The sequence below is a fragment of the Lentzea aerocolonigenes genome, assembly GCF_000955955.1.
GTDB lineage: Bacteria > Actinomycetota > Actinomycetes > Mycobacteriales > Pseudonocardiaceae > Lentzea > Lentzea aerocolonigenes_A.
This window is the reverse complement of record NZ_JYJG01000212.1, coordinates 1-41,583: the sequence shown is the minus strand read 5'-3', so window position 1 is coordinate 41,583 and position 41,583 is coordinate 1. Positions and strand designations below refer to the sequence as shown.

General features: G+C 68.6%; 44 protein-coding genes. 17 read left to right on the top strand and 27 right to left on the bottom strand.

The window, feature by feature from the left end:
• Nucleotides 1-50: 50 nt before the first annotated feature.
• The gene (locus tag UK23_RS26375; RefSeq protein WP_196777895.1) at nt 51-1,010 is read right to left on the bottom strand and encodes a hypothetical protein; all 960 of its coding nucleotides are present in this window, start codon (nt 1,008-1,010) and stop codon (nt 51-53) included.
• 26 nt (nt 1,011-1,036) lie between these two features.
• Nucleotides 1,037-2,245 carry a glycoside hydrolase family 27 protein gene (locus UK23_RS26370; RefSeq protein WP_052685062.1) on the bottom strand — a complete coding sequence of 403 codons (1,209 nt, stop codon included), beginning with the start codon at nt 2,243-2,245 and terminating at the stop codon, nt 1,037-1,039.
• A gap of 53 nt (nt 2,246-2,298) precedes the next feature.
• Here UK23_RS26370 and UK23_RS26365 point away from each other — a divergent pair, with 53 nt between their 5' ends.
• Complete coding sequence (locus UK23_RS26365) at nt 2,299-2,820, top strand: RNA 2'-phosphotransferase (protein ID WP_045314319.1); 522 nt, start codon at nt 2,299-2,301, stop codon at nt 2,818-2,820.
• Nucleotides 2,817-3,419, top strand: coding sequence for a class I SAM-dependent methyltransferase (locus tag UK23_RS26360; RefSeq protein ID WP_231114675.1), 603 nt, complete (start codon nt 2,817-2,819; stop codon nt 3,417-3,419). Before UK23_RS26365 ends, UK23_RS26360 begins: the two co-directional genes overlap by 4 nt.
• On the opposite strand, the gene UK23_RS26355 is transcribed toward UK23_RS26360, so the two are convergent.
• The 5 genes from UK23_RS26355 to hisD form a co-directional block, all read right to left on the bottom strand.
• The gene (locus UK23_RS26355) at nt 3,406-6,072 is read right to left on the bottom strand and encodes a hypothetical protein (RefSeq protein ID WP_156213385.1); all 2,667 of its coding nucleotides are present in this window, start codon (nt 6,070-6,072) and stop codon (nt 3,406-3,408) included. The two genes, UK23_RS26360 and UK23_RS26355, sit on opposite strands and share 14 nt — an antisense overlap.
• A 398-nt stretch (nt 6,073-6,470) precedes the next feature.
• Nucleotides 6,471-6,626 (bottom strand): hypothetical protein, encoded by a 156-nt coding sequence (locus tag UK23_RS52940; RefSeq protein WP_196777894.1) that lies wholly within the window; start codon nt 6,624-6,626, stop codon nt 6,471-6,473.
• The gene (hisB, locus tag UK23_RS26350; RefSeq protein ID WP_045314317.1) at nt 6,626-7,225 is read right to left on the bottom strand and encodes an imidazoleglycerol-phosphate dehydratase HisB; all 600 of its coding nucleotides are present in this window, start codon (nt 7,223-7,225) and stop codon (nt 6,626-6,628) included. The genes UK23_RS52940 and hisB overlap by 1 nt, the downstream gene beginning before the upstream one ends.
• Complete coding sequence (locus tag UK23_RS26345) at nt 7,222-8,328, bottom strand: histidinol-phosphate transaminase (RefSeq protein ID WP_045314316.1); 1,107 nt, start codon at nt 8,326-8,328, stop codon at nt 7,222-7,224. Before UK23_RS26345 ends, hisB begins: the two co-directional genes overlap by 4 nt.
• Nucleotides 8,325-9,641, bottom strand: coding sequence for a histidinol dehydrogenase (hisD, locus tag UK23_RS26340; protein WP_045314315.1), 1,317 nt, complete (start codon nt 9,639-9,641; stop codon nt 8,325-8,327). Before hisD ends, UK23_RS26345 begins: the two co-directional genes overlap by 4 nt.
• Before the next feature lie 135 nt (nt 9,642-9,776).
• Between hisD and UK23_RS26335 the strand changes: the two genes are divergently transcribed.
• Nucleotides 9,777-11,072, top strand: a complete 1,296-nt coding sequence (locus UK23_RS26335; RefSeq protein ID WP_052685061.1) for a M14 family metallopeptidase — start codon at nt 9,777-9,779, stop codon at nt 11,070-11,072.
• On the opposite strand, the gene UK23_RS26330 is transcribed toward UK23_RS26335, so the two are convergent.
• Nucleotides 11,053-12,189: an aminotransferase class V-fold PLP-dependent enzyme gene (locus UK23_RS26330; protein ID WP_231114674.1), complete on the bottom strand. Its 1,137-nt coding sequence runs from the start codon at nt 12,187-12,189 to the stop codon at nt 11,053-11,055. The genes UK23_RS26335 and UK23_RS26330 overlap by 20 nt on opposite strands.
• 27 nt (nt 12,190-12,216) lie before the next feature.
• On the opposite strand from UK23_RS26330, the gene UK23_RS53955 reads away from it, so the two are divergent.
• Both UK23_RS53955 and UK23_RS26320 read left to right on the top strand, forming a co-directional pair.
• Complete coding sequence (locus tag UK23_RS53955; RefSeq protein WP_231114673.1) at nt 12,217-12,705, top strand: hypothetical protein; 489 nt, start codon at nt 12,217-12,219, stop codon at nt 12,703-12,705.
• A 10-nt stretch (nt 12,706-12,715) separates the two neighbouring features.
• Entirely contained in the window at nt 12,716-13,207 is a 492-nt protein-coding gene (locus UK23_RS26320; protein WP_045314313.1) for a hypothetical protein, read from the top strand.
• On the opposite strand, the gene UK23_RS26315 is transcribed toward UK23_RS26320, so the two are convergent.
• Nucleotides 13,200-14,699 carry an ABC transporter substrate-binding protein gene (locus tag UK23_RS26315; protein ID WP_231114672.1) on the bottom strand — a complete coding sequence of 500 codons (1,500 nt, stop codon included), beginning with the start codon at nt 14,697-14,699 and terminating at the stop codon, nt 13,200-13,202. The two genes, UK23_RS26320 and UK23_RS26315, sit on opposite strands and share 8 nt — an antisense overlap.
• Before the next feature lie 25 nt (nt 14,700-14,724).
• Here UK23_RS26315 and UK23_RS26310 point away from each other — a divergent pair, with 25 nt between their 5' ends.
• Genes UK23_RS26310 through UK23_RS26300 form a run of 3 tightly spaced genes read left to right on the top strand, consistent with a single transcriptional unit; the run spans nt 14,725 to nt 16,379 of the window.
• Entirely contained in the window at nt 14,725-15,498 is a 774-nt protein-coding gene (locus tag UK23_RS26310) for a carbon-nitrogen hydrolase family protein (protein ID WP_045314311.1), read from the top strand.
• Nucleotides 15,499-15,503: 5 nt separating this feature from the next.
• A complete protein-coding gene (locus UK23_RS26305) occupies nt 15,504-15,911 on the top strand; it encodes a cupin domain-containing protein (RefSeq protein ID WP_045314330.1) in 408 nt (135 codons plus the stop codon).
• 39 nt (nt 15,912-15,950) lie between these two features.
• Nucleotides 15,951-16,379, top strand: a complete 429-nt coding sequence (locus UK23_RS26300) for an antibiotic biosynthesis monooxygenase (protein ID WP_052685060.1) — start codon at nt 15,951-15,953, stop codon at nt 16,377-16,379.
• Here UK23_RS26300 and nadC read toward each other — a convergent pair.
• From nadC to nadA, 3 genes are read right to left on the bottom strand one after another with little or no spacing between them, the layout of a single operon-like run.
• Entirely contained in the window at nt 16,350-17,186 is an 837-nt protein-coding gene (gene nadC, locus UK23_RS26295; protein ID WP_045314310.1) for a carboxylating nicotinate-nucleotide diphosphorylase, read from the bottom strand. The two genes, UK23_RS26300 and nadC, sit on opposite strands and share 30 nt — an antisense overlap.
• Complete coding sequence (locus tag UK23_RS26290; RefSeq protein ID WP_045314309.1) at nt 17,183-18,796, bottom strand: L-aspartate oxidase; 1,614 nt, start codon at nt 18,794-18,796, stop codon at nt 17,183-17,185. The genes nadC and UK23_RS26290 overlap by 4 nt, the downstream gene beginning before the upstream one ends.
• Nucleotides 18,796-19,815: a quinolinate synthase NadA gene (gene nadA / locus UK23_RS26285; RefSeq protein ID WP_045314308.1), complete on the bottom strand. Its 1,020-nt coding sequence runs from the start codon at nt 19,813-19,815 to the stop codon at nt 18,796-18,798. Before nadA ends, UK23_RS26290 begins: the two co-directional genes overlap by 1 nt.
• Before the next feature lie 100 nt (nt 19,816-19,915).
• On the opposite strand from nadA, the gene UK23_RS26280 reads away from it, so the two are divergent.
• Nucleotides 19,916-20,584 carry an NUDIX hydrolase gene (locus UK23_RS26280; RefSeq protein WP_045314328.1) on the top strand — a complete coding sequence of 223 codons (669 nt, stop codon included), beginning with the start codon at nt 19,916-19,918 and terminating at the stop codon, nt 20,582-20,584.
• 9 nt (nt 20,585-20,593) lie between these two features.
• A complete protein-coding gene (locus tag UK23_RS26275) occupies nt 20,594-21,274 on the top strand; it encodes an LON peptidase substrate-binding domain-containing protein (protein WP_045314307.1) in 681 nt (226 codons plus the stop codon).
• Here the strand turns inward: UK23_RS26275 and UK23_RS26270 are convergent.
• Nucleotides 21,240-22,070: an alpha/beta fold hydrolase gene (locus UK23_RS26270; protein ID WP_052685059.1), complete on the bottom strand. Its 831-nt coding sequence runs from the start codon at nt 22,068-22,070 to the stop codon at nt 21,240-21,242. The genes UK23_RS26275 and UK23_RS26270 overlap by 35 nt on opposite strands.
• 194 nt (nt 22,071-22,264) lie before the next feature.
• Here UK23_RS26270 and UK23_RS26265 point away from each other — a divergent pair, with 194 nt between their 5' ends.
• Together UK23_RS26265 and UK23_RS26260 are read left to right on the top strand one after the other, a co-directional pair.
• Nucleotides 22,265-23,509: an MFS transporter gene (locus tag UK23_RS26265; protein WP_045314306.1), complete on the top strand. Its 1,245-nt coding sequence runs from the start codon at nt 22,265-22,267 to the stop codon at nt 23,507-23,509.
• A complete protein-coding gene (locus tag UK23_RS26260; RefSeq protein ID WP_052685058.1) occupies nt 23,506-24,228 on the top strand; it encodes a putative hydro-lyase in 723 nt (240 codons plus the stop codon). Before UK23_RS26265 ends, UK23_RS26260 begins: the two co-directional genes overlap by 4 nt.
• Before the next feature lie 44 nt (nt 24,229-24,272).
• On the opposite strand, the gene UK23_RS26255 is transcribed toward UK23_RS26260, so the two are convergent.
• The 4 genes from UK23_RS26255 to bioD form a co-directional block, all read right to left on the bottom strand.
• Entirely contained in the window at nt 24,273-24,863 is a 591-nt protein-coding gene (locus tag UK23_RS26255; RefSeq protein ID WP_045314305.1) for a DUF2567 domain-containing protein, read from the bottom strand.
• A gap of 25 nt (nt 24,864-24,888) precedes the next feature.
• A complete protein-coding gene (locus tag UK23_RS26250; RefSeq protein ID WP_045314325.1) occupies nt 24,889-25,077 on the bottom strand; it encodes a hypothetical protein in 189 nt (62 codons plus the stop codon).
• 8 nt (nt 25,078-25,085) lie between these two features.
• A complete protein-coding gene (gene bioB / locus UK23_RS26245) occupies nt 25,086-26,102 on the bottom strand; it encodes a biotin synthase BioB (RefSeq protein WP_045314304.1) in 1,017 nt (338 codons plus the stop codon).
• A 70-nt stretch (nt 26,103-26,172) separates the two neighbouring features.
• Entirely contained in the window at nt 26,173-26,892 is a 720-nt protein-coding gene (gene bioD / locus UK23_RS26240) for a dethiobiotin synthase (RefSeq protein WP_045314303.1), read from the bottom strand.
• A gap of 36 nt (nt 26,893-26,928) precedes the next feature.
• On the opposite strand from bioD, the gene UK23_RS26235 reads away from it, so the two are divergent.
• Nucleotides 26,929-27,174, top strand: coding sequence for a glutaredoxin family protein (locus UK23_RS26235; RefSeq protein ID WP_045314324.1), 246 nt, complete (start codon nt 26,929-26,931; stop codon nt 27,172-27,174).
• On the opposite strand, the gene UK23_RS26230 is transcribed toward UK23_RS26235, so the two are convergent.
• From UK23_RS26230 to dnaE, 4 genes are read right to left on the bottom strand one after another with little or no spacing between them, the layout of a single operon-like run.
• Complete coding sequence (locus UK23_RS26230; RefSeq protein ID WP_082114990.1) at nt 27,171-27,674, bottom strand: RICIN domain-containing protein; 504 nt, start codon at nt 27,672-27,674, stop codon at nt 27,171-27,173. The two genes, UK23_RS26235 and UK23_RS26230, sit on opposite strands and share 4 nt — an antisense overlap.
• A gap of 10 nt (nt 27,675-27,684) precedes the next feature.
• The gene (locus UK23_RS26225) at nt 27,685-28,941 is read right to left on the bottom strand and encodes an adenosylmethionine--8-amino-7-oxononanoate transaminase (RefSeq protein WP_045314301.1); all 1,257 of its coding nucleotides are present in this window, start codon (nt 28,939-28,941) and stop codon (nt 27,685-27,687) included.
• Nucleotides 28,942-28,951: 10 nt separating this feature from the next.
• Nucleotides 28,952-30,157: a cytochrome P450 family protein gene (locus tag UK23_RS26220; RefSeq protein WP_045314300.1), complete on the bottom strand. Its 1,206-nt coding sequence runs from the start codon at nt 30,155-30,157 to the stop codon at nt 28,952-28,954.
• A 54-nt stretch (nt 30,158-30,211) separates the two neighbouring features.
• Nucleotides 30,212-33,724: a DNA polymerase III subunit alpha gene (gene dnaE, locus UK23_RS26215; RefSeq protein WP_045314323.1), complete on the bottom strand. Its 3,513-nt coding sequence runs from the start codon at nt 33,722-33,724 to the stop codon at nt 30,212-30,214.
• Nucleotides 33,725-33,967: 243 nt separating this feature from the next.
• On the opposite strand from dnaE, the gene UK23_RS26210 reads away from it, so the two are divergent.
• Entirely contained in the window at nt 33,968-34,819 is an 852-nt protein-coding gene (locus tag UK23_RS26210) for an AsnC family transcriptional regulator (protein ID WP_045314299.1), read from the top strand.
• On the opposite strand, the gene UK23_RS26205 is transcribed toward UK23_RS26210, so the two are convergent.
• Nucleotides 34,816-35,436, bottom strand: coding sequence for a TetR/AcrR family transcriptional regulator (locus UK23_RS26205; RefSeq protein ID WP_052685057.1), 621 nt, complete (start codon nt 35,434-35,436; stop codon nt 34,816-34,818). The two genes, UK23_RS26210 and UK23_RS26205, sit on opposite strands and share 4 nt — an antisense overlap.
• Nucleotides 35,437-35,494: 58 nt before the next feature.
• Between UK23_RS26205 and UK23_RS26200 the strand changes: the two genes are divergently transcribed.
• Nucleotides 35,495-35,890 carry a nuclear transport factor 2 family protein gene (locus UK23_RS26200; RefSeq protein WP_045314322.1) on the top strand — a complete coding sequence of 132 codons (396 nt, stop codon included), beginning with the start codon at nt 35,495-35,497 and terminating at the stop codon, nt 35,888-35,890.
• A complete protein-coding gene (locus tag UK23_RS26195; RefSeq protein ID WP_045314297.1) occupies nt 35,887-36,636 on the top strand; it encodes an SDR family oxidoreductase in 750 nt (249 codons plus the stop codon). Before UK23_RS26200 ends, UK23_RS26195 begins: the two co-directional genes overlap by 4 nt.
• Here the strand turns inward: UK23_RS26195 and UK23_RS26190 are convergent.
• A complete protein-coding gene (locus UK23_RS26190; RefSeq protein ID WP_045314296.1) occupies nt 36,617-37,399 on the bottom strand; it encodes an inositol monophosphatase family protein in 783 nt (260 codons plus the stop codon). The genes UK23_RS26195 and UK23_RS26190 overlap by 20 nt on opposite strands.
• A 14-nt stretch (nt 37,400-37,413) precedes the next feature.
• Here UK23_RS26190 and UK23_RS26185 point away from each other — a divergent pair, with 14 nt between their 5' ends.
• Nucleotides 37,414-38,313: a LysR family transcriptional regulator gene (locus UK23_RS26185; RefSeq protein WP_045314295.1), complete on the top strand. Its 900-nt coding sequence runs from the start codon at nt 37,414-37,416 to the stop codon at nt 38,311-38,313.
• Here UK23_RS26185 and UK23_RS26180 read toward each other — a convergent pair.
• The 4 genes from UK23_RS26180 to UK23_RS26165 all read right to left on the bottom strand — a co-directional run.
• The gene (locus UK23_RS26180; protein ID WP_045314294.1) at nt 38,302-38,907 is read right to left on the bottom strand and encodes an NAD(P)-dependent oxidoreductase; all 606 of its coding nucleotides are present in this window, start codon (nt 38,905-38,907) and stop codon (nt 38,302-38,304) included. The genes UK23_RS26185 and UK23_RS26180 overlap by 12 nt on opposite strands.
• 73 nt (nt 38,908-38,980) lie before the next feature.
• A complete protein-coding gene (locus UK23_RS26175) occupies nt 38,981-39,865 on the bottom strand; it encodes an RluA family pseudouridine synthase (RefSeq protein WP_045314321.1) in 885 nt (294 codons plus the stop codon).
• Between the two features lie 41 nt (nt 39,866-39,906).
• Entirely contained in the window at nt 39,907-40,737 is an 831-nt protein-coding gene (gene lspA, locus UK23_RS53950) for a signal peptidase II (RefSeq protein WP_231114670.1), read from the bottom strand.
• A 23-nt stretch (nt 40,738-40,760) separates the two neighbouring features.
• On the bottom strand, nt 40,761-41,583 hold an 823-nt coding region (locus tag UK23_RS26165), incomplete at its 5' end, for an aminotransferase class V-fold PLP-dependent enzyme (protein ID WP_045314293.1).

Sequence of the window (41,583 nt, the reverse complement as noted above, 5' to 3'; positions counted from 1 at the left end):
CCCTTGGAATCAGCCGTCTAGACGGCCGCAGGCGTGAATCCGGACGAGCTTCACCCGTTGGAGTGAGGCAGTGGCTCGCTCGCGGGCTCGGGAGCGCTGAGTTTGCGGACGCACCAGAGCAGCAGCAACAGGGCCACGGCGCTGAAGACGTAGTCGCCCACCTCGGTGCCGCCGAGTTCGGGCTTCACCGGGAACGAGCACCACACGTAGGTCAGCACGGCACCGGCGGCCAGTGCGAAGCGGTGGCGTTGGTCCCAGCCGTCGAGCCGAGACCAGCGCGTCACGAGAACGACCCCGGCAACCATCACCACGCACCAGATCGCCACGCCGTACCACTCGAACCAGTCGGCGCTGATCAGCGTCACCGAGCCCCAGTACGCGCTGGTGCCGGCCAGGGAGAGGAAGCAGACCAGCAGCGGGGACGGGGCGGTGCCGTGCAGGGGTGGAAGCGGGCGGACCCGGAACGCGAGGAAGACCAGCAGGCCGATGGCGGCGAACCCGTAGGCGAACTGCCACCAGTGGGCCATGAAGTGTTCCTCGGAGTTGTTGCCCCAGAACACGAATGACGAGCCGGCCAGGAAGAGCAGACCCACGAAGACCAGGCCTCGGGTGCGCAGCCACGGGCCGCGCCGTGAGAGGGTCTCGACCAGGGCGATCGGGACGCAGATGCTCCAGATCGTGTGCAGCGCCAGGATCGACTGCACGACCTCGACGCTCGTGCCCAGGAGCGGGACGTAGGACGGGCCGGTCAGGTAGTCGTGGCCCGCGTAGGAGTTGTTCCAGATCAGCTGGTCGACCGGGCCCTCCTCGATCAACGCGTAGGCCGCGGCCAGCAGGAGCATCGAGGGCCAGCCGCCCGCACGTCTGCCCAGCTCGCGGACCAGAATCGCGCCGCTGCCGTACAGCGGTGCCAGCAGCAGCCCGAACGCCATGCCCGTGATCGGGATGTTGCCCAGGAGGAACTCGCCGACGAACGGCGCGAGGAAGAACAACCCCAGTACCGGCCACACAGGACCCATCGAACCGCAGAACGGTTTCAGCGCAAAGGCCACACCCGGAGGGCCAGCACGCCGTGCCCGGCCACCTCGCCTCCCAACGGTCCCGGCGTGGCGGGCTGCTCGCCGTTCCACAGGTCGAGCACCCGGTACGACTCGGCGGGCGGCAGACCGATCTGCGAGGTCAGCACGGACACGACGGCGGGCTCGGTGCCGCGGTTGAGCAGGGCGACGACGACCGAGCCGTCGGACATGCCCTTCGCCCACACCTCGGTGTCACCGTCCTGGCGCAGCCGGTGGCCCTGACCCTTGCCGAAGTCGTGCTGCACGTCGAGCACCGCCCGGTTGAGCAGTGTCCCGGCGGTGGCGCGGTCCATCGCGGTGATGTCGTTGCCGGCCATCAACGGCGCATTGAGCAGCGACCACATCGTCATGTGGAACTGGTTCTCGTCCTCGCTCAGCCCGTTGCCGACCTGGAGCATGTCCGGGTCGTTCCAGGCGCCGGGTCGCGCGTAGCGCTCCAGACCGACCTGCTGGTCGAGGATGCCAGTGATGTTGGGCCAGTTCGGTTTGATGTCACGGGTGGTGCGCCACATCGTGGCGCCGGTGTCGGCCGCCCACTCCCACGGCTTCTCGTCGCCCCACTCGACGACCGAGTAGACGATCTGCCTGCCGGTCGCGCGCAGTGCGGCGCCCATCTTCTCGTAGCGTTCCTTCGCCGGCTCCCCCATCGGACGGTCCCCGGCCTTCGACTCGCAGTAGTCGTACTTCAGGAAGTCCGCGCCCCAGTCCGCGAACGTCTTCGCGTCCACCTCCTCGTGGTCGCGCGAGGCCGGGCGCCCCTCGCACGTCGTCGAGCCGGCGGACGAGTAGATCCCGAACTTCAAACCGTGCGAATGCAGGTAGTCGCCCAGCGCCTTCATGCCCGACGGGAACGTCGTGGGATCGGCTTGCAACCTGCCGTCGCCATCCCGTTCGTTCGCCATCCAGCAGTCGTCGACCACCACGTGGACGTAGCCGGCGTCGCGCATCCCGGACTTCACCAGCGCGTCGGCCTGATTCCGGATCAGCTGCTCGTTGATGCCGCATCCGAAGCGGTTCCAGCTGTTCCAGCCCATCGGCGGACCGGCCTGCCCGGACGGCGGCGGTGGCGGCGTCGTCGTGTCCTGGACGGGACGCACGTACCAGGCAGTGACGCCGATCAGCACCACGAGTGCTGCCGGTACCAACCACCGCCTGCGGGAGACCATGGCCCGATCGTGCCCGAAAACCACTCGACGCGCCGTGCTTTGCTGTGAGGGACATGAACGACGAAAGAATGATCAAACTGTCGAAGCGGATGTCGAAGGCGCTCCGCCACTCACCCGAGCGCGTCGGCCTCACCCTCGACCCCTCCGGCTGGGTGGCCGTCACCGATCTCCTCGACGCACTCGGCGTCACCGAGGTCGAACTGCGAGAGGTGGTGGCGCGCAACGACAAACAGCGCTTCACGATCGACGGCGACCGCATCCGCGCCAACCAGGGGCACAGCGTCGAGGTCGACCTCGGCCTGCCCACGGCGACACCGCCGGACACGCTGTTCCACGGCACGGTCGCGCAGTACCTCGACGACATCATGCGCGACGGCCTGCGTCCCATGAACCGCCACGACGTGCACCTCTCGCCCGACCGGGAGACCGCGCGACGAGTCGGTGCGCGGCGCGGGCGGCCGGTGATCCTCCTGGTCGACGCCAAGGCGATGAGCGACGACGGCCACGAGTTCCGGCTCAGCGCCAACGGTGTCTGGCTCACCCAGCACGTCCCGGCCCGGTACCTGACCTCGTGAAGGAGATCGTCGAGGCCGGTTACGACGCGATGGCCGAGCGCTACCTCACCTGGTCCGCGGAGATCGCCGACGACCCGCGCCTGCACTACCTCGATGACTTCGACAGCCGGCTGAACGACAACGCCAGGATCCTCGAACTAGGTTGCGGCGCAGGCGTTCCGGTCACGAAGAAGCTCGCCGAACGGCACGACGTCCTCGGCGTCGACCTGTCGCGGCAACAGCTCGACCTCGCCAGGGCCAACGTGCCCGGCGCGAGGTTCGAGAAGGCCGACATGACGAAGCTCGGCTTCCCGGACGGCACGTTCGACGGCATCGCAGCCTTCTACTCGATCCTGCACGTCCCGCGGGCCGAACAACCCGGGCTCATCGCGAAGATCGCCCGCTGGCTCAAGCCGGGCGGCTTCTTCCTCGCCTCACTCGGCGTCGGCACGCCGGACCTCACGGAAACGTGGCTCGGCGTCGAGATGTTCTTCGGCAGCAACACACCCGCGGAGAACCGCGCGCTCCTCGGCGAACACTTCGAGATCATCACGGACGACCTGGTGACCATGCACGAACCGGACCCGGCCATGTTCCACTGGGTGCTCACCCGCAAGTGAGATCGGGCGGCGGAGTGGTGCCGACGAACCGCCGCCACTCGTCAGTGGTCAGGCCTCGACCGGCGGACGCACAAGCCGAGCGCACCCAGTTCTCCTCGGACAGGTCCCACCGGAACAGCGGTGCGTCCGAGATCGCCGTGACGAGGCTGTGCTCGTCCGCGAAGGCCATGCCGATCTTCCCGAACCTGCCGCGCTCGTCGGCCACGGGCGTCTGCCCGACCAGTTCTCCGGTCACGAGGTCCGTCACGACCAGCACGTCGTCACCACGCAGCTGCGCGATCATCTCCGTGCCGGGGTCGGCGGTGATCCCCGCCAGGTAGCCGGAGTCGGTCGGGATCGTGCGCCGCTTCGACGTTCCGGCGAGGTCCCACACCTCGACGGTGTCCGTGCGCTGAACGAGCAGGCTGTCGCTGGAGAACGTCACGGCGCGGGCCTTGCCACCGGGGAGGTCGTGCTGCCGGCCCGACATCGTGTCGACCAGCACAACGGAGTCGAGGCTGACGACCGCCGCGGTCGTCGCGTCCTCGCTCACCGCCGCGAGATGATCGGGTGGCGGCCAGTTCGACCTGTCCATCCCGCGCCCCGGCGAGATCGTGCGCGCCGACCCCAGCTCGTCGCCTTCGAACACCTGCACGTCGCCGAGCTCGTTCACGGTGACGAGCCGCCGGTCGTCCGGCGACACGCCCATGGCGAGCACGAACTCGGCGGAGACATCGCCTTTCCACCGCTGACGTTTGCCATCCCGCACATCCCACGTCTCGCCGATGCCCTCCGGAGCCGTCACGACGAACAACCTCTCGCCCGACGAGCTCCACACCATCGGCCTCAACTGGCTGGGCGCGCCAACGGACTCCTCGTCCTGCCCCACCGCCAGGTCCGAGCCCGCCGCCACCGCGAACTTCCCGTGCGACGCGGCGATTCTCGGGGCCGGGCAGGCGTTGCACGACTGAGGAACCTTCGTCGTCAGCGCCGAGCCGATGCGGGTGTTGCGGGTCAGGTCCCACAACACCAACCGGTCTCGAGAGGACGAGACCAGACGGTCGTCGCCGCCGAGGAACGCGACGAACGAAGTCTCGCTGTTGCCTTCGAGCCGAGCACGCTCGCCAGGCCACGCACCGGTCGCGTCGTAGACGTAGATCGTGCCGGCCTCCGAGACGGCGGTGCGGGCGCCGTCGTCGCTGATCGCCATGGCGGACGGCCTGAACCTGCCGTCGCGCACCAGCACGTCCTGGCTGTTGTAGTCGAACTCGGTCCTGGCAGTACGCCACAGCCGGCTCTCCCCTGCCGCGGAGAACCCGAAGTAGTCACCGCCGGCCGACAGCCCCGGCCGAAAACCGCCGGCGGGCAAGGCGTTTCCCCGAGCGGCCGACAGGACGTCGAGCGTGGCAGGGACCCGGCGAACCCAGTCGGAGGGGGAGATCTCCAGCAACAGGTCGTCGCTGGGCAGCCGCATCCCGAACAACGGAACCGTCGCCTCGTCCCGTTCGACCTTCGCACCCGTCTGTCCATCATGGACGATTCGGTGGCCGCGAGTCAGTCCGTCACCGGACAACTGGGCGGCGTTCGCCTGGTAGAAGGCGGTGAACCGGCCGGACGGCGACACCGCCACCAGCCCGTCCGTCAGTTCAGCAGGCGGGGATAACTGTTGTGTGGCACCGGAAGCCGTCTCCCAGCGCAACGCCGAGCCCGGGCTGAAGGCCGCGATCACGCCACCATCCGCACTCGCGGCCACCGCGGTCACCGGACGCTCACCGACCCGCTGCTCGGAACGCCGCCCCGAAGCGACGTCCACCCGAACCACCCGGCCGTCCTCGGTGCCCGCCACCGCGAGCTTGCCGTCGGCAGAAGTGGCCAACGCGGACACCTGACTGCCGACCTGCACATACCGGTCGAGCTGCGGGCTCGCCGTCAACGACGAGAACAGCGCTGCACGGGTCTGCCCGTTGGACTCGACCCGAAAAGCCTCAGCCGCCAGCGCCTGACTCAACGCGAGGTCGGTCCGCAGGTTCGCCACCGCTGCCGAAGCGAGACCGCGGGCCGTCACCGTTCGAGCCTGCGCCACCGCGGAATTGCGCTGCCCCAACGCGACCAGCCCGGCAACCAACAGCCCGACCACGAGAACCGCGACCACGCCCCGTGTCAGCCGAACGGTCCGGCGGTACTGCCGGACGTGCTCACCGACGAGATCGTCCTCGGGCACTCCGCGCACCGCGCTCGCGATGTCGGCGACGCACTCGCGCAGCCGCGGGTTCGCATCGTCGACGTGCTCGACCGACCGCAGCCGGCGCAAATCGACCCAGCGCGGCTCCTGTCCCAAGGCCTTTCGCACCGCGGGAGGCACCGACTGCGAGTACTCGCCCGAGGTCAGCACGACCAGGATCTGCCGGGCGGACCTGTGTTCCAGCCACCACTCCAGCTCGCGGCTGACCCGCTCCGACGCCGCGGCTTCTGGCGAGGCCAGCAGGATCAGCCAGCGCGAACGGCCCAGGGTCTCCTCGATCGGCAGGCTGCCGTCGTCGAGGAACACCCGCGAGGAGCGCAGCCGGTACCAGGGCTTGGCGAACCGCTGCACGCCGCGTTGGAGGGCCGGCGCGAGCGTGCCGTCCAGAGCACGGCTGTACGAGATGAACGCGTCGTACTCAGGCTCGGCCACCCGCGAGATTCTGTCGGTTCGGCGCTGAATGATCCAGAGAACCGCGCCGCCGGAGCGCCACAGCCTCAACCGCCCGGGCCATCAGCCGCAGAACAACCTGACAACCGCCCCAGCCAACGCCACAACCTCGACCGCCCAACCCATCAGCGGGTTACAGCAACCGCGCCGCCGCACCAGGCGCTGCCTCGACCGCCCGTGCCGCCAACCAACCACGACAACCGCAGAACCAGGCCAGCCACCGCTGCGGCCGCAACCACCCAACCGTCAACAGGTCACAGCAACCAGACAACCACGCCGCCGGACCGCCACAGCCTCGACCGGCCGGGCCATCAGCCGCACGGCAACCCGAGAACCGCCCCAGCCAACGCCACGACCTCGGCCGCCCAACCGTCAGCGGGTCACAGCAGCCAGAGAACCGCGCCGCCCACCGCGAACACGATCAGCACCAGCAGGATGATCGCCATGAACTTGGCGGTCTTCCACGTGGCGTAGACGCCACCGGCCAGGAAGCCCGCGAGAGCTAGCAGGCCGATGACGACTACTTCCTTCGGCATCAGAGCACGCCCTTGGTCGACGGGATGCCGCCGACGCGCGGGTCGGGCTCCACGGCCGCGCGGAGGGCGCGGGCGATGGCCTTGTACTCGGCTTCCGCGATGTGGTGCGGGTCGCGGCCGTATTCGACGCGCACGTGCAGTGCGATCTGGGCGTGGAAGGCGAGCGACTCGAACACGTGCCGGTTCAGCACGAACGGGTAGTTTCCGCCGATCACGAAGCTGTTGAACTGCTCCGGCTCGCCGCGGTGCACGGTGTACGGGCGGCCTGAGACGTCCACGGCGGCGTGTGCGAGGGTCTCGTCCATCGGGATCCAGCAGTCGCCGAAGCGGCGGATGCCCTTCTTGTCGCCCAGGGCTTCGCGCAGTGCCTGGCCCAGCACGATCGCGATGTCCTCGACCGAGTGGTGGGCGTCGATGTGCGTGTCGCCGGTGGCGCGGACGATCAGGTCGAAGCAGCCGTGCACGCCGAACGCGGTGAGCATGTGGTCGTAGAACGGCACGCCGGTGCTGATCTCGACCTGGCCGGTGCCGTCCAGGTCGATCTCCACGTAGACCGACGACTCCTTGGTGGTGCGCTCCACCTTGCCCACACGACTCACCGGCTGACCTCCTTGCTGGCCGCGAGGAAAGCGTCGTTCTCCTCGGGCGTTCCGATGGTCACCCGCAGGTGACCCGCGATTCCGACGTCCCTGATGAGCACGCCGTGGTCCAGATAGGACTTCCAGGTGTCGCGTGCGTTCTCGAACCAGCCGAACAGCACGAAGTTCGCGTCCGAGGGCACGACCTGGAAGCCCAGGTCCGTCAACGCCGCCACCACTCGGTCGCGCTCGCCGGCCAGTTTCGCCACCGAGCCCAGCGTCTCCGCGGCGTGCCGGAGAGAGGCCCGCGCGGCCGCCTGCGTCAGTTGTGACAGGTGGTACGGCAGGCGCACCAGCTGCAGCGCGTCGACCACGGCCGGTGCGGCGGCGAGATAGCCCAGGCGCCCGCCCGCGAAGGCGAAGGCCTTGGACATCGTGCGCGAGACGATCAGCCGCGAGCCGTACTCGTCGAGCAGCTTGATCGCGCTCTCCTGCGACGAGAACTCCGCGTACGCCTCGTCCACGACGATCATGCCGGTCGAGGACGCGATCAGCAGCCGCAGATCCTCGAGCGGGATCGACTGGCCCGTCGGGTTGTTCGGCGAGGTCACGAACACGACGTCCGGCCGCGTCTCGGCGATGACGGCCGCGGCCTTCTCCACGTCCAGCGAGAAGTCCGCACGACGCGGCGTCGGTGCCCACTCGGTGCGCGTGCCGGCGGCGATGATCGGGTGCATCGAGTACGACGGCTCAAAGCCCAGCGCGGTCCGGCCGGGGCCGCCGAACGCCTGCAGGATCTGCTGCAGGATCTCGTTGGACCCGTTGGCAGCCCACACGTTCTCGGCCGTCAGCGGCACCGACGTCGACTCGGTCAGGTACGCGGCCAGGTCCTCGCGCAACGCCACCGCGTCACGGTCCGGGTACCGGTGCAGCTCACCCGCGATCTCCGCCACCGCCGCGACCACGTCCGCGGCCAGCGCGTCCGTTGGTGCGTACGGGTTCTCGTTGGTGTTCAAGCGGTACGGCACGTCGAGCTGCGGCGCGCCGTAGGGCGTGCGGCCGCGCAGATCCTCGCGCAGAGGCAGATCGGACAGCTCTACCCGCGCGCCGACGACTGGCTTCATCGAGTGAACCTCGCTGTGACAGCCTGCCCGTGCGCGGGCAGGTCCTCCGCGTTGGCCAGCGCGACGACCTTGTCCGCGACCTCGCGCAGTGCTTCCTCGGAGTAGTCGATCACGTGGATGCCGCGCAGGAACGTCTGCACCGACAGCCCGGACGAGTGCCGCGCGCAGCCACCGGTCGGCAGCACGTGGTTCGAGCCCGCGCAGTAGTCGCCGAGCGACACCGGCGAGTGCGCGCCCACGAAGATCGCGCCCGCGGACCGGATCCGCGCCGCCACCTCACGGGCGTCGCGCGTCTGGATCTCCAGGTGCTCGGCGGCGTACGCGTCGACGACCCGCACACCTTCGTCCACAGAGGACACGAGCACGACGCCGGACTGCTTGCCGCCCAGCGCCGTCCGGATCCGCTCGACGTGCTTGGTGGTGCCGATCTGCCGTTCCAGCTCGACGTCCACCGCGTCCGCCAGTTCGACGGAGTCCGTGACCAGCACCGAGGCCGCGAGCGGGTCGTGCTCGGCCTGGGAGATCAGGTCGGCGGCCACGTGCACCGGGTCGGCGGACGAGTCGGCCAGGATCGCGATCTCGGTCGGCCCGGCCTCGGCGTCGATGCCGATCAGACCGCGCAGCAACCGCTTGGCCGCCGCCACGTAGATGTTGCCCGGCCCGGTGACGACGTCGACCGGGGCCAGCTCACCGCCGTCGGTGTCGACACCGCCGTACGCCATCAGCGCCTGAGCCTGCGCGCCGCCCACAGCCCACACCTCGTCGACGCCGAGCAGCGCGGCGGCGGCCAGGATCGCCGGGTGCGGCAGGCCACCGAACTCGGCCTGCGGCGGCGAGCACACCACCAGCGACTCGACGCCGGCGATCTGCGCGGGCACGACGTTCATCACGACCGTCGACGGGTAGACCGCGAGGCCACCGGGCGCGTAGAGCCCGACGCGCGCGACCGGCACCCACTTCTCCGTGACAATGCCGCCGGGCACGACCTGCGTGGTCGTGTCGGTGCGACGCTGGTCGGCGTGCACACGCCGGGTGCGCGCGATGACCTCTTCCAGCGCCTCGCGCACGGCCGGGTCCAACGAGGACAAAGCCGACGAAATCGCCGAAACGGGCACCCGCACCGAATCAGGACGAACACCGTCGAACTTCTCGGTGTACTCGAGCACGGCCTCGACACCACGGGCGGCGACGGCCTCGACGATCGGACGCACCTGATGCAGCGCCGCGTCCACGTCCATCTCGGCGCGCGGCACGGCGGCGCGCAACTGAGCGGGAGTCGTGGTGCGACCTCGCAGGTCGATGCGGCTGAGCATGCCTTACAGGGTAGTTCCTGCCGAATTCTGTCAACGGTCAGCCCGCTAACGGCGCTATCTCACCCAGTGACACCAGAGCCACGCTCGGTTCAGCACCACTCCGTCGCAAACCCCTGCTGATGATGGAGGACCCACATGTTCACCAAGCGCCGCGGCATGATCGCCGCCGTGCTGGGGCTCTGCCTGCCAGTGCTGGTGGGTACGACCTCGACCCAGGCGGCCAACTCCGGCCGCACGGTCTACGAGATCACGGTGAAGAACGTCGAGCAGCTCAGGCAGGTCGTCTACACCGGCACCGACCTGATCGACGAGACCACCAACGGTCCGGTGACCGTCATCGCCAACGCCAGCGAGGCCCGCGCACTGCGGCGGACCGGGCTGCCGATGAAGTACATCGGTGACGCCGAGGCCGAGTTCGCCAAGCTCGGCAAGGTCGACTTCAAGGATCCGGTGCCCGGCCAGATCGGCACCCAGGACTTCCCGTCCGGCTACACCGGCTACCACAACTACGCCGAGATGAAGGCGGAGCTGGACAAGACCGTGACCGCCCACCCGAACCTGGTGCGGCTCTCCAGCATCGGCAAGTCGTTCCAGAACCGCGACCTGTGGATGCTGAAGATCAGCAACAACCCCGCGGTCGACCAGGCCAAGCCCGAGGTGATCATCACGTGCAACCAGCACGCGCGTGAGCACCTGACCGTCGAGATGTGCCTGCACTTCATCCAGCGCCTGACCGACGGCTACGCGACGAACTCGGCGCTGAAGGCACTCGTCGACTCCCGCGAGATCTGGGTCGTCCCCAGCGTCAACCCGGACGGCGCCGAGTACGACATCGCGACCGGATCGTTCCGCGGCTGGCGGAAGAACCGGCAGGGCAACGGCACCGACCTGAACCGCAACTTCGGCTACAAGTGGGGCTGCTGCGGCGGCTCCAGCGGTAGCAGCACCTCGGACACCTACCGCGGCACGGCGGCGTTCTCCGCACCGGAGACCCAGCGCATCCGCGACTTCGTGAACTCCCGCGTGGTCGGTGGCGTCCAGCAGATCAAGACGAACATCGACTTCCACACGTTCTCCGAGCTCGTGTTGTGGCCGTTCGGCTGGACCACCAACAACACCGCGCCCGGCCTGGACGCGAACGAGGAGCGGGCGTTCCGCACCCTCGGCCAGCAGATGGCCGCCACCAACGGCTACACGCCGGAGCAGTCGAGCGACCTCTACATCACCGACGGCACCATCGACGACTGGATGTGGGGCCAGCACAAGATCTGGTCCTACACCTTCGAGATGTACCCGAGCAGTGGCGGGCTGAACGGCTTCTACCCGCGTGACACGGTCATCGCCGCCCAGACCACCCGCAACGACAAGGCGACCGACCTGTTCCTGCAGTACTCGGACTGCGTGAAGCGGGTCATCGGGCAGACCTGCTGACCGCCCTGCCGATCCTCTCCAACGCCTGATCGATCTCGTCGGGAGTGACGAAGTAGTGCGGGGAGGCCCGCACTACTTCGTCCAGGCCCCGCCTGGTCATGTCGATCATCGTCGACCCGCGCTGCGACACCGTCACCGCGACGTCGTCCTCCCACAGCCGGTCCTTGACCTCCGTCGCCGGCACACGCTCCGACGTGAAGGTGACGATGCCCGACTGCCGTTCGCCGAGGTCCTGCACGGTGACGCCGTCGATCGACCGCAGCCCCTCGCGCAAGCGCTTGGCACGGTCCGCGACCTCGGCCTCGATCACGTCGAGCCCCTTGGCCAGGGAGTAACGCGCGGCCGCGATCAGGCCGAGCCTGTCGGCGACGCTGCACTCCCACAGCTCGAACACCCGAGCGTCGTCGCGCAGCTCGTACTCCATCGGCCCGGTCCACACGCCGCTGTGCAGGTCCACCAGACGCGGGCGGAGCCTTGCCCGCACCTCGTCGCGCACGACCAGAGCGCCCGTACCGCGCGGTCCGCGGAGCCACTTACGACCTGTACACGCCAACATGTCGTAGTCGAGGCCCCGCAGATCGAGCTGGCCGGTCGACTGGCAGGCGTCGAGCAGCACCAGAGCACCGACCGCGTGAGCGGCCGCGGTGATCTCGTTGACGGGATTGACCAAGCCGCTGTTCGTCGGCACGTGGACGAGCGAGATCAGCTTGACTCGGTTGTCAAGGTTCAGGGCGTCGACATCGACCTGTCCATGCACGTCGGACGGAATGACTTCGACGACCGCCCCGGCCTCCGCCGCACGACGCAGGACCGGGATCGCATTGCCACCGTATTCGACCTCGGTGACGAGAATTCTGTCCCCGGCCGACAGGGGCACCGCGTCGAACGCCGCCAGCCAAGATCGAGTTGCACTGTCCGTGAAGGCGACCTCGGACGGATGACACCCGAACAACTCAGCGAGCACCCCGTAGCCCGCCTCCAGGTCATCACGGCGTTCCGCTGCGGCGCGATAGCCGCCGATCTCGGTTTCCCGCCGCAGATGCCCGATGACCTCGTCCACGACGGGAGCGGGCGGGATCGACGAACCGGCGCTGTCCAGAAAGATCAGGTCACTCACCCGCTCGACTCTGCCACTATCGAGGACATGGGGGATCGCTCGTTCGGGTACAGCGCTCAGGTCCGGCCGTTGTTGTGGGTTTTCCTCGTGCTCACACCCGTGGAAATCCTGCTCGTGGACCTCTTGGTGCCGTGGTTCTGGCTCAGAGCCGTGCTGCTCGCGTTCGGGTTGCTGAGCGCGCTGTTGCTCGCCTGGCTGCTGTGGATGCTCTACAAGTTCAAGCACGAGATCGACGACGAGTACCTGTGGCTGCGGTATGCGCGTGAGTTCGAGTACCGGATTCCGCTCAAGGCCATCGAGAACGTCACGCAGGGCATGACCAGCCGGTCGCTGCACAAGACGCGGTCCGTTGTGGACGGAACGCTCGTGCTGGAGATCTCCAACTCCACCAACGTTCGCGTTCAGCTGAACGAACCGCAGGAGGTTGACCTCGGCCGGCGCGGCGCACACCACATCACCAAGATCGAGTTCTGGGCCGACGACCCCGGCGGCATGGTTCGCGCGCTGCGAAAATAGGCTCAGCGGCATGGTGGAGATCCCCTACGGCAAGCGCATGCGGCCGCGGTACGTGCGGTTCCTGATCATCACGGCGATCGGGATCGCGTTGGTCGCGTTTGCCCTGGACATCCCGTGGCTGCTCATCACGCTGATCGCGCTCGGCGTGCTGAACACGGCCGTGTGTGTGGGCGCTCTCTACGTGCTGTATCGCCAGCCGCACACCATCACGGCGGACGAACTGCGGTTGCGGCAACTGGGGTTCTTCGACTGGCGGATTCCGACCGCGGACCTCACGACCGCCCAGATCGCCGAGCGCTCCCACAAGGGCCGGCGCACGGTCGAGGTCGTCGGCGACGCCCTGGTCATCCAATCGCTGACCAAGACGAACGTGTCGGTGCCGTTCCGCGAGCCGCAGCTCGTCGATCTCGGCAGGACCGGGGCCAAGCAGGTCAAGCGGGTCGAGTTCTGGGCGGACAACCCCGAGCAGGCAGTCCGCGAGATCAACGCCAGGACTACTTAGGCTCCCACTTCTCGAGATTCCACCACGGACCCCAGGCCAACGCGCCGTAGGTGTTCGGGTCGACCACGGGCTGGTAGCCGTTCCACGAGTCGCGCATCACGTACGCGTGCTCGGGAAACACCAGCACGACCATCGACGGCGCCGCGACGAACGCCTGCTGGAAGAGCTTGTACGCCACCGCCCGCTGCGCCGGGTCGATCAGCTTGCGGCCGTTCTCCAGCGCCGCGTCGGCCGCCGGGCTGCCCTGACCGCGCAGGTCGTAGAGCATCAGATCGGGGTCGAACGGCGAACCCTCGCCGTACAGCAGCGCATCGGCACCCATGCGCGGCCGGATCGCCTCCCACGACAACCCGGCGAGTTGCACGTCGACACCGACGGCCTTGGCGTCGGCCGCGAACGCCGTCGCGAGGTCCGCGCGCAGGTCGTCGCCCAGCGGGTACATCAACGTGAACCGGGCGGGCACGCCGTCCTTGACGCGGATGCCGTCCGCACCGGCGACCCAGCCGGCCACGTCGAGCTGCCGCGCGGCCTCGGTCTTGTCGTAGCGGAACTTCGCGGTCGGGTCGAACTCCTCGGCGAGCGCGTCCGGCACCGGCGTGTACCCGATCGTGCCCCTGCCGTCGAGCAGGTTGTCGATCATGCCCTGGCGGTTCGTGGCGTAGTTCAGCGCGAGGCGGATGGCGGCGTTGCCGGTGACCGCGTTGGCCGCGGGCAGCCGCACCGCGCGGTAGTCGGCGCTGCGGTGGTACTGCACCGACAGTCCCGATTTGCTGGCGAACGGCGCGACGATCTTGGGCGGCAGCACCGTGCCGTCGAACTCGCCGTCCTGCATGCGGCGCGCGCGCTGGTTGTCGTCCGTCACGAACACGACGGTCAGCTTCTTGACCTTGGGCGCGCCGCCGAAGTACGTCTCGTTGGCGTCCAGCAGCAGCCGGTCGCCCTTCTTCCACTCGGTGACCTTGTACGGGCCGGTGCCGACGGGCTGGCCGTCCGGTTTCGCCTGCTCACTGGGCAGGATGCCGAGCGTGAGCAGGTGCGGGAACGCCGCCTGCGTCTGGTTGAGGGTGAAGCGGACCGTGGACGGGTCGACCTGCTCCACGCCCTTCAAAGTGCCGAAACGCTCCTTGACCGGGTTCTGCAGCGCGGCGGTGTAGGTCGCGACGACGTCCTCGGCGCCGAACGTGCTGCCGTCGGTGAACTTCACGTCGCCGCGCAGCTTCACCGTCCAGCTGAGCCCGTCCGCGGCGGGTTCGGGCAGGTCTGCGGCCAGTGCAGGCCCGAGCGACCCGTCCTGGCGGTGCTCGACCAGGCCGTCGTAGATCTTGGAGACGCCCTGCGCGCCGTAGCCGAGCAGTGGGTTCAGCGTGGTCGGCTCGTCGCGGTCGGCGAGCACGATGGACGTGCCGTTGGTGCCACCGTCCGGGCGGGGCGTGGCGGTCTCGGTGCAGCCCGCGACGGCCAGCAACACGACTAGGAGCAGTGGGAGACGCACGGTTCCGGACCCTACAGTGATCCTCATGCGCATCGCTGTGAGTCAGATCAGCTCCACCACCGATCCCCGGTCCAACCTGGAGCTCGTCCGGGACGCGGTGCGCAGGGCCGAGGGTGCTCGGGTCGTGCTGCTGCCCGAGGCCACGATGTGCCGGTTCGGGGTTCCGCTGGGGCCTGTCGCGGAGCCGTTGGACGGGCCGTGGGCGTCCGCGGTGCACGAAATCGCGGCGTCGCACGACGTCGTGGTGGTGGCGGGGATGTTCACGCCGTCTGGTGACCGGGTGACGAACACGCTGCTGGTGACCGGGCCGGACATCCACGTCGGCTACGACAAGATCCACCTGTTCGACGCGTTCGGGTTCCAGGAGTCGCGCACGGTCGCCCCGGGAAGCTCTCCTCTTACGTTCGAACTCGACGGCGTGACTCTCGGCGTCGCCACTTGTTACGACATCCGCTTCCCCGAACTGTTCCGCGCATTGGCTGATGAGGGTGCGTCGGCTGTGCTGGTCGGCGCTTCGTGGGGTGCCGGGCCGGGCAAGAAGGAGCAGTGGGAGCTGCTGGTGCGGGCGCGCGCGTTGGACTGCACGTCCTTCGTCGTGGCGTGCGGACAGGCATACCCCGGTGAACTGGGGTCTTCCGCGCCGACCGGGATCGGGTACTCGACCGTCGCGGACCCGTTCGGGAACGTCGTCCTGCAGCTCTCGGACCAGCCGGAGGTCTCGATCGTCGACCTCGACCTGACGACGGTGGAACAAGCTCGCGAGGTCCTGCCGGTGCTGGCCAACCGACGACTACGTTGACCTTCATGCGCATCGTTTCGGCCACACTGGCCGCGTTGTTGTTGCTGACAGGGGTCGCTCACGCCACTCCGTCGCGCGGGGTCACCGCGAAGATCCTGGCCCAGTGGACGGCCGGCGACCGCGACTACGTCGTCCGCGAGATCACCGTCGATCCTGGTGGCAGCACGGGCTGGCACCACCACGACGGCACGCTCTACGCCGTCGTCAAGAAGGGTGTTCTCACCCGCACGATGTCCGACTGCACCACGAACTTCGTGCACCACCGCGGCGACACGTTGATCGAGGAACCGGCGCACGTGCACATCGGGCGCAACCTCGGCACCGAACCGATGGTGCTCGAGGTGCTGTACGTGAACCCCGCCGGTACGCCGTTGTCACGTGACGAGCCGAATCCCGGCTGTTCGTTCGAATGAGCTTGACCTCCATCTAGGTCGAGCTCACAAGATCGAGGCATGACACTTCCCGAGCTTCCCCCGTTCGTCCGCAACCGCAAAGAACTCGACGGCTACACGCTCTACCGCTCCGGCGACCCGCGCGGTGACAAGCCGGTCGGCTGCGTCGTCCTGGTCACGGTCGACACAGCCGACGAGGCCACCGCGCGGGCGTGGGTCGACTCGGTGTTCGTCGCGCTGGCGAGCGAGCCGAACCCGCACCCCGGCGGCGTCTCCGCGGCGTTCCACATCCGTGACGACGGCAAGCGCGTCATCAACTACGCGGAGTGGGTCAGCGCCGAGGACCACGTCGACGCGGTGTCGGCGGGCAGCAACGGAGTCGGCTCGCGCACCGCGGACTGGCGCCGGGTGCAGAACTTCCCCGGCGTCCAGCACGTCAGCGTGGAGCGGTACCAGCCGCTAGCAAAGGTCCAGGCCGAGGTCGAGTGACGGCGACGAGTGCGTGAGGCCACCGACCGCGAGGTAGTCCACGCCGGTTTCGGCGTACCGGCGGGCCACGTCCAGAGTCAGCCCGCCGGACGCCTCCAGCTTCACGTTCGACGGCCGTCGCCGCACGGCTTCCAGACATTGCTCGGGCGTGAAGTTGTCCAGCAGCACCAGTTCCGCGCCCTCGGCGATGGCCTCGTCGAGCTGCGACAGGCTGTCCACCTCGACCTCCATCAGCAACTCCGGCGCGTGCGCACGGGCCGCGCGGATCGCCGCACCGACCGAACCCGCCGCGGCCACGTGGTTGTCCTTGATCAGGATCGCGTCGCCGAGGCCCATCCGGTGGTTCACGCCGCCGCCGCACCGGACCGCGTACTTCTGCAGAAGCCTGAGCCCTGGCAACGTCTTGCGCGAATCACGAACCGCACAAGAGGTGCCCTCGATCGCGGAGACCCAGCGGGCGGTCTGGGTGGCGATGCCGGACAGGTGGCAGATCAGGTTCAACGCCGTGCGCTCGACCGTGAGCAGGCCACGGGTCGGGCCGGTGAGCACCAGGGCGGGCTCGCCGGGCACCGCCTTGTCGCCGTCGGCGGCCTCGGAGATCACGTCGACCTCTGGCAGATAGCGTTGGAAAGCCGTGCGCGCAACGGAAACGCCGCACAGCACACCGGCCGACCGCGGCGTGATCTCCGCAGTGGCAACGGACTTCTCCGGCACGGTCGCCAACGTGGTGGCGTCCAGGCCGTAGCGGAGGTCCTCTTCCAGAGCGAGCTGGATGACCCGGTTCGCGTCGTCCCAATCGATCGTCATGCGACACCCTCTGCCAGAACAGGATCGGCCAGCACGGGCTGGCCGGTCGGGGTGAGCCGGACTAGCTGACTGCGTTGCCACGCCTCGGAACGCTCGGTGAAGTCCGTGCGGACGTGGCAGCCGCGCGACTCGGTGCGTTCTGCGGCGGCGGCGATCAGGGCGCGGGCGGCCATGGTCAGCGCCGCGTCCTCCACCAGTTCGCGCGACTCCAGCTGCTTGTCCACAGTGGACACGTCCAGCACCGAGCCGACCACCGCGAGGCCCTCGGCGTCGCGGCCGATGGCGGCGTAGCGGGACATCACGCGCTGGAGCAGGTCGCGGTCCGCCACGGGGGCGAAAGGCAGCGACACCTCAGGCGTACGAGCAGGAATCACCAGCCCGAGAGCGAGATCGGAGGCCACGGCTTCGGCGGCGCGGGTGCCGCAGACCAGACCTTCGAGCAAGCTGTTGGACGCCAGGCGGTTCGCGCCGTGCAGGCCCGTGCGAGCGACTTCGCCGACCGCGTACAGACCGGTGACGCCCGTGCGGCCGTCGACCGTGGAAACCACGCCACCGCAAGCGAAGTGGGCCGCAGGGGCGACCGGAATCGGGTCGACGGCAGGATCGATCCCCACCGAGACGCAGGCCGCGTACACAGTCGGGAAGCGGGAAGCCATGTCGTGCAACGAAGTCGCGTCCAGGAACACGTGGTCGTCGACGCCGCCGGGCTCCAACGCCATGTGGCGGGTGATCGCGGCAGCCACGACGTCGCGCGGAGCCAGATCTTCCAGCGGGTGCACGCCCTTCATCACACGGGCGCCGGTCGCGTCGACCAGCACGGCACCTTCGCCGCGCACGGCCTCCGTCACCAGCGGGCAGCGACCACGAGCACCACGACCCGTGTACAGAACGGTCGGGTGGAACTGGATGAACTCGACGTCCGCCGCAAGAGCACCAGCACGCAACGCCAGAGCCAGACCGTCACCAGTGGCGACAGAAGGGTTCGAGGTTGCTTGGTACATCTGGCCAAGACCACCCGTGGCGAGAAGCACAGCGGGGGCCGACAAAACACCGGGCACGCCGTTGCCGTCCAGAACCAGCAGACCGCACACCGCACCCAGCGGCGTCTTCACCGCGTCGACCGCGACGTGGTTCTCCAGCAGGGGAACCCGTCCGTCCACAGTGGCCTTCAGCAAAGCGCGCTCGACCTCGGCACCGGTCGCGTCACCACCGGCGTGCACGACGCGGAACGCGCTGTGCCCACCTTCCCGGGTCCGCTCCAGCAAGCCGTCCGGGCGCGCGTCGAACACGGCACCGCGCGAACGCAACTGCGCCACCGCGGCCGGACCGTCGGAGATGATCGCCGAGACCGCCGCCGCGTCGCAGAGGCCCGCGCCCGCCGTCAGCGTGTCCTCGATGTGCCGCGAAACAGAGTCACCGGGGTCGTGCTGGTCCTCCATGACGACGGCGACGCCGCCCTGAGCCCAGCGGGTGTTGCCGTCGTCGCCCGCCGCCTTGGTGACGACGAGAACGCGAAGCCCCAGCTCACGCGCGTGCAGCGCGGCCGTCAGGCCTGCCACGCCCGTACCGACCACGATCAGGTCTGCCCGCGCCTCCCAGCGCGCGGCCATCACTCACCGCCGCCGGGCTGGCCGATCTCGATCATGCGCTGCACGGCACCCTCAGCCCTGCGAGCGGTTTCCAGGTCCACGTGCACCTCGTCCAGACCCTCACGCACGCAACGCAGCAACGCGGCCGGCGTGATCATCTTCATGTAGGTGCAGGACGCGCGGTCGTTCACGGCGCGGAAGTCGATCTCCGGAGCGGCCTTGCGCAGCTGGTGCAGCATGCCGACCTCGGTCGCGACGAGCACCTTGCGGGCGTTCGTCGAGCGGGCCGCGGTGATCATGTCGCCGGTCGAGAGGATCTTGACCTTCTCCGCCGGCACGATGCCCTCGCCGCTCAGGTACAGAGCCGACGTCGCGCACCCGCACTCCGGGTGGATGAACAGGTCGGCGTCCGGGTTCGCGGCGGCGCGTTCGGCCAGCTCAGGGCCGTTGATGCCGGCGTGCACGTGGCACTCGCCCGCCCAGATCTGCAGGTTCTCGCGGCCCGTCTCGCGCTTCACGTGCGCGCCCAGGAACTGGTCCGGGCAGAACAGCACCTCGCGGTCGGCCGGGATCGAGCGCACCACGTCGACGGCGTTGGACGACGTGCAGCAGATGTCCGTCTCGGCCTTCACCTCGGCCGTGGTGTTCACGTACGACACGACGACCGCGCCGGGGTGCTGCGCCTTCCACTCGCGCAGCTGGGCGCCGGTGATCGAGTCGGCCAGCGAGCAACCAGCGCGCTCGTCCGGGATCAGGACGGTCTTCTCTGGCGCCAGGATCTTCGCGGTCTCGGCCATGAAGTGCACGCCGCAGAAGATGATGGTCTGCGCGTCGGACTGCGCCGCGATGCGGGACAGCGCCAGCGAGTCGCCGGTGTGGTGGGCGATGTCCTGGATCTCGGGCAGCTGGTAGTTGTGCGCCAGGATGACGGCGTCCCGCTCCTTCGCGAGGCGCAACACCTCGTCACGCCACGCCGCGTCCGGCTCGACTCCGCCGAACACACCTGACGCGGTTCGCTCCACAGTTGCGGTAGCGACCATCGCTGCCTCCTCGGTTCCAGGTTTTCGCCTACTGGTCGAAAACGTCGCCGATAGTATCAGCCGAGTGGCGGGCGTGGGGCATGAAGTTCTGGCAGCTGTGCTGCGGGTGAGAGGTGCGTCACTCCAGGTCATGCTGTGGGAGCGCGCACGGGAGCCGCACGCTCACCGCTGGTCGTTGCCGGGTGGTGGACTTCGGGTGGACGAGGACGTGGAGACCTCCATCCGCCGTCAGCTGACCGAAAAAGTCGACGTGCGACAGTTGTCACACGTCGAGCAGCTGGCCGTGTTCAGCGCTCCCGATCGCGTCCCCGGCCCTCGCGTGGTCGCGACCGCGTTCCTCGGACTCGTCCCGTCGGACGCCGATCCGGAACGCCCGTCGGACACCGAATGGCACTGCGTGGACACGCTCCCTCCGATGGCCTTCGACCACGCCTCGATCGTGCATCGGGCACGGCACCGGCTCGCCTCGAAGCTGTCGTACACGAACCTCGGATTCGCGTTGGCGCCACCGGAGTTCACGATCTCGCTGCTGCGCGACCACTACTCGGCCGCGCTCGGTTACCGGGTGTCCGCGACGAACCTCCAACGGGTGCTGTCGCGCCGGTTGTTGCTGGAACCGACGGGTGGCACCGCTCCCCCCGGCCCGTCCGGCGGCCGTCCCGCGGCGCTGTTCCGGTTCAGCGCCAAGGGAATCAAGGTGACCGATCCGTTCGCCGTGTTGAGGCCGCCGGGATCCGGCCGTCCGGCGGGCGGGAGTGGCACCACGTAACGTGGACGCGTGGCAGAGACGCTTCCCCTCTTCCCCCTGGGCACAGTGCTGTTGCCCGGGGCGTCCTTGCCGCTGCACATCTTCGAGCCGCGCTACCGCCAGCTCGTCGTCGACCTGATGACCGGATCGCTCTTCGGCCGCACGTTCGGGGTCGTGTGCATCAAGGAGGGCTGGGAGGTGGGCGCCGACAACATCGGCTCCCTCAAGGACATCGGCTGCTCCGCCGACCTGCTCGACGCCCGCCCGTTGCCGGAGGGCCGGTTCGACATCGTGACGCGCGGCGTGCAGCGTTTCCGCCTGGTCGACGTCGACACCACGACCGCGCCGTACCTGCTCGGCCGCGTCGAATACCTCGACGACTCACCGGTGCCCGAAGCGGCGAAGGAGGTCGTGCCGATTCTCGAACGGGGAGCGCGCGCGGCCCACGAGCGGTACTGCGGAGCCGCGTGGCACCGCGAGGACTGGTCCGCGCCGGCCGAGGACGTCGAACTGGGCGCGCTGTCGTACCTGCTGGCCGCGGACTGCCTGCTGCCCGTCGAGGACCGCCAGCGGTTGCTGGAGGAGACGTCGCCGGCCCGGCGACTCAGGCTCGTCAGACGGATGCTGCACCGCGAGACCGGGATTCTCAGCGCGCTGAAGGCCGTTCCCGTGCCGCTCACCGAGTTCGGGCACGTGCCGAACCCGAACTGAGGAACTTCCTGAGCTCCGGAACGACGAGCTGCGGGCCTCTGATCGCGCTGTTGTGGTCGGCTCCGCGCAGTTCGGCCACGGCGGCGAGCGGAATGAACGCGCCAACGGTGGCCTGGGCGTCCTTGAGGTATCGCGGGGCCTTCGAGCCGCCCATCAACGCCACGTTGGCCGTGAGGGCGTTGAACCGCTCCAGGTTCGCGTGGGCCTCACCGACGATCCGGAAGTCCTGGGGGACGGTCGGCAGCAGTCTGGTGAGCTCCTCCTGGTCTTCCCGGATGAGCTTGCGCAGCAGCGCGGTCAAGAGCGGACGCGGCAGCACGCGCAGCCAGCGCGGCCCGACGCCCACGCCTTTGAGGACCGTGACCAGGGCCTCGGCCTTCTTGCCGTCCGCGACCTCGTTCTCGAACTGCTCGAGGACGTGTTTCTTGTGGGGCAGGTGGACCGGTAGCTGGTAGGCGGCGACGTGGGTGATGCCGGGGAGGAGCAGCGCGGATTCCAGTGCGATCAGGCCGCCGGAGCCGACCCCGAACAGCCGCCGCGACCTGGTGGCCGCCACGACGGCTTCGACGTCCTCGACCTCGGTTTTCAGGCTGTGCTCCGCAGTGTGCGGCCCGCTCCCCCCACGGCCGCGCCGGTCGAGGAAGTGGACCGTGAACTCGTCCGCGAGTGCTCGCGCCAGCTTCTCGTAGTCCTTCGACGACTCCATCGCGCCGTGGACGACGACCACACCGGGCCCGGCGCCGGTGGTGCGGTAGCCGATGGGAGTGCCGTCACGCGAAGTCGCTTGGGTGACCACAAAATCAGGGTAGGCCCAGCTGAGGAGCGCGCGTGGTGGGTTTGCGGGAACACGAAGCCCGCCCTGGAGGTGCTCCGCCCGTTGTCGGATCGTTGAATTGTGGTCTTGTGGGATTGTTGAACAATTCGTACAGTGCTAGTCACTGAGGTCCGCATCACACTCGACCACTCCTCCACCACGCTGCGAGGTGTCCCATGAGCATGACCACGACCGAGGACACAGGCCGTTTCGCCTGGTTCCGCAGTCTCGGCCAGAAGGGCAGGCGCGCGTTCGTCGGCGCGTTCGGCGGCTACGGGCTGGACTCCTACGACTACTGGGTCCTGCCGCTGAGTCTGGTCGCGATCTCCGGCTACTTCGGCCTCACCAAGGCGGAAGCGGGCCTGCTGGGCACGTCCACCCTGCTGATGAGCGCCATCGGCGGCGCGGTCGCCGGCGTGATGGCGGACCGGTTCGGCCGCTCCAAAACCCTGGTCATCACGGTCGCCGCGTACGCGTTCTTCACCGTGCTGTGCGGCTTCGCGACGAGCTACGAGACGTTGCTGATCTTCCGCGGCCTGCAGGGACTCGGGTTCGGCGGCGAGTGGGCGGCCGGCGCGATCCTGGTGGCCGAGTACTGCAAGCCGAAGTACCGCGGCCGCACCGTGGCGTTCATCCAGAGCGCGTGGGCGGTCGGCTGGGGCCTCGCCGTCATCGTCAACACGCTGGTCGCCTCGCTGGCCGACCCGTCGTGGTCGTGGCGGATCATGTTCTGGACCGGCGCGCTGCCCGCGATCCTCATCTTCTACGTGCGCCGCAACGTCGACGACGCGCCCGCGGTCGAGGCGCAGCCGAAACCCCGCGGCACGTTCCCGAAGATCTTCCAGGGCCCGATGCTCAAGACGACGTTGTTCGCCTCGCTGCTCGCCACCGGTGTGCAGGGCGGGTACTACACGCTGGCGCAGTGGCTGCCCGCCTTCCTGCAGACCGGCCGCCACCTGACGATCATCGGCACGGGCGGATATCTCGCGTTTCTCATCACCGGCGCGTGGATCGGGTACGTCAGCGGTGGCTATCTCACGGACTACCTGGGACGCAAGAAGACCTTCGTGCTGTTCGCGGTCGCCAGCGCGCTGCTGATCGTGGCGTACACGCAGATTCCCAATGGCGCCAACACGTTGGTGATGTTCCTCGGCTTCCCGCTCGGGTTCTGCATGAGTGCGATCTTCAGCGGGTTCGGCAGCTATCTGTCGGAGCTCTACCCGACGCAGTTGCGCGGCACGGGACAGGGCTTCACGTACAACCTCGGGCGCGCGTTCGGCGCTGTCTTCCCCGGCCTGGTCGGATTCATGGCCGACCGGCTGGGCATCGGCGGTGCGATGCTGTTCGGAGCGGCGGCGTACGGAATCGCTGTCGTCGCACTGATCTGGTTGCCGGAGACGGTCAACAAGGAGCTCGAATGACGACGGCGGGCAAGGCACCGGGACAGGCGCAGGCCAACCTGATCGCCATCCCCAAGGACTGGGCGTACGACTTCCTCCTCTTCACCCACCGCAACCCCAAGCCGTGTCCGGTGCTCGACGTGCTGGACGCCGGCGAGACCGTCAGCGCGCTCAAGCAGGACGCCGATGTGCGCACCCACGCGCCGCGCTACCGCATCTGGGAGCACGGTGAGCTCATCGCGGAACCCGAGGACGCCACGGAGTTCTGGCGCGACGACCTGGTGACGTTCCTGATCGGCTGCAGCTTCACGTTCGAGACGGCACTGGAAAACGCCGGAGTCCCTTTGCGGCACGTGGATCAGGCGAAGAACGTCTCGATGTTCGTCACGGACATCCAGTGCCGGCCCGCGGGAAGGCTGCACGGACCGATGGTCGTGTCGATGCGCTGGATTCCGGAGTCCCTTGTGGACATGGCGCACAAGGTCACCGCGCTGATGCCGTCGGTGCACGGGGCTCCGGTCGGCGCGGGAGATCCGCGCATGCTCGGGATCTCCGACATCGAGCAACCGGACTTCGGCGACGCGGTCGAGCCCGAACCCGGTGACGTGCCGGTGTTCTGGGCGTGCGGCGTGACTCCGCAGGCGGTGCTGATGAAGTCCAAGCCGCCGTTCGCGATCACGCACGCGCCGGGTCAGATGTTCGTCACAGACATGCCTGACTTCGCCTATCGAGTGGGCTGACGCGCTAACTCTTCAGGAAATGTCACAGTGCGGTGCCTCGTCTTTTAGCCGAGGCGCCGCCCCAGGTCGTCCAGGCCGTTCCAGGCCACGCAGCAACCGTAGGCCAGCGCGGCCGCGAGAGGCCACGCCAGAATCCCCCACCACGTCTCCAGCGACGGCGCCACGAGCAGCGTGTCGCCGGGCTTGATCGTCGACGGCATGGGGTACGCGCCCGCAGCCACGTTCCCACCCAGGTACTGGGAGAACCATGCCGCCGCGAACGACCCCGCCGTCATCGCCAGCATCACGACCGGCCCGCGCCGTTGCCGCAGCAGCCACACCGCGATGCCGGTGATCGCACCAGCGCCGAGACCGATCAGCACGAAAACCATGAGCGCGTCGAGCCGGTGGTAGCTCTCGACACCGATCGGGTAGAACTTGTTGTCGTTCGGCGAGACGATCTTGAGCTGCGCCGGGGCGAGCCACGACCACAGGTATCCGGCGGGCAGCCCGAACGCGAACGTCGTCAGCAGCACCACCAGGCCCGGCAGCAGATCCCGCTTCACCACGACCTTCGGCCGGGGCCGGATGTAGTGGTAGACGTACGGCGGCTCCGGCAGGGGTTCGATGCGAACCGGGGCAGCTTTCTCGTCCATTCGCGAGAGGTTACTACCGCATCTGTCAGGGGCGTGAAGTGATCTCGCCGTGGCGGCTGCAGCGCGCCGCCCAGCCGTCCGGGGTCACCTGGACGACCATCCGGCGAGCACACTCCGAGCAGTAGCGCGGCGGGTCGATCATCGACAGGCGCTGACGGCAGAACGCGTGGTCGCCGTCAGCTTCCTCTTTGCCGCAGAAAGAGCAGTACGTCATCAGATCGGTCACAGGGTCTGGTTCAGCGCCTTGATGGGCATGGACAGCTCCTCGAGCATGTCGAGGTCCTGCTGGGCCGGGCGGCCGAGGTTCGTCAGGTAGTTGCCGACGATGATCGCGTTGATGCCGCCGAGCATGCCCTGCTTCGCGCCCAGGTCGCCGAACGTCAGCTCACGGCCGCCGGCGAACCGCAGGATCGTGCGCGGCAGGGCCAGCCGGAACGCGCCGACCGTCCGCAGCGCCTCTGCGCCCTCGACGACCGGGTAGTTCTCGTACGGCGTGCCGGGGTTCGGGATGAGGAAGTTCAGCGGAACCTCGTCCGGCTCCAGCTCGGCCAGCTGCACGGCGAACTCCGCGCGCTGGGCCAGCGTCTCGCCCATGCCGATGATGCCGCCGCAGCAGACCTCCATGCCGGCGTCGCGGATCATCCGCAGCGTGTCCCAGCGCTCCTCCCAGGAGTGCGTGGTCACGACCTCGGGGAAGTGCGAGCGGGCCGTCTCGAGGTTGTGGTTGTAGCGGTGCACACCCATCGCCACGAGCTCGTCGACCTGCTCCTGCGTGAGCATGCCCAGCGAGCAGGCGATCTGGATGTCGTTGCCGTCCTCGCGGATGGCCTTGATGCCGTCGCGCACCTGCGAGAGCAGCCGCTTGTCCGGTCCGCGCACGGCCGCGACGATGCAGAACTCGGTCGCGCCGGTGTCGCGGGTCTGCCGGGCAGCGCGCACGAGACCGGGGATGTCCAGCCACGCGCTTCGCACCGGTGACGGGAACTGGCCCGACTGCGAGCAGAAGTGGCAGTCCTCGGGGCAGCCGCCGGTCTTCAGCGAGACGATGCCCTCGACCTCGACCTCCGGGCCGCACCAGCGCTCACGCACCTGGTGCGCCAGGGCCAGCAGATCGGGGATCCGGTCCTCGGGCAGTTCGAGGACTTTGAGGACCTGCGCCTCGGACAGTCCGACTCCTCGTTCGAGCACCTGCTCACGAGCCTCGTCGAGCACGTCGATCTGTTCCGGAGCTGCGGTCACGGTCTCTCCTCCTCCTGTGGCCTGGCGAGCACTATGCCTCACTGAATCCTTCATCGTGGAGCGACGTAGGTCACTGGACCGCGAACTGAGCCGCGAACGTCTCCGGGTCGAACTCGCCCCCGAACCACGGTGAAAACGATCTCTTGGCGACCGCCAGGAAATCCACAGAACCGAGCTTTGTCACACCTTGAGGCAGTGCGCCGAGCAACGGGCCGGCCGCCGCCTGAGGCAGATCGGCCAGGTTGGTGAGGGAGGCGAGATCGGGGTGCAACGGCCAGCTGCCGACCACGACACCGAGCGACTCGATGCCGCGCCGCTGCAGCGCCTCGGCCGTCAGAGCAGTCGTGTTGAGCGTCCCGAGTCCTGCCTGAGCCACGATCAGCACGGGCGCGTTCACCGCCCACGCGATGTCCGCCAGGGTGGATCCGCCCTCGTCGAACCGGACCAGCAGCCCGCCCGCGCCCTCGACCAGCACCAGGTCGTGGGTCTCGTCGAGCTCGGTGACGGCTTTGGCGACGTCCGCGGGGTGCACGGTGGCCATGCCCGCCCGTCTGGCCGCGGTGTCGGGCGCCAGCGGGTCGGGGTATCTGGCCAGCTCGCGGGTCGTCACGTCGCCCGCCAGCCGCGCCACCTCGGCGACGTCGCCCGGCTCGCCGGGCAGCAGGCCGGTCTGCGCGGGTTTCAGCACCGCGACCCGTCTGCCTTCTGCCCTGGCCAGCGCCGCTATGCCCGCAGTGACCGCGGTCTTGCCGACCTCGGTCCCGGTTCCGGTGATCACCAGCACGCTCACAGGCACTCACCCTAGGCCGTGACCTACGGTGACAGCATGAGTGACGAGCCGATCGTGATGTACGGCGCCGAATGGTGTGGTGACTGCCGCCGGGCCAAGTCGTGGCTGACCCGCAACAACGTGCCGTTCACCTACGTCGACGTGGAGAACGACGACGAGGCGCGCGACCGGGCGATCGAGATCTCGGGCCGCAAGCAGATCCCCGTCGTGGTGCTGCCGGGCGGCGAGTTCCTCGTCGAGCCCTCCGACTCGGAACTCGCCGCGGCGATCAAGGTGGACTAGCTCTTCTGGTACAGCCCGATCTGGGCGCCGTCGGTCAGGCTCGGCGCCCCGAACCGGCCCTTCACGGCCTTGGACTCCAGGAACAGGTCTCCGGAGTGCGTGTCGAACCTCCAGAGCTGCTCGATGTTGCCGGTGCACTCGTAGAGCTGCACCTTGCCGCCTTCGAGGTCGATCTCCTCGAGCGCGACGTCGAGACACTTGCCGTTCGCCTTGTTGCGGACGACGGTTCCGCCCCACTCCTCGTGGTACTCCGGCGCCCACAACTGCTCGTCACCACCGAGGCCGCAGGTCCAGATCTGGACCTTGCCGCCGTCCTCGCCGATGTCCTCGAGTGCCGCGTCGAAGCACTTGTCGGTGCCGGCGAAGCGGATCGTGGAGTAACCGCTACCGCTTCCCCAAAGCCCCGATGACAGCCACGGTTCGCCGGCCGCGTGCGCCGCTCCCGTGGTCCCCAGTACCCCCAGTACGACCGCGCTGAGCGCGGCGATCAATCTCCCCATGATGCAAAAGCTATCGGGCGGCGGCGACCACCGCTGCCGTTATGCGGGCAATGTCGTCGTCTGTGCTGATGAACGGCGGCATCGTGTAGATCAGGTCGCGGAACGGCCGCAGCCACACCCCGTTGTCGACCGCCGCTTTGGTGGCTCGTGCCATGTCCACGGGCTCATGCAGGTGCACGACACCGATGGCACCGAGCACCCGCACGTCCTTGACGGTCGGCAGCTCGCGAGCGGGCGCCAGGCCGTTCTTCAGGCCGTTCTCGATCCGGGCGACCTCGCGCTTCCAGTTCTGGGACAGCAGCAGGTCGATCGACGCCAGTGACACCGCCGACGCGAGCGGGTTGCCCATGAACGTCGGTCCGTGCGCGAGGACCGGCACCTCGCCCTTGCTGATCCCGTCCGCCATGCGCGACGTGCACAGGGTGGCGGCCATCGACAGGTAGCCGCCGGTCAGCGACTTGCCGAGGCACATCACGTCCGGGCTGACGTTCGCGTGGTCGGCGCCGAAGAGCTCGCCGGTGCGCCCGAAGCCGGTCGCGATCTCGTCGAACACGAGTAGAACGTCGTTCGTATACGCCAGCTCCCGCAGCACGTGCAGGTAGCGCGGATCGTGGAACCGCATACCGCCCGCACCCTGCACGACCGGCTCGACGATGATCGCGGCGAGCTCGTGCGCGTGCTGCTCGATCAGGTCGGCGAGGTGCTGAACGTATGCGGTGTCCAATTCAGCCGGTGGACTGTCTGCAAAAACCTGAACCGGCAGGATTCCACGCCAAAGCGAATGCATACCGCCTTCGGGATCGCACACGGACATCGGGTTGAACGTGTCGCCGTGGTAGCCGCCGCGCCACGTGAGCAACCGGCTCTTCTCCGGCCTGCCCTGCGAACGCCAGTACTGCATGCACATCTTGACCGCGACTTCGACCGACACCGAGCCGGAGTCGCACAGGAACACGTGTTGCAACGGCTCCGGGGTGATCTCCACGAGTTTCGCGGAGAGCCGGATCGCGGGCTCGTGCGTGAGCCCGCCGAACATCACGTGGCTCATCCGGCCGAGCTGGCCGGTGACGGCCGCGTCGAGCACCGGGTGGCGGTAGCCGTGGATGGCCGCCCACCAGGACGACATGCCGTCGACGAGCTCCCGGCCGTCCGCGAGCGTGAGCCGGACACCCTCCGCGGACTCGACGAGCAGCGGTTCCTGGGTGCCCGGCATCGGGCCGTACGGGTGCCAGACGTGCGCCTGGTCGAGCTTCAGCAGGTCGTCCACCTGCCGAAGGTTAAGCGAGACGAACGGGCAGCGTGTGCAGACCGCGGATCAAGGTGCTGTCCCGCCACACCAGCGTCTCCGGCTCGGCGGCGAGCTGCAGGTTCGGGAACCGCGCCAGCAGCTGCGTGAGAGCCACGTCGAACTCCAGCCGGGCCAGCGGCGCACCCAGGCAGAAGTGGATGCCGTGCCCGAACGCGACGTGCCCCTGCGCGGACCGCGTCACGTCGAGCTTGTCCGCATCGGGGTAGCGCTCCGGGTCGCGGTTCGCGGCGACCAGCGACACCATGACGAGCTCGTTCTCGGGGATCGTGACGCCGCCGAGCTCGATCGGTTCCTTGGTGTAGCGGAACGTCGCGATGTTGACCGGACCCTCCAGCCGCAGGAACTCCTCACCGCTGGCCGGGATCAGCTCGGGACGCTCGCGCAGGATCTGCATCTGGTCCGGGTTGCGCAGCAGCGACAGCACCGCGTTGCCGATGAGGTTCACCGTCGTCTCGTGGCCGGCCACGAGCAGCAGGAACGCCATCGACACCAGCTCTTGGGTGTTGAGCCGGTCGCCGGAGTCGTCGGCGTGCACGAGCGCGGAGAAGAACGTGTCGTCCGGCTCCTGCGCGGCGACCTTCTCGACGTGGCCGGAGAGGAACGCGAACATCGCACCCGAGGCGTGCACGATGTCCTCGTTCGAGCCGAACGACAGCAGCGTGTTCGACCACTCGCGGAACTCGTCGCGGTTGTCGATCGGGATGCCGAGCAGCTCGCAGATCACCGTGATCGGCAGCGGGAACGCGAACGTCTCCAGCAGGTCGACCTCGTCGCCGTCGTTCAGCTTGGCGATCAGCTCGGCCGCGATCTCGTTGATGCGCGGCCGCATCAGCTCGATCCGGCGGGCGGTGAACGCCTTGTTCACGAGCTTGCGCAGCCGGGTGTGGCCGGGCGCGTCCATGTTGAGCATGTGTTCCGACAGCGCCGGGTTGAAGTCGCGGCGTCCCGCGTTGGCCGGCGCGTGCACGTCGAAGAGGTGGCCGCCCTCGTGAACGTTCTTGCTGATCCGGGGGTCGGTGAGGGCGATCTTCGCCTCGTCGTACCGAGTCACGAGCCAGACCTTGAGCCCACGCGGCAGGCGGACTTCCTGCACGGGCCCCTCGGCACGCAGCATGTCGTGCACTTCGTGCGGCTTCTGGATGTAGTCGGCGGGCAACTGGGTGAGTGTCGTCACCTCACCCAGTTAACCCCGTTAACTCATCTCTCGCCACTATTTCTCGAGCGATCCTCAGCGTTGGATCGTCACACCGCGGATCGTCTTGAGGTCACCGAAGAGCGACGGCGTCGGCTGGACCCGGTAGTTGTCCACCACCAGCAGCTCCTTCGACTTGTCGCGCTTCTGCACCTCCAGGTGCACCGCGACCTGACCCTCGTGCGACTTGAAGACGATCTTCAGTTCCTCGATCAGCTCCGGCGTCAACGTCTTGGTGTGCAGCCCCAGGACGAGGGGCGGATCCGCGCCGGGGTTCGCCTCCGCGTCGCTGATGTCGAGCGGGACGACACCGTCGCCGAAGATCGCCATCTTGTCCTCGCGCCAGTTCACCCGCCCCTTCACGCACACGGCGGAGTCGAGCTCCAGATCGTCGCGCAGCACCTCGTAGGACTTCGGGAAGAACAGCACCTCGATGGACGCGTCCAGGTCCTCGATGACCGTGATCGCCCACGGCAGACCGTTCTTGTTCACCCGGCGCTCGATCGACGAGATCATGCCCGAGACGATCAGCTCGCCTTCCTTGGGCGGGTCGTCGAGCACGACCGCGATCGGCCGGGGCGCGTACTTCCGCAGGATCCGCTCGGCACCGTCGAGCGGGTGCGACGACACGTACAGGCCGAGCATCTCCTTCTCGAGGCTCAGCATCTGCTTGCGCTGGTACTCGTCCGTGCCGAACTTGAGGTGCGCCAGCGGGGAGGCGCTGTCGTCCGGTTCGTCGCCGCTGTCGGCACCGAACAGGTCGAACTGGCCTTCCGCTTCCTTGCGCTTGATCGGGACGACCGCGTCGACCGCGTCCTCGTGCACCTGGATCAGCGACAGGCGGGTGTGGCCGAACGAGTCGAACGCGCCCGCCTTGATCAGCGACTCGATCACGCGCTTGTTGCACGCGACGAGCTCGGACTTGTCCATGAAGTCCGTGAAGGACGTGTAGTTGCCCTTCTCCTTGCGCGTCTTGATGATCGACTCGACGACGTTCGCGCCGACGTTGCGGACCGCGCCGAGACCGAAGCGGATGTCGGTGCCGACCGCACCGAAGCGCAGCGCCGACTCGTTGACGTCCGGCGGGAGCACCTTGATGCCGAGGCGGCGGCACTCGGCCAGGTAGACCGCGGACTTGTCCTTGTTGTCACCGACCGACGTGAGCAGTGCGGCCATGTACTCGGCGCGGAAGTTCGCCTTGAGGTACGCCGTCCAGTACGAGATCAGGCCGTACGCGGCCGCGTGCGACTTGTTGAACGCGTAGCCGGCGAACGGGAGGATCGTGTCCCACAGCGCCTTGATCGCCTCGTCGGAGAAGCCGCGCGGGTCGGCCCGCATACCGGCCTGGAAGCCCTCGAACTCCTTGGCCAGAACCTCGGCCTTCTTCTTGCCCATGGCCTTGCGGAGCACGTCCGCTCGACCCATCGAGTAGCCCGCGACCTCCTGGGCGATGAACATGATCTGCTCTTGGTAGACGATCAGACCGTGCGTCTCGCCGAGGATCTCCTTGAGCGGTTCCTCGAGCTGCGGGTGGATCGGCTTGACTTCCTGGCGGCCGTTCTTGCGGTCCGCGTAGTCGTTGTGCGCGTTCACACCCATCGGACCGGGGCGGTACAGCGCGCCGACCGCGACGATGTCCTCGAACGACGTCGGCTGCATGCGGCGCAGCAGGTCGCGCATCGGGCCACCGTCCAGCTGGAACACGCCGAGCGTGTCACCGCGGCCGAGCAGCGCGTACGTCTCCGGGTCGTCCATCGGCAGCGTGTCGAAGTCCGGCACCGCGTCCTTGCCGCGGTTCGCCTCGATGTTCTCGATGGCGTCGCCCATGACGGTGAGGTTGCGCAGCCCGAGGAAGTCCATCTTCAGCAGGCCGATGTTCTCGCACGACGGGTAGTCCCAGCCGGTGATGAACGAGCCGTCGTCGCGGTACCAGAGCGGGATGGAGTCGGACAGCGGGTCCTTCGACATGATGACCGCGCACGCGTGCACACCGGCGTTGCGGATCAGGCCCTCGAGACCGAGCGCGGTGTCGAAGATCTCCTTCACCTGCACGTCGGTTTCCAGCAGCGAGCGGACCTCGGCGGCCTCGCCGTAGCGCGGGTGGCTCTTGTTGATGATGCCGTTGAGCGGGATGTCCTTCGCCATGATCGGCGGCGGCAGCGCCTTGGAGATCTTGTCGGCGATCGCGAAGCCCGGCTGACCGTGGTGGACGCGCGCCGAGTCCTTCAGCGCGGCCTTGGTCTTGATGGTGCCGAACGTGATCACCTGGGCGACCTTGTCCGCACCGTACTTCTCGCTGGCGTACCGGATCATCTCGCCACGACGGCGGTCGTCGAAGTCGATGTCGATGTCGGGCATGGCGGTGCGCTCGGGGTTCAGGAACCGCTCGAACAGCAGACCGTGCGGGATCGGGTCGATGTTCGTGATGCCCATCGCCCACGACACGGCCGCACCTGCCGCGGAACCACGGCCGGGGCCGACACGGATGCCGACGCTGCGGGCGTAGTTGATGAGGTCGGCGACGATGAGGAAGTACGCCGGGAAGCCCTTGTCGATGATGACCTGGGCCTCGAAGTCGCAGCGCTTGATGTACTCGTCCGGGACCTGGGAGCCGCGGAACCGCCACTCGAGACCGCGCTGGATCTCCTTGCGGAACCAGGAAGCCTGGGTCTCGCCCTCGGGTACCTCGAAGTTCGGGATCCGGTCCTTGATGCTCCAGATGTCGTCGTACGACTCGACCATGGACGCGACGAGCAGCGTGTTGTCGCACGCCTCCGGCAGGTCCTTCCAGATCTGCCGCATCTCCTCGGACGACTTCAGGTAGTAACCGTCGCCGTCGAACTTGAACCGGTTCGGGTCGGTGAGCATCTTGCCGGACTGCACGCAGAGCAACGCGGAGTGCGTGTCCGCCTGGTCCTTGGTGACGTAGTGGCTGTCGTTCGTCGCGAGCGGCGGGATGCCGAGCTTCTTGCTGATCTCCAGCAGGCCCTCGCGGACCCGGCGCTCGATCTCGAGGCCGTGGTCCATCAGCTCCAGGAAGAAGTTCTCCTTGCCGAAGATGTCCTGGTAGTCGGACGCGGCCTGGAACGCCTCGTCGACCTGGCCGAGCCGCAGCCGGGTCTGCACCTCGCCGGACGGGCAGCCGGTCGTCGCGATGATGCCGTCGGCGTGCTGCGCGACGAGCTCGCGGTCCATGCGGGGCTTGTAGTAGTAGCCCGTCTTGCTCGCCTCGGTGTGCAGCCGGAACAGGTTCCGCAACCCGTCGGCGTTGCGCGCCCACATCGTCATGTGCGTATAGGCACCGGCACCGGAGATGTCGTCGCCGCGCTGGCCCGGGTCGCCCCAGAAGACCGGCTTCTTGTGCAGGCGGTTGTGCGGCGCGAGATACGCCTCGATGCCGATGATCGGCTTGATGCCGGTCTTCGTCGCCGTTTGGTAGAACTCGTCGGACCCGTACATGTTGCCGTGGTCGCTCATGCCGACAGCGGTCATGCCGAGCCGCTCGGCCTCCTCGAACAGCGGAGCCACTTTGGCCGCACCGTCGAGCATCGAGTACTCGGTGTGCACGTGCAGGTGCACAAACGAGTCCACCACGGGCAACCCCCTTGTGTAGCAAGCGTTTTAGCGCGAACAAGGGACTGTCACGTCCTGCGCCGGTCAACCCTACAGGCCCTGCGAGCCGCTGGTGCAACCGCCACGCGAGAGTTGCCGAACCTTCTGGTGGCGCACACGTTGATCTCGATCAGGTACGCAGTGACGCGACCCCACCAGACGCCAGGTAGCGTTCATTTCGTGGTGGCCCCTGATCCCGTAGACGCTCGCCTGCTCGCCGTTCTAGCCGAGTCGGGCCGTGCCGCCGTGCACGAGATCGCCCAGCGTCTGGGCATGGATCCGCGCGAGGCCGCCATGCGCCTGATCACCCTCTCCGGCAGTGGCCTCCCCCTGCTCGTCGGCGTCGAATGCGACCCCAACGGCATCCGCCGGGCGCTGGCCAACGCCGCGGCCTACGGCAACTACGTGGGCGGCCCGCCGAGCGGTCCGTACTCGGTGCACCAGAGCGGCCCCCACCACGTGAGCGGCCCGCACCAGGTCCCGTACGCGCCGCAGAACCCGCCCAGCCAGCCCTTCGCCGCGCAGCCCCAGGCCGCACCGCAGGCCACCTGGGGCCCGCCTCAGTCAGCGGGCTGGGTGCGGGCGGACCAGCCGCAGCCCAAGCCGTTCTCGCGCACCGGCAAGATCGGCTCCACACTGGAAGCCGACAGCCTCGAAGGCGCCCGCCTCTCGATCCAGCTGGTCGAGGTCGTGGACCCGGCCGACTTCCTCTTCACCGCGGCGGGCTACAAGCTGGCCGAGGGCGAACGGGCCGTGGTCGTCCACACCGAGGTGACCAACACCTCGCAGGTCCCGTACACCTCGCTGCCGGACATGTACCTCGTGCTGGTCACGAAGACGGGCGAGACGGTCACCAAGGCACCGGTCTCGCTCTCCTCGCGCCCGGCCCACAAGCTGGGTGCGCAGCCGGGTGAGACCGCGGGCGGGCACACGGTCTTCGTGCTGCCGGACACGACCGAGGTGATCCAGGTCCGCTGGAGCGTCCGGCCCGAGGTGGACATCAACACCCTGGTCTGGACCGTCGAGGACTAGCCGAGCAGGGCCGCGGCCAGCGCGTCCGCCACGAACGCGCCGAACCTCTCCGCCGGCCACCCGCGCCGCAGCACCAGCAGCTCGAACAACTCCGGCGCCGTGTACGTCCACAACAGCTCGGCGGCCTCCTCCACCGAGACACGCAGATGACCGCGTTCGTGCAGCGCGCGGGCGTTGTCCGTCATGCGCCGCAACCGGTCGTCGTCCAGCTCGTCGCGCAGCCGGGCCAGGTCGTGGTCGTGCACGGCGCCGTCGCGCACCAGCAGCAGGATCGGCGCGACCAGCGGCGCCACCTCGGCGGCCAGCAACCCCCAGCCGCGCACGATCGTGTGCGGATCCTCGCCGCGCAACGCGTCGGAGCGCTGCTCGGCATGGACCGGTCCTGAGCCCGCGAGCGCCCGTTCCCGCAACGCGCGCACCAGCCCCGCCTTGCCGCGGAATCGTTTGTAGACAGTCTCCACCGACACCCCGGCCGCGGCGGCGACGTCGGCGATCGCCGTGCCCGCGTAGCCGTTGGCCAGGAACAACCGCTGCGCCGCGTCCAGCACGGCCGCGCGCGTCTCCTCCGCCTGACGTTTGCGCGCACCCGAGTCATAGCGACGCTTGACTTCCGACATGTGGGCTCCCATATTCAATACAGGCGACTGTACCGAATATGTCGAGAAGGTGGCCACCATGATCGAACGGCTCCAGCGGGCCGCCAACGCGCGCGACCTCGACGCGCTCGTCGACTGCTTCGCCCCCGGCTACGTCAACGAGACGCCCGCGCATCCCGAGCGCGGCTTCCGCGGTCAGGACCAGGTCCGGCGCAACTGGGAAAGGATCTTCGCCGCGGTCGCGGACCTGGAGGTCGAGGTGCTGCGGCACACGACCGACGGGGACACCGTGTGGAGCGAGTGGGAGCACCGCGGCACCCGCCCCGACGGCTCACCGCACCTGATGCGCGGGGTGGTGATCTTCGGTGTCGAGGACGATCGCGCGGTGTGGGGACGGTTCTACCTCGAACCGGTCGAGCACGGTGGCCCCGGCATTGACGCCGCGCTGGCCCGGCAGGTCGGCGGTACGTCGTGATCCTCGTGGCGGGCGGTACCGGGCGGCTCGGCAGGCTGGTCGTGCACAGGCTGGCGGACCGGGGACTGCCGGTGACCGTGCTGACCAGGGATCCGGACCGCGCCGCCGGGCTGCCGGCCGAGGTGCTGGTGGGAGACGTCCGGCGCCCGCTCGCGTTCGGGCAGGTCGACGTGGTCGTCTCCGCCGTGCACGGGTTCGCGGGACCGGGCGGCGGGACACCGCAGACAGTCGACCGGGACGGCAACGCCAACCTGGTCGACGCCGCGAAGGCCGCCGGCGCGGACGTGGTGATGCTGTCGGTGCAGGGCGCGGCAGCGGACCATCCGATGCTCCTGCACCGCATGAAGTGCGCAGCCGAAGAGCATCTGCGGGCAAGCGGTATACCGTGGACAGTCGTCCGCGCGACGGCGTTCCGCGAGCTGTGGGTCGAGCTGCTCGGCCGGTCGCGGCGGCCGCTGGTGTTCGGCGTGGGCGACAACCCGATCAACTTCGTGCCGGTCGACGAGGTGGCCGCGCTCGTCGAGCGGGCCGTGATCGACCGGAGCCTGCGCGGTCAGGTGCTGGAGGCCGGCGGGCAGAACCTGACGTTCAACCAGCTCGCCGCGACGGTGCGGCCGGAGGCTCCCCGACACGTGCCGCCGTTCGCGCTGAAGGTGCTCGCCCGCGTCGCCCCGCCTGCCCTCGCCCGACAGGCGGAGGCCGCGCTCGCCATGGACACCATCGACCTCACTTGGAGCCGGGACTGAGTACCTCCAGGGCCGCCGCGTGCACGCCCGGCGCAGCGGCCAGGTACTCACGACTCGTCAGCTCCCACGGCTTGCCGTCGAGATCGGTGACGACACCGCCCGCCTCCTGGACGAGCAGCACACCAGACGCGTGCGCGCGCACGTTGTCGTACTGCCAGTGCAGGTCCATCCGCCCCGCCGCGACCTGTGCGAGCTGATGGGTCACCGGCACGGAGATCCGGACGTACAAAGCCTCTTTCGCCATCGCACTGTAGGAAGCGCCCACCCGGTCGGCCATCTCCGGCCCCTGACCCGGCTGCGCCTGACCGGTGCCGGCCAGCGCGCCGTCCAGCGACGTCTTGCGTGAAACCTTCAGCCGCACACCGTTCAGGAACGCGCCACCGCCCTCGACCGCGGTGAACATCTCGTCGGACGGCGGGAAGTACACGACCGCGAGCACCGGGCGGCCGTCGCGGACGAGGCTGACGCCGATGTTCCAGTCGGTCATGCCGTGGACGGCGTTCATGTTGCCGCCCACCGGGTCGACGAGCCACCACTCACCTGGTTCCAGCGGGCCGGAACCGTGTTCGTCGTTGAGCCAGCTCGCGCTCGGGCGGATTTCGGCCAGTTCCGGCTTCAACAGGTCGACGACGGCCTCGTCGTTGGCGCGGACGGCCGCGACGAGCTCGGCCAGGCCGGACGTGCGCGACTCCGTCGAGTACCTGCGCAGCATCCGCGCACCGGCGCGGCGAACGGCGGCGGTGGTGAAAGCGAGCAACTCCATGATGTTCTCCTGTCATGCAAGCGGATCTGAACCTGTTGACCGTGCTGGACGCCCTGCTCGAGGAGGGCAGCGTGATGGGTGCAGCACAACGGCTGCACCTGTCGTCACCCGCCGTCAGCCGCACGCTCGGGCGGATCAGGAAGGTGACCGGGGACGACATCCTGGTGCGGACAGGCCACTCGATGACGCCGACGCCGTACGCGCTCGGGATCAGGGAAGAGGTGAACAGGCTGGTGCGGCAGGCCAACGCCGTGCTCGCGCCGAGCCGTGAGCTGGACCTCGCCGAGCTGGACCGCACCTTCACGGTCCAGTGCCACGACGCGCTCGCCTCGTCGCTGGTGCCCGTGCTGGTCGGCAGGATCGCGCAGCAGGCACCCGGCGTGCGGCTGCGGGTGCTCGCCGAGAACTCCGCCGACACCGACGACCTGAGGCACGGCCGGGTCGACCTGGAGCTCGGCGGCGGCCGTCCCGCCCTGCCGGAGTTCCGCTCCGAGACGCTCGGCACCGATCCGCTCGCGGTGGTCATGCGCGTGGACCATCCCTGCACCGACCACCTCGACCTGCCGTCCTACGCGGCCCAACCACACGTGCTGGTCTCCCGGCGTGGCCGGCTGACCGCCCCGATCGACGACCTGCTGGCGGCGGAAGGATTGCGGCGCAAGGTGATCGCGGCCGTGGCGACCGTCCACACCGCACTGCAGATCGCGGCGGCGAGCGACGCGCTGGTCACCACCACGACGATCCTCTGCCGTCCGCTGATCGAGGCGTTCGGACTCGTCACCCGGCCGTTGCCGGTCGAGTCACCGGAGGCGCCGATCAACTGCAACTGGCACCAGCGCTACGACTCCGACCTCGCCCACGCGTGGCTGCGCGACCAGGTGCGGGCCGCTCTCACGGAGGCGCTAGCCCGCTAGCGGAAGGGCGACGGCACCGGGAAAGCGCGGGTTCTCGGCCTCGTCGAGCATGGCCGCGGCCACGGTGTCGCGGCTGACCTTCGCCGCGAGATCGAACGGCGGCGCGGCGTCCAGGCCGACCGTGCGCCGGCTCGGGCTCTCCGGTTCGTCGCTGAGGACCCCGGCGTGGAAGACGGTGCCCCCGGCGGCGAGGACGGTGTCGTCGGCCGCGATCTTGTCCGGGATCCGGTCACCCAGGAACTTCCGGAGCACGCCGGCACCCTCGCCCGCCGCCTCCGCAGACGCTCCGGTGCCGTACGCGCCGAGCCAGATGATCCGCTTCGGTTCGGCGGCGACCACCGACTTGGCGCCGTCGAGCAGCACTCCGGCCACGTCCGTGCCGAGGCCGGAGAGGACGACGGAGTCCGGGTCGACGACCGCGGCGATGCTCGCGGGGTCCGTCACGTCGCCCGCGACCTTGCGCAGGTTCGCGTGGTCGAGGGCGATGCGCTCCGGATCCCTGGCGATCGCGGTGACCGCGTGGCCGCGTTCCAGCGCCTTGCGGGCGAGGGCGAGACCGGTACGGCCGGAAGCGGCGAGAACGATGAGGTTCATGCCGAGAACGCTAGGCAGGACACCGATTAACATCAAATGAAAGCTCGTCAACCGGTGATTTACCCAGACGCAATCAGCCCTCTTCGCGCAGCTTCTCCAGCGCCGAGGCCAGATCGTCCGGGTACTCCGACGTGAACGTGACCCACTGGCCGTCGGCCGGGTGGTGGAACCCGAGCTGCCGCGCGTGCAGCCACTGCCGGGAGACCCCGAGCCGCTTCGACAGCGTCGGGTCGGCGCCGTACGTCAGGTCGCCCACACAAGGGTGGTGCAGAGCCGAGAAGTGCACGCGGATCTGGTGGGTGCGCCCGGTCTCCAGGTGAACCTCGACCAGTGAGGCGGCCCGGAACGCCTCCATCACCTCGTAGTGCGTGATGGACGGCTTGCCGGAGTTCATCACCGCGAACTTGTAGTCGTGCTTGGGGTGCCGGTCGATCGGCGCGTCGATGGTGCCCTTGATCGGGTCCGGGTGGCCCTGGACGATCGCGTGGTAGACCTTGTCCACGGTCCGCTCTTTGAAGGCGTGCTTCAAAGCCGAGTACGCCGACTCGGACTTCGCCACCACCATCACGCCCGTGGTGCCGACGTCGAGCCGATGCACGACGCCCTGCCGTTCCGCGGCACCGGAGGTCGCGATGCGGCGCCCGGCAGCGGCCAGACCACCCACCACGGTCGGCCCGGTCCAGCCAGGCGACGGGTGCACGGCCACCCCGACCGGCTTGTCCACCACGATGATGTCGTCATCCTCGTGAATGATGATCAAGCCCTCGACCGGGATCGCCTGCACCGTGATCGGCTGAGGCGGGGCCGGCAGCGTGATCTCCAGCATCGCACCGGCGGTCAGCCGATCCGACTTCCCGACGACGCGGCCGTCGATCAGCACGTCGTCGGCGTCGGCGATCGACGCCACCACGGTGCGGGACAACCCGAGCAACTTGGCGAGGCCCGCGTCAACACGCATGCCGTCCAGCCCATCGGGAATCGGCAGCGTTCGATAACCGCTCACGCGTCGACCTTCTTTTCCTCTTTGTGAACCGTCCCGTCGTAGTCGTGCTGCATGAGCGCCAGCACCACGATCGTCACACCACCGCAGACGATCGCCATGTCGGCGACGTTGAACACCGGCCACACTCGGCCGAACGGGTCGAAAAGCGACAGGAAGTCCACCACGTGACCGCGCATCGGCCCCGGCTCCCGGAACAGGCGGTCGGCGAGGTTGCCGACGGCGCCGCCCAGCACCAGCCCGAGGCCGACGGCCCACGGCTGGGAGCGGAGGTTGCGCGAGATCCAGAGGATGAACCCGGCGACGCCCAGCGCGATGAGCGCCAGGATCCACGTCATGCCCTCGGCCATGCCGAACGCGGCGCCGGGGTTGCGGACGAACGTCAGGTAGAGCACGCCGCCGAACAGCTTGATCGGGTCGGCACCCTCGAGGAACGCCACGGACAGGACTTTGGTGAGGACGTCCAGGGCCAGCACGCCTGCCGCCAGGATCGCGAGGATCTTGGTCCGCGGCTCCGGCAGCGAACCGGTGATCGAGAACTCCGGCTCGACGACGTCGTCGGAGGAGACGACCCGCTCGGCAGGTTTCTCGGCGTCCGTCGCCGCGTCCGTTTCAGAGGCCGGCGTCTCCTCGACCACGACCGCGACAACAGCCACGGCCTCGGTGTCGGTGTCGGCCTCAGCGCCGGTGTCGTCATCGTCATCGTCATCGGCGAGATCGACCCCGACGAACTCGTTCGACTTCCGATCCGCGACCGGCTTCGACTCGCTGACCTGCTTTTCCGCAGGCTTCTCAGCGACCTCGTCGGCGGCCTTGGACTCGTCACTCACCAGGTCATTGTCCACTACCGGGACTACGCGAGGAACGGCGGCAGGGTTCGGCTGTCGTCCTCGGGCACCCAGCGGCCGTCGCGCTGCGTGTAGGTCCACTTCGGACCCTCGGTGACGAGAGTGCGCAACGCCGCCACCAAACGGTCCACGTGCTCGGCGGTCGTACCCAGGCCGATCGACGCGCGCACGGCGCGCTCCTCGTGCGATCCGGCCTGCTTGACGAGCCGCCCGACGATCACGTGCGCGCAGAACGCTCCGTCACGCACGCCGATGCCGTACTCGGCCGACAGCGCCGCCGCGAGGAAGCCCGCGTCGAAGCCGGAGATCGTGAAGCTCACGACGCCCACCTTGTCCGCGTCGGTCAGGATCGACAGCTCGCGGAAGCCCGGGATCGTGCGCAGGCCGTCGTACAAGCGCGTGAGCAGCTCCTGCTCGTGCGCGATCGTCTGCTCCCAGTGCCGCGACAGGATCTCGCAGGCCGACGCCAGCGCGTGCACGCCGACGACGTTCGGGCTGCCGGCCTCGTGCCGCTCCGGTACCGCGGACCACGCGACGCCGAGGCGGTCGCCGTGGTCGGTCACCTTCGCCGTCGCGCCACCGCCCACCAGGTACGGCTGGGCCTGCTGCAGCCAGTCCGAACGGCCGACGAGCACACCGGCACCGAACGGCGCGTAGATCTTGTGGCCGGAGAACGCGATGTAGTCGACGCCCAGCTCACGCGCGTCGATCGGGCGGTGCGGGGCGAGCTGCGCGGCGTCGAGCGCGATGCGCGCGCCGTGCCTGCGGGCGACCTTCGCGAGCTCCGCGACCGGCCACAGCTCCCCCGTGACGTTGGACGCCCCGGTG

Bases quoted from the DNA above. Each gene is read 5' to 3' on its own strand.
- UK23_RS26370 (WP_052685062.1), bottom strand. From the start codon at position 2,245: ATGGTCTCCCGCAGGCGGTGGTTGGTACCGGCAGCACTCGTGGTGCTG.
- UK23_RS26365 (WP_045314319.1), top strand. From the start codon at position 2,299: ATGAACGACGAAAGAATGATCAAACTGTCGAAGCGGATGTCGAAGGCG.
- UK23_RS52940 (WP_196777894.1), bottom strand. From the start codon at position 6,626: ATGCCGAAGGAAGTAGTCGTCATCGGCCTGCTAGCTCTCGCGGGCTTC.
- UK23_RS26345 (WP_045314316.1), bottom strand. From the start codon at position 8,328: ATGAAGCCAGTCGTCGGCGCGCGGGTAGAGCTGTCCGATCTGCCTCTG.
- hisD (WP_045314315.1), bottom strand. From the start codon at position 9,641: ATGCTCAGCCGCATCGACCTGCGAGGTCGCACCACGACTCCCGCTCAG.
- UK23_RS26335 (WP_052685061.1), top strand. From the start codon at position 9,777: ATGTTCACCAAGCGCCGCGGCATGATCGCCGCCGTGCTGGGGCTCTGC.
- UK23_RS53955 (WP_231114673.1), top strand. From the start codon at position 12,217: ATGGGGGATCGCTCGTTCGGGTACAGCGCTCAGGTCCGGCCGTTGTTG.
- UK23_RS26320 (WP_045314313.1), top strand. From the start codon at position 12,716: ATGGTGGAGATCCCCTACGGCAAGCGCATGCGGCCGCGGTACGTGCGG.
- UK23_RS26310 (WP_045314311.1), top strand. From the start codon at position 14,725: ATGCGCATCGCTGTGAGTCAGATCAGCTCCACCACCGATCCCCGGTCC.
- UK23_RS26305 (WP_045314330.1), top strand. From the start codon at position 15,504: ATGCGCATCGTTTCGGCCACACTGGCCGCGTTGTTGTTGCTGACAGGG.
- UK23_RS26300 (WP_052685060.1), top strand. From the start codon at position 15,951: ATGACACTTCCCGAGCTTCCCCCGTTCGTCCGCAACCGCAAAGAACTC.
- nadC (WP_045314310.1), bottom strand. From the start codon at position 17,186: ATGACGATCGATTGGGACGACGCGAACCGGGTCATCCAGCTCGCTCTG.
- UK23_RS26290 (WP_045314309.1), bottom strand. From the start codon at position 18,796: ATGGCCGCGCGCTGGGAGGCGCGGGCAGACCTGATCGTGGTCGGTACG.
- nadA (WP_045314308.1), bottom strand. From the start codon at position 19,815: ATGGTCGCTACCGCAACTGTGGAGCGAACCGCGTCAGGTGTGTTCGGC.
- UK23_RS26265 (WP_045314306.1), top strand. From the start codon at position 22,265: ATGAGCATGACCACGACCGAGGACACAGGCCGTTTCGCCTGGTTCCGC.
- UK23_RS26260 (WP_052685058.1), top strand. From the start codon at position 23,506: ATGACGACGGCGGGCAAGGCACCGGGACAGGCGCAGGCCAACCTGATC.
- UK23_RS26255 (WP_045314305.1), bottom strand. From the start codon at position 24,863: ATGGACGAGAAAGCTGCCCCGGTTCGCATCGAACCCCTGCCGGAGCCG.
- UK23_RS26250 (WP_045314325.1), bottom strand. From the start codon at position 25,077: ATGACGTACTGCTCTTTCTGCGGCAAAGAGGAAGCTGACGGCGACCAC.
- UK23_RS26235 (WP_045314324.1), top strand. From the start codon at position 26,929: ATGAGTGACGAGCCGATCGTGATGTACGGCGCCGAATGGTGTGGTGAC.
- UK23_RS26230 (WP_082114990.1), bottom strand. From the start codon at position 27,674: ATGGGGAGATTGATCGCCGCGCTCAGCGCGGTCGTACTGGGGGTACTG.
- dnaE (WP_045314323.1), bottom strand. From the start codon at position 33,724: ATGCTCGACGGTGCGGCCAAAGTGGCTCCGCTGTTCGAGGAGGCCGAG.
- UK23_RS26205 (WP_052685057.1), bottom strand. From the start codon at position 35,436: ATGTCGGAAGTCAAGCGTCGCTATGACTCGGGTGCGCGCAAACGTCAG.
- UK23_RS26200 (WP_045314322.1), top strand. From the start codon at position 35,495: ATGATCGAACGGCTCCAGCGGGCCGCCAACGCGCGCGACCTCGACGCG.
- UK23_RS26190 (WP_045314296.1), bottom strand. From the start codon at position 37,399: ATGGAGTTGCTCGCTTTCACCACCGCCGCCGTTCGCCGCGCCGGTGCG.
- UK23_RS26185 (WP_045314295.1), top strand. From the start codon at position 37,414: ATGCAAGCGGATCTGAACCTGTTGACCGTGCTGGACGCCCTGCTCGAG.
- UK23_RS26180 (WP_045314294.1), bottom strand. From the start codon at position 38,907: ATGAACCTCATCGTTCTCGCCGCTTCCGGCCGTACCGGTCTCGCCCTC.
- UK23_RS26175 (WP_045314321.1), bottom strand. From the start codon at position 39,865: ATGCGTGTTGACGCGGGCCTCGCCAAGTTGCTCGGGTTGTCCCGCACC.